Raw genomic sequence first — 57,002 nt, 5'->3', positions numbered from 1 at the left:
GAGCGAAGAGCTGACTCTCGACATGATGTTCGAGTGGCTTGAGCCCGTCCCCGAGGGATTCAAGGTCGAGATCGTCCAGGGGGCCGTGTACATGTCGCCGCAACGCCAGAGCCACTGGGAGATCATCCTCAACATCGTCGTGCAGCTTCTGGCGCGCTACCCGAAAAGTCGCACCGCTTCAGATGTCCGGGTCGACTTCCCTGGCCACCTCAACGGCTTCGCCTCCGACGTCATGGCCTTCAAGGAGGGCGCGGTCAAAGATGAAAAGGGCCGCTGGCGCTATGAGGACGTCGAGTTCGTCGCCGAGGTGATCTCCAAGGACACGGCAGCCAACGACTATGGGCCCAAGCTGGAGACCTACGCCCTCGCCCGCGTGCCGGTGTACGTGATCGCCGACCCGTACACCGGTGAGTGCCATGTCCACATGCGGCCCAAGGGCGGTCAGTACCGCGCGGTTCTGACGTGCGACTTCGGTGACGAGATCGACCTCACCGATACACCGGTCGGCATCGTGCTCGTCACGAACGAGTTCCCGCGGGAGGCGAAGGGTGCCCGCTCGCCCAAGGAGTCCTCTACAGCCGAACGGTGACCCCCTCCCGAGCCGACCGCCTGGCCGCCTCCAGCACCTCCAGGGCGTTCGTGGCCTCGTACGCCGTTACGGGGTTGGGGGCGCCCTCACGCAACGCCGCCGTCACCGCCCTGTAGTACGCCGGATAGTCACCCGGCAGGGTCTCCACGGGGCGTCCCCCACCCGTCAGCGGTGACTCCCCGGCGCCGACCCGCCCCCACATCGACTCGGGCTCCACGCCCCACTCCGCCCCGGCCGTCGGCCGCTCGCCCTCGCGCAGGGCCGCCTCCTGGGGGTCGAGGCCATACTTCACGTAACCCGCCTTCGAGCCCAGCACGCGGAAGCGCGGGCCGAGTTGGGCCGCCGTCGCGGAGACGTACAGGTGGCTGCGGACGCCGCTCGCGTGCGTGAGGGCGATGAACGTGTCGTCGTCCGCTCCGGCGCCCGCGCGGCGGACGTCCGGCTCCGCGTACACCTGGGTGGCCGGGCCGAAGAGGACCAGGGCCTGGTCGACCACGTGACTGCCCAGGTCGTAGAGCAGACCTCCGATCTCTGCGGGGTCACCGGACTCGCGCCAGCCGCCCTTGAGCTGGGGGCGCCAGCGCTCGAAACGGGATTCAAAGCGCCATACGTCACCCAGCTCGCCCTCGGCGACGAGCGCCCGGAGCGTCAGGAAGTCGTTGTCCCAGCGGCGGTTCTGGAAGACGGAGAGGAGGAGGCCGTGCTCGTCGGCGAGGGCGGCCAGGTCGCGCGCCTCGGCCGCCGTGCCCGCGATCGGCTTGTCGACCACGACCGCGAGGCCGGCCTTGAGAGCGGCCGTCGCCACGGGGACGTGCGTCTTGTTCGGGGACGCGACGACGACCAGGTCCAGCTCTCCGGCGCGGTTCCACAACTCGTCGGGGGAGTCCGCGAACCGTATCTCCGGGAACTCGGCACGGGCCTGCTCCCGCCGCTCGGGGCTCCTGGTGACCACGGTGTCGAGGGCCAGCCCCTCGGTGGCGGCGATCAGCGGCGCGTGGAAGACGGAGCCCGCGAGGCCGTAACCGACCAGGGCCACGCGGAGGGGAGCGCCGGGCGCGGAAGCGGAAACGGAGGCGGAGGCGGAGGCTGTGCCAGTCGTCATGCGTCCACTTAAGCATGATCGATCCCGGCGAGTGGGCGAGTGGGCGAGTGGGGCGACTGAGGCGCGTTCGGCCGATCGAGGGGACTTGGAGGGCCGTTCGGGGTGTGTAGGGCGTGGCGCGGCCGATGGTGGGAGCCGACGGGCAAGGTTATGTGATTATGCGAATTTTTACGGGTCTGGCCCTTGCTCTTGTGACCGCAGCCGTCCTCACCGGCGGCACGACACGGCACGCCACCGCCGCGTCCGCCACGACCTCTCTGCCCGCCGATCCCTCCCGCCCCACCTGTGCCGGCACCCACCCCGGCTCCTTTCCCCTCCGCAGCCGTATCCATGGCGGCCCGACCCGTTACGACGCGGGCGGCGGGTACGGCACCTGGTCCCTGGAACTCACCAACACCACCTCCCGCACCTGCGAGAACATCCACCCCGTGATCGTCCTCGTCGACGGCAAACGCGCGCTCCAGCCGACCCAGCCGACCCTGGAGTTCTACGACGGCTCCGATGCCCACCCCGTCACCTTCGAGCGCACCGACGCGGACGAACTCGTCGGTGTCCTCGACCACGAGGGCTTCTCCGGATTCACCGTCCGCCCCCGCAGCACCCTCACCGTGAGACTGCGCCTCGCCGTCATCTCCGGAGCCGTGCCCGACAACGACGTGGTGGCGAACGCGGCCGTCGTGCAGCGGCGGGGCGACGACGGCGACTGGGTGGGGGAGTCGAACGACTACCGGTTCCGGATCGTCGACAGTGACGAAGGGAGCAGCCGGAGGGGAGAGGAGTCCGGAGGCCGGGAGGAAAGCGGCGGTCGCGAGGAACCCAGCGGCCGCGACGAAGGCGACACCACCACCCGCAAGCACGGTGATGGCACCGCCCGAACGGAAGGCGACACCCCCGCCCCCAAGCGGGACACCCCAGGGCGACCAGAGCAACCAGAGCAACCAGAGCAAGGCGATACCACCGCCCGAAGGGAAGGCGGTGAAGGCGGCACCGGCGACACCGGAGGCACCAGCGGCACCGCCGCGAGCGACGAGCGCTCGACCTTCGCCGAGGAGCTGGCGCGGACCGGGGCCGGCGTGTCGACGTACGTCATGACGTTGACGTTCGTCACCGGGGCCTTGCTGTTCACCCTCGGCGCCCTGCTGGTCGCGCTCGCCCGCCGGACGTCCCGCTGAGCGCTGAACGCTGAACGCCGAACCCTGAGCCAAGATCCCCCCTCCTGTTTCCGGCCACCGCTCACTAGGGTGGGGCCGTCGGTACAGAGACGTCCGGCGCCCAGCACGAACCGCGGACGTACGGCAGGAGATCGCACATGGCAGAGCGCAAGCCCATCGAGTCGTGGCTCACCGACATGGACGGTGTGCTGATACACGAGGGCGTGCCGATCCCCGGAGCCGACGCCTTCATCAAGAAGCTCCGGGAGTCCGGCAAGCCGTTCCTCGTGCTCACCAACAACTCCATCTACACGCCCCGCGACCTGCACGCCCGGCTGTCCCGTATGGGCCTGGACGTGCCCGTCGGGAACATCTGGACCTCCGCCCTCGCCACCGCCCAGTTCCTCGACGACCAGCGGCCCGGCGGCACGGCCTACGTCATCGGCGAGGCGGGCCTCACCACCGCCCTGCACGACATCGGGTACGTACTCACGGACCACGACCCCGACTACGTCGTCCTCGGGGAGACCCGTACGTACTCCTTCGAGGCCATGACCAAGGCCGTGCGGCTGATCGAGGCGGGTGCCCGCTTCATCGCGACCAACCCCGACGAGACCGGCCCGTCGACCGAGGGCCCGCTGCCCGCCACCGGCGCGGTCGCCGCGCTCATCACCAAGGCGACCGGCCGGAAGCCCTACTTCGCGGGCAAGCCGAACCCGCTGATGATGCGGACCGGGCTGAACACGCTCGGCGCGCACTCCGAGACCAGCGCGATGATCGGCGACCGCATGGACACCGACGTCCTGGCCGGTATCGAGGCGGGGATGCAGACGTTCCTCGTGCTGACGGGGCTCACGCGCCCCGACGAGGTGGAGAACTTCCCGTACCGGCCCTCCAAGGTCGTGGACTCGATCGCCGACCTGGTCGACCGCGTTTGACACCCGACCGCCCCTCCCGGCCCTCCCGCCCATCACGGCAAACATCCCCCCACCCGAACGGAGCAGGCCACGCCCCTGCCCGGATGCGCGTGCGGGTCCGGAGAGGGAGTCTCCAGATGTCTGGAGGTTCACGATGGGTTCAGTAGGACTCACATTCTGTTCCGGTGCGGCGGTCGCGGTCGCGGCCACGCTGACGCCCGGGGCGGCATGTCCGGTGGCGTACGCGGCCGATGGCGGGATCTCGGTGACACCGTCGCCCGCGGCGCCCGGCAGCGACATCCAGGTGCGCGCCCGGGGATGCTCGGGGCGGACGGGAACGGCCTCGTCGGAGGCGTTCGTGGCGGACGCCGTGCTCACGGAGGCCGCGGTCACCGAGGCCGCGGTCACCGGCAGGGGCGGTGTGCTCGTCGGCGAGACCCGGGTCCGCTCCTCGCTCAGGCCGGGAACGTACCGGGTCGAGGTCCCCTGCGACGGCGTCGAGGACAAGATCGAGGCGATGCTCACGGTCGCCGGGAAGGCGGGCGCGCGGGGGCCGTCCGCCGCCGCGACCACACCGGCTCCTCTGACCACACCGGTTCCTCTGACCACACCGGCCCCGGCGTCGCCGCAGGCCACGGCCTCTGGCGTGGGCGGTGGCGAGACCGCGCACGTCGTCGCCAAGGGGAACGTCGCCAAGGAGAACGTCGCCAAGGAGAACAGGGAGCTGAACCCCCGGGACGAGGGCCCGGGCGCCCGTCACGCCGTGGTCGGGCTCGTCCTGGCGAGTGTGGCCGCGCTGGTCGTCGTCCGCCGCGGCGCCCGCAGGGGCCGCAGCACGGAGTGACGGAGATGACCGATGACCGGATGACTGACGAACGGAACCGTCCCAGCGGCAGCGGCCGCCCCGTCACCGGCGTCGCCTGGGCCGTGCTGTTGCTCGGCCTGTGGCTGTGGGGGCGTGAGGTGACCGACGTACGGCAGGGGATCTGGGCGCCGACCACCGGGGACGTGGCGGCGGTCGGGCGGCCCGCCGGGGCCGAACCGCCGCCCGTGAAGGACCACGCGACCGACCTGTGGGAAGACGCCCGGCCGCAACGGCTGGACATCCCGTCCCTGGGCGTGCGGGCGCCGGTCACGGCCCGCGGACCGGACGACCGGGGCGCGATCGACCCGCCGCCGTACGCCCGCTCGGGCGCCGTCGGCTGGTACGCGGCCGGAACACGCCCTGGTGCCGAGGGAGCCGAGCTGTTCGTGGGGTACGCCGGCACCGGGGCACGGCCCGGCGTCTTCCACGGGCTCGGCGCGGTGCGGATCGGCGAGACGGTCCGGGTGGTCCGCGACGACGGGACGGCCGCCGAGTTCACCGTGGACGACGTCAGGCTCGTCGGCCGGGAACGCCTCGACGCCCGACAGGCGTACGGCGTACGGCAGTCGGGGCGGGCCGAGCTGCGGCTGGTCGGCTGCGGCCGCACCGTCGACCGGGACAACGGCAGCCAGGACAACGGCACCTGCACGCCCGACGTGATCGTGTCCGCGTACCTCACCGCTGCGAGACCGTGACCCACCTTGGCCCGGTCGGCGACCCGCTCCCCCCGGAGCCGCCGACCGGGCTGGTCCTCTACCGCGCGCGCTCGGGCCGCGGGAGTAACCCGGCACAGGCGCGGGAGGTCATCTCGTTCGAACAACTCTAGAACGGATGAAAGCCCCTGGCCTAGAGGCAGTTTGACGCCAAGTCGACCACCGGTGGCTCTATGTGATGCACCCGGACGGCGGGCTTTCGCCATTGCTTGTCGGCGTGGTCCGGTGTGGTCCGGCGTGTGCGGCGGTCGGCCAACTCGTCCTGCACGAAAGGCCGTTCGGTGTCCGACAAGGCACGGATGATCTCGGGGGCGCGGCGGGACGTATGTCAGGATTGGGACGTACGGCGCTGCATACAGGGGGGAGTTGGATGTACGGCAAGAGGGGGGCACGGGCGTCCGTGGTCGTGGCGGGGGCGGCACTGCTCGTCGCCGGCTGTTTCGGGGGAGACGGCGGCGACAAGGATGACAAGGGCTCCGACGGCAAGATCAGCCAGCAGCCCAAGGGTTCGGACCCGTTCTGGGTCAACCCGGAGGGGAACGCGGCGAAGCAGGTCGCCGCGTACGAGAAGGACGGCAAGACGGAGGAAGCGAAGCAGATCCGCAAGATCGCCGAGCAGCCGACCGGGAACTGGATCGGGCCGGAGAACCCCGAGCAGGAGGCGAAGGGGTTCACCGAGGCGGCCGAGAAGGCGGACCGGGACGCGCTCCTCGTCCTCTACAACATTCCGCACCGCGACTGCGGCCAGTACTCCAGCGGCGGCGCGGCCGACGGCAACGCGTACCGGGCGTGGATCGACGGCGTCGCCAAGGGCATCGGCGACCGGCCCGCGACGGTCGTCCTGGAGCCGGACGCGGTGCTGCACCTGGTGGACGGGTGTACCGCGGAAGAGTTCCACGAGGAGCGGTACGACCTGCTCAAGGGCGCGATCGAGAAGCTCGGGGCGCTGCGGAACACCAAGGTGTACCTGGACGCGGGCAACGCCGGGTGGGGGCACCCCGACCAGATCTTCGAGCCGTTGAAGTGGGCGGGCGTGGACCAGGCCGACGGGTTCTCGGTCAACGTCTCGAACTTCTACACCACCGAGGACTCCATCAAGTACGGCAAGGAGCTCTCCGCGAAGGTCGGGAACAAGCCGTTCGTCATCGACACCAGTCGTAACGGCAACGGGCCGTACACCGAGGGGAAGGCCGACGAGCGCTGGTGCAATCCGCCGGGGCGGGCGTTGGGTGAGGCCCCGACCACGAAGACGGCCGATCCTCTGGTGGACGCGTATGTGTGGGTCAAGCGGCCCGGTGAGTCGGACGGTGAGTGCAAGGGGGGGCCCAAGGCGGGGGAGTGGTGGCCGGAGTACGCGTTGAAGTTGACGGGGGCCTCCGGCTGACAACGGGGGCGCCTTCTGTGGGGGTGCTTTCGGTTGCTTGGCGGCTGCGGGTGCGTTGTGGCTTGTCGCGCAGTTCCTCGCGCCCCCAAAGACTCAAAACAGCAGGTCCCCCGCGCATCGCGCGGGGGACCTGCTGTTTTGAGTCCTACGGAACCCTCACCCACTGAGCCTTGCTCGGAGTTCCCTGGTCGTCCGTGACGAACAGCATGTACCAGCCGGACTGGACCAGGTTGCGGTTCTTCGGGACGGTCACCGTGACGCTGCTGCCGGACGTCTTGACGTCGAGGGCGATGGACTTCTGGTCGACGTCCGTGACATGGGTGGACGCGCTGGGGCGGATCAGACGGGCCGTCCTGATGGACGAGGCGTGCTTCGAGGAGAAGGTCGCCGAGTCACCCCGCTGAACCGTCTTCGGGCCCCCGGAGAGGGACGGCCTCGCGTCCCGGTACAGGTACGGCGGCGTGTAGATCTCGATGCGCTGCTCGAACTCACCCGGCTTGGTGTTGGCCTTGTCCGCGTAGAGCGAGTCCGAGCCGAAGAACATCACCCGGCCGTCGGGGAGCAGGATGGACCCCGAGTGGTAGTTGCGGCCCACCAGCGGGTCGGCCACGCGCCGCATGTCGCCGTTCTTCGCGTCGTAGAGCCGTGCCTGGAGGATGTCGGAGGCGCCGCGGCCGCGGTAGTCCTCCGAGCCACCGGAGATGAGCACGGTGTCGTCGGGCAGGATCGAGGCCTGCGGGTAGCGCGTGCCCTTCTCCAGCGACGGCCCGTCCACGAACCTCGGGTCGTCCTTCAGCAGGTCGACGATGCGGGTCTTCTTGCTGGACCTCTCCGACTCGCCGACCCCGCCGCCGCCGATCACCATGTACTTCTCGTCCTGCGCGGGCGGCAGCAGCACCGTGCCGGCGGTCTCCAGCAGTTTCTGGTCGCTCATGCCCGGGACCTTGGTGAACTTGTTGGTCTCCAGGTCCCAGATGCCCGGGTCGCGGCCCACGTCGTCGGGGCCGTACCCGGCGTTCGCGCCCGAGTAGAACAGCTTGCCGTTCTGCATCAGGGAGATCGCCGGGTAGGTCGGGAACTGCCGGATCTTCTTCGTGTACGTCCACGCCTTGGTCGACGGGTTGTAGACCTCGTTCTTGCCCGGCACCAGCTGGCCGATCTCGTCCAGCCCGGACAGGGAGAGGACCTTGCCGTCCGAGAGGGTGGTCAGCGTGGGGTACCAACGCGCCTCGTTCATCGGATCGACCTTGATGTACTTCTCGGCGACCGGGTCGAACTCGAAGGCGTCCCTGATGCCCTGGAAGTCCTTCTTGTCGAGGGCGAGCTTCTGCGCGATGCCGTACGTGTTGCGCGCGTCGGCGCCCGTGAGGCCCTGGACCCGGTAGTTGTCCTCGGTGCCGGTCTCGTACTTCTTGCCGGACCTCGCGGCCTCGACGTAGATACGGCCGAGCCCCGGGTCGTTGCGCAGGAACCTGCCGGTCGCCGGGTCGAACACCTTCTTCGCACGCGGTACGAGCACCGGGTCCTTGGAGATGAACGTCTTGCCGTTCTCCTTGCCGGTGAACTTGGTGCCCGCGGGCAGGGTGATCGGCTTGTCCGGGTTCTCGTTGTGGACGATCATCAGGCCGCCGGCCTTGGTGACGTCACCCTTGAGCTTCTCGTACCGCTTGGTGCCGCCCGCGATCAGCAGGTTGCCGTTGCCCAACTGGGTGTGGCCCGTGCAGAACAGGTCGGCGGGCGTCGGGATCTTCTTGATCGTGCCCTTCACCGGGTCCCAGATCCGGGTGTCGAACTTCTTCGCGTCGAAGTTGTCCTGGTTGTTGCCCGAACCCGCGACCAACAGCACCTTCCCGGTGCGCAGCAGCGCCGCGTGGATCGTGTTCTGCCGGAACTCCTTGGGGAACTCGACGATGTCCCACTTGCCGTTCTCGGCCTTGTACTCAGGTCTGTTGATCTTGTACTGGTGGTACTGCTCCGTCCCGAAGCGGTACAGCCACGGCCCGTTCATCCCGGCCAGCGCCAGCACCACCGCCGCGCCTATCGCCAGACGACGAGCGCGACGGCGGCCTGCACGGTCTGTCATTTCTTACGTCCCCCAAGGGCGATCTGCATGGTCTGCTCGTTGCCGCCGTGCGGGGCCGCCCAGCTCGGTTTCTGCTGCGGCGCGTGGCCCCCAGTGTGAGGACCACCCGTATGTGGGACCCCCATGTGCGGGCCGCCCATGTGTGGGGCCCCCGTGTGCGGGCCCTGCTGGGCCGGCAACGGCTGTGTCGACGTCACGGCGCCCTGCGGTTCTCCCGCCGCCGGTGCCGCACCCGTCGGCTTCTTCTGGTCCTGCCGCATCTGCCAGCGCCAGGCGAACATCGGCGAGGCGGTGATCAGCAGCGCGAACGTCGCCCAGATGATCATCGCGGGGTGGGAGTGGCCGAAGGCGAAGCCCGCACTGATCGAGGCGGCGAAGACCAGGATGAAGTACCAGTGGTACCGGAAGGTCCCGAACCACGTGTCCGGGCTGGCCGAATCCCCCTTGGGCGTGACCACGAACTTGCTCTTGCGGCGCAGCACCGAATCGATCAGCGCCTTCGCGTAGAGCGGTGCCGACAGCGCGGACATGATCATGCCGGCCACGCCGCCGGAGCCCTCCGGCTCGTGCGGCGAGACGTTGTGGCGGCGGTTCCAGACGTAGAGACCGATCTGGAGCGCGGAGGCGTTGCCGTAGAGCATCAGCCAGATCGTCGGGTCGATGTTCACACCCGAGGCGCCCAGACCCAGGAACAGCGCGCAACTCAGCGCTGCCAGGATCCAGTTGAGGGCCGACATCGGGTAGAAGATGATCATCATCGTGTAGTTGAAGAGCTTGCTCGGCGGCAGCGAGTACCAGCCCTTCCAGTACTGCTTGAGGATCGTCTCGTACGTCCCTCGCGACCAGCGCATCTGCTGGGTGAAGAAGTCCGTCCAGGCCGCCGGTCCCTCACCGACCGCGAGCACGTCCGGGGTGTAGACCGAGCGCCACTTCCTGCCCGTCGCCGGGTTTCTGTGGCGGTGGATCTCGAAGCCCGTCGCCATGTCCTCGGTGATCGAGTCGTACAGGCCGCCGATCTGCTTGAGCGCCTTGATGCGTACGGCGTTCGAGGTGCCCACGAACATCGGCGCGCCGTACGCGTTGCCCGCGCGCTGGATCAGCGCGTGGAAGAGGAACTGCTGCGACTCCGCCGACTTGGTGATGGGGTTGTCGTAGTTGCCGTACACCTGCGGGCCGATGACGAAGCCCACGTCCGGGTCGCGGAAAAAACCGAGCATCCGCTCCAGGTAGTTGGGCAGCGGCACATGGTCGGTGTCGACCGAGGCGAAGTAGTCGTAGTCGTCGCCGTGCGCGTCCAGCCAGGCGTTGTAGTTGCCGTGCTTGGTCTTGGCGCGGTGCGGGCCCTTGGGCCGGTTCCACTTCGCGACGCCCTTGCGGGAGAAGTGGTGCACGCCGAGGCGCTCGCAGACCGCCTTCACCTCGGGGTCGTCGCCTTCGTCCAGCAGCCAGACGTGCATGAGGCCCCGGTGGCGGATCTTCACCGCCGCCTCCAGTGTCTTCGTCACCATCTCCAGCGGCTCCTTGCCGGGCACGAAGGAGGTGAGGAAGGCGACTCGGGTGCCGACCTCGGGCACCACCGGGACCGGGTCGCGGGCGACGAGGGTGGCGTGCGCGTTCGACAGCACGTTCATGCAGCGGAAGAACTCGATCAGACCGATCGAGACCAGCATCACGACGTCGAGCGCCGGCAGGAAGTCGTAGGCCGGGTAGTCGCGTTCGGTCCAGTGCTCCGGCTGCAGCAGCCAGAACAGCAGGACCAGGGAGAGTATCGGGGCCGCACCCAGCATCAGGGCGGCGCGGACGCGGTGCGGCTCCTGCGAGAGCAGAGTGCGGTACTGCACCTTGTACGGCTTGGTCGGATCGGGTTGAGTGAGGGGGCCCGCGAGTCGGCTGTAGTGCTCGTAGTCGTATCTGGGCAGCGTCTTCTTGATCCTGCGGAAGCTGCCCGTCCGAGTCGATGGCACCCTGAGCTGGGTGGTCTCAGACGGGTCGAAATTCTGCCGGGCGCCCGTCGGCGTCGACGTCATGAGTCATCCCCCCGCACACACGCGCGTGTGTGGTCGTCGGTCGTTCCGCCCGGCTGGGGTCCCCCTAGACCGTCCCCGGACGTATCAGTGGCAGGCCTGCGTCCCCACGTGATCTACACCTTATAGACACGGGACGACGACCTTCCGGTTGCATGATGCCCTCCTCGGCATCCGTTCACTAACGGGGACCCCCATTCCCCGTCGGGGCCGAACCCGGCCCAAGCCCCCCAACTGCCGTGTATCCGCAGTCTTTTACGGCTCAGGGTTCTATGGCGTTCAGCATGATCGCAAGACAGGAAACGCGCTGTTTACCGGCCATACGGGCACATTGGGGTACGGGAGTGTGCACTTTCGGGCGTAGGGGCGCTCGCCTGGTCACGTCGGCATATGCGTGCGCGCCGGGTGCTGCACTGACAGCTGGGTTCGCTCCACCCAACACCCCGCCATGCAAGGAATCACCAGCGCGAAAGGGCGCCCTCGGAGACCGAGGGCGCCCTTGTCAGCGACATGATCGATAGTGCGCCGCCAGGGACTCGAACCCCGGACCCGCTGATTAAGAGTCAGCTGCTCTAACCAACTGAGCTAGCGGCGCCTGCTGACGCGGGAAACTCTACCGGATCCGGAAGGGTGCTCCTGACCCGCGGCTCGCGCGGTGGGTTCCCGGGCGGCCAGGAGCTTCCCCCGGGCTTCCGTGCCCCGGAGACCCGAGCGTCCCGGACGTCTGAGTGTCCCTCATTCGATGGGGGGCGTACGTCATTTGGACCGTCAACATGCGACACCGGATGACCGTTGAGAAACTGACGGCCGTGCGGAAGCGCAGAAATGTCCAGCCGGCGGGTGGATGGGATGGAAGGGAATCGCATGGGAACCCCGGTATTCGAGGAATTCGATCCCCCGAGTGACTGCGAATGCCCCGGGTGTGTGCACCGGCGGCTGGTCATGCCGTGTTCACGGGTGCAGGGGAATGTCGGCCATCCGGCGGCCCGCCGTGGCCTCGTCCTGGCGGCCACGGCCGCCACGGCGGGCACGGCGCTCGGCGTGGGGCCCGCCGTGCCCGCGGTCGCGGCCGTCCACGGGCCCGCCGTGCCGGGCGTTCCCGCAGATGACGGCCCTGACACCGACGGGCCCGACACGCCCGACACGCCCCAGGGGCGCGAGGCTCCGCTGCACGGCCCGGCGGGGCAGGCGCCACCCGGTGGCCCTCCCCCGGACACCACCAGGCTTCCCTCGATCACCCGGACGGAGATCATCAACCGGGCCAAGAGGTGGGTCGCCGCGCAGGTCCCGTACAGCATGACGTCGTACTGGTCGGACGGTTACCGGCAGGACTGCTCGGGCTTTGTCTCGATGGCCTGGAACCTGGGACAGAACGAATGGACGGGCAGCCTCGACAAGTTCGCCGTGCGGATTTCGAAGGATGAACTACAGCCCGGTGACATGCTCCTGTTCCACAATCCGGCCGACCCGCAGAACGGCTCGCACGTGGTCATTTTCGGCGGCTGGACGGACTCCACGCACGCCTATTACGTCGCGTACGAGTCGACCCGCCCGCACGCCCGGAGGCAGGTCACGCCGTACGCCTACTGGAAGAATTCGAGCCGCTATGTGCCGTACCGCTACAAGGGAGTGGTGGCGGGGAACGCGGGGCCGGTGTCGGAGGAGACCGGGGCGGCCGACGAGTACCCGGGAGCGGTGTACTTCGGGCCGGGCGCGAACAACGCGTACGTCACCCGATTGGGGCGCATGCTCGTGGAACGGGGCGCGTCGCGCTTCTACACCACCGGTCCGGGGCCGCTGTGGACGGAGGCGGACCGCCGGGCCACACGGGCGTTCCAGGAGGCCCAGGGCTGGAGCGGGTCGGCCGCGGACGGGCTGCCCGGGCCGACGACGTGGGCCTACCTGGTCGAGGGGCTGGGGCGGGACGTTGCGCAGGCGCAGAGCGCGGGGGCGGCGGGCCAGACGGCCTCGCACAGGGTGCCCGGCTATCCGGGGCGCGGGACGTTCCGGCCCGGGGCGAACAACCCGCACGTCACCGAACTGGGGCGGCAGCTGGTGAGGAAAGGATTCGGCAAGTACTACGCGGTGGGTCCGGGGCCGCGCTGGACCGAGGCGGACCGGCGGAACGTGGAGGCATTCCAGCGGGCCCAGGGGTGGCGCGGCGGGGCGGCGGACGGGTATCCGGGGCCGGAGACCTGGCGGCGCCTGCACTCCTGACGGTCCTTCCGCGGTTCGTCCGCCGTACGCCGGTGGTTCTTCCCGCGGTTCTTCCCGCGGTTCTTCCTGCGGTTCTTCCTGCGCGGAGGCATGGAGGCGCATATGAGTACGACCATTTCGCAGACACCCGAGCCGGAGCGGGCCACTCGTCCGGCCCGGCTCATCCAGAACGAGGCGACCACCGAGATCCCCGTACACCTGCTGTTCCGGGACGACATCGATTCGGTGGCCGTGCCGCTGGCGCCCACCGTCGTGGGGCGGCGGCGGGGGACCGGTGAGCAGCCGCGGGTGCGGCAGGGGCTGCCGGGCACGGTGCGGCCGCGGCCCGCGCCCGAAGTCGACCCGGATCTGGTCGAGCGGCCCGCGCGGGTGCTGCCCGGAGCGGCCGGGGTGCTGGCCGGGACGTGTGGGGTGGCCGGATGTGTGCTCACCTCGTGGTGGGCCGGGGTGCTGCCGAAGGCCGCGCTGGCCGCGTCGGGGCTGCCCGAGTCCCCGGGGGCCGGGCTCGGGCCGGCGCTGTGGGCCGCGTACGCCGGGGCCGGCACGCTCGGACTGTTCGGGTTCGGCGGGCTCGCGCGGGGCCGGACCGGACGGGCCTGGGTGCTCGGGCTGTTCGGGCGGTACCGCGGGACCGTCCGGCGTACGGGGCTCATGTGGGTCAACCCGCTGCTGCTGCGCCGCCGGGTCGACGTACGGCTGCGGCACTGGCGCAGCGAGCCGATGCCGGCCGTCGACGCCAACGGGGTGGCGCTCCGCGTCGTCGTGCTCGTCGCCTGGCGGGTCAAGGACACCGCGCGGGCGACGCTCGGGATCGAGGACCACGAGCAGTATCTGCGCGAGTGCGTGGAGGCCGGACTGTCCCGGGTGCTCTCGCGGCTCCCGGCCGACGTGCCGCCCGCCGCCCTCGTCAAGGACGCGACCCTGCGCAACACCGAGGCGGTGAGCGAGTCGCTGACCCAGCTCGTGGCGGCGGACGCGGCGCCGGTGGGGCTGGAGGTGTTCTCCGCCCAGCCGACCCGGATCGAGTACGCGCCCGAGGTGGCCGCCGTCATGCAGCGCCGCCGGATCGCCGCGCTGGATGCCCAGCACCGTGACACGGTGCTCGCCTCGGTCGTCGACTCGGTCGAGGACACCGTGACCCGGCTGACCATGCGCGGTCTGGTCGAACTGGACGACTACGAGCGCAAGGCGCTGGTGAAGGACCTCACGGTGGCGTTCTGTACAGGCCGGGGGGAAGTGTCTCCCTGACCCACCTGAATTGGTATGGACATGTTCAACTGCCGGTCATAACCTGAACTTGGTCTAGACCTGAAATACGCACGGCTCACGGAACTCCCCACGTTCTCCAGGAGCACAGCATGCGTCAGAAGACCAAGTGGTACGCGGCCGCGGTCGGCCTCGCCACGACGGGAGCCCTCGTGCTCTCCAGCGGCGGCGCCTCCGGGCACGGCTACACCGATCTGCCCGTCAGCCGGCAGAAGCTCTGTCAGAACGGCACGGTCACGGGCTGCGGCGACATCCAGTACGAGCCGCAGAGCGTCGAGGGGCCGAAGGGCTTCCCGGCCTCCGGGCCGGCCGACGGCCAGCTCTGCTCGGGCGGGGTCGGCCGGTTCGGCCAGCTCAACTCGCCCACCAAGCCGGGCGGCGGCGCCTGGCCCACGACCAGAGTGACGGGCGGCCAGGACTACACGTTCCGCTGGCAGTTCACCGCCATGCACGCCACGACCGACTTCAAGTACTACGTCACCAAGCAGGGCTGGAACCAGAACCAGGCACTGTCCCGTGCGGACCTCAACCTCACCCCGTTCTTCACGGTCCCGTACAACGGCCAGCGCCCGCCGTCCACGCTCTCCCACACCGGGAGGCTGCCGTCCGGCCTGAGCGGCCATCACGTCATCCTCGCCGTGTGGACCATCGCGGACACGGGCAACGCGTTCTACGCCTGCTCCGACGTCACGTTCTGATCCGGCGCGGACAGGTCGTGTGCGCCGGGACCACCGGTTCCCCTTGCGGTTCCGGCCCCGGCGCACGCGGCCTCTCCCCATCTGACATGGTGTCAGCTACCGTGCGCCCTCATGGAGTCCACGAGGCGTACCGTCGCGGAGCTCGTCGCCGCCCGCTGGGGCGACCACCGGCCGGGACTGTGGTTCGAGGACCGGGTGCTGAGCCAGCACGAGGTGGCCGCCGCGGCCGCGGCGCGGGCGGCACTGCTGGGTGATCTGCTGCCACCGGGAGCCGAGCCGCACGTGGGCGTGCTGCTCGACAACACCCCCGAGTACCCGCTGTGGATCGCCGCGGCCGCCCTGTCCGGTGCCGCCGTCGCCGGGATCAACCCCACCCGCCGGGGCCCGGAGCTGGCCCGCGACATCCTGCACACCGACTGCCGGGTCCTCGTCACCGAACGGACCCACCTCCCGCTGCTCGACGGCCTCGACCTGCCGGGACTACGGCTGCTGGTGACCGACACGGAGGCGTACGAGGACCTCCTCGCGCCGTACGCCGACGCCGAGCCGGACCCGTCCCGGGCCGCGCCCGACGACCGTCTCCTCCTCTACTTCACCTCCGGCTCGACCGGTGCGCCCAAGGCCGCGATCTGCTCCCAGGGGCGGCTCGCGGCGGCCGGGCGGTCGCTGGTCGGCCAGTTCGGGGTGCGGCCGGACGACGTGCACTACGTCTGCATGCCGATGTTCCACGGCAACGCGGTGATCGCCGACTGGGCGCCCGCGCTCACGGCCGGCGCCGGGGTCGCGCTGCGGCGGCGGTTCTCGGCGTCGCGGTTCCTGGACGACGTACGGGCGTACGGGGCGACGTACTTCACCTATGTCGGGCGTGCCGTGCAGTACATCCTGGCCACCGAGCCGCGCCCCGACGACAGGGACCACGCGCTGCGGCTCGGCTTCGGGACGGAGGCGGGCGCGGTGGACGCGGCGGCCTTCGAGGAGCGCTTCGGGGTGCGGCTCGTGGAGGGCTACGGCTCCTCCGAGGGCGGGGCCGCCATCCAGCGGACGCCCGGCACTCCCGCGGGCGCGATCGGGCGGGCGGCTCCCGGGGACGACCTGGCGGTGGTGGACCCGGTGACGCGGGCGGAGTGCCCGCGTGCCGAGTTCACCGCAGACGGCCGGCTGCTCAACGGGGAGGAGGCGATAGGCGAGCTGGTGAACCGTGGCCCCAACCCCTTCGAGGGCTACTGGAGGAACCCCGAGGCGGACGCGGCACGGCAGCGGGACGGCTGGTACTGGACCGGTGACCTCTTCTACCGGGACACCGACGGCTTCCTGTACTTCGCCGGCCGCACGGACGACCGCCTCCGCGTCGACAGTGAGAACCTCGCCGCCGCGATGATCGAGAACATCCTCGCCCGGTACGAGGGTGCCGACGCGGTCGCCGTGTACGCGGTGCCCGATCCGGTGGCCGGCGACCAGGTGATGGCGACGCTGGCCGGCACCTTCGACGCGCCCGCCTTCGGTGCGTTCCTGCTGGCCCAGCCCGACCTGGGGACCAAGATGGCGCCGCGGTTCGTCCGGGTCGTGGACCGGATGCCGGTCACGGCCACGAACAAGATCCACCGGGTACGGCTGCGGCGCGAGGGCTTCCGGTGCCCGGACCCGGTGTGGTGGCGGCCGCCGGGGGAGTCCGCGTACCGGAGGCTGGACGCGCGGGACGTGGCGGGGCTGGTGGCGGAGTACCGGGCGCGGGGGAGGGACGGGCTGTTGACCGGGTAACGGCGAGGGCCACTGAGGCTTGGGGGGTGTGGGTGGCGGAGCCCCCACAGGCGCGGCGAAGCCGCGCAGTAACGACGATGGCGGGGCATGTTCGCGCTTTCTGCGAACATGCCCCGCCATCGTCATCGTGCGCCGCCAGGGACTCGAACCCCGGACCCGCTGATTAAGAGTCAGCTGCTCTAACCAACTGAGCTAGCGGCGCAGACTCCGTCGCTTTCCGCGCTTGCGGCTGGCGACACATGAAATATTACCTGGCCCGGAGGGGTGCTTCTGACCGCCCGAACGTGACCTGGGTCTCCACGCTCCCCCCCCCCGCCAGGCTAGATCGCCAGAGACAGCAGCACGGGCGCCGCGCCCCGGTTCAGGGTGTCAGCCGCCTGCTTCAGCCGGTGCGCGTGCTCGACCGGCAGAGACAGCGCGAGGCAGCCGACGGAGGAGCCCGCCGTGATGGGGACGGCCGCGCAGACCGTGCCCACCGCGTACTCCTGGAGGTCGAGTACCGGCACCGTGGGTGTCTGGGCGTCCAGCGTGCTCAGCAGCACCTTCTCGCTGGTGATCGTGCGTGAGGTGAGGCGGGCGGGCCGGTGCCGGGAGAGGTGGTCCCGGCGGGCGTTCAGGTCGAGCTGCCCCAGCAGGCTCTTGCCGATCGCGCTGGCGTGCCCGGAGCAGCGGAAGTCCACCCACTCGTGGACCGCCGGGATCGTCGCGCTCTCGGCGCAGCCCTGGACGTTGATCTCGCCGTCGACGTACCTGCTGATGTAGACGGCGGCGCCCAGCGAGTCGCGCAGCCGGTCGAGGGTGTGCTGGAGCTTGTCGCGCAGGGCCAGGTCACGGTCGCGGGCGGAGCCGAGGCGGCTCAGGGCCTCCCCGGTCACATACGCGCCGTCGGTGATCTGCTCGATGTACCCCTCACGTCGGAGCATCCGCAGGAGGGAGGTCAGCCGCTCCCTGCAGAGGCCGGTCTGGCGTGCGAGTTCGACGTCGGTGACGCCGGCGGAGCGTCGTGCCACGGTCTCCAGGACGCGCAGGGCGTCCTGTGCCGAGTGGTACGGCGCGGTCGGCTCGTGCTTGAGCGCCACGGTTCCCCCTGCGCTTCTCGGGCCGGTTTTTGGACAGCCAAGCGATGCTTGCCGTTGTCCACGATACGGCCCAAGAAGCATGCGGGGAGGGGTTGTTCGCGAGAAAGTTGACGCACCACCGGGGCCCCCAGCAGCGACGCCAGTACTCTGGCATATGCCAAAGTCATGACCCAGGCAGCGTGACCTGCGGTGTTGAACCGTTCACTAGTCGTAATCAGAGGACCGCGCCGAGGAACTCCCGCGTTCGTTCGTGCTCGGGATCACCGAAGATCTTCTCGGGCGGCCCGGTCTCGATCACATGGCCAGAATCGAACATGAGAACCTGGTCCGAGATGTCCCGGGCGAAGTTCATCTCATGGGTCACGCACAGCATCGTGATGTCGGTGGTGCGGGCGATGTCCCGGAGGACGTCGAGCACGCCCGCGACCAGTTCGGGGTCGAGTGCCGAGGTCACCTCGTCGAGCAGCAGTACCTGCGGCCGCATCGCCAGCGCCCGGGCGATCGCCACCCGCTGCTGCTGCCCGCCGGACAACTGCGTCGGATAGGCGTCGCACCTGTCCGCGAGCCCCACCAGGTCCAGCAGTTCGCGGGCCCGCTGCTCGGCCTCGTCCTTGGACATGCCGAGCACGGTGACCGGGGCCTCGGTGATGTTGCGCAGCACCTTCATGTTCGGGAAGAGGTTGAACTGCTGGAAGACCATCCCGATCTTCTTGCGGACCTCGCGGACCTGCTTCTCGCTCGCCGGGAAGAGCTGGTCCCCGGCGACGGTGATCGTGCCCTCGTCGGGCTTCACCAGCGTCATCAGCAGCCGCAGGATCGTGGTCTTGCCCGAGCCCGACGGCCCGATCAGCGTGACGTGCTTGCCCGCGTCCACGGAGAAGTCGAGCCCGTCGAGGACCGTGTTGCTCCCGAACCTCTTGGTCACGTGGTCGAAGCGGATCAGCTCGCTGCCGTCGACAGGCGGGTTGGCATGGGAAGCGGGTTCTTTCATCAGGGCTCCAAAGAAAGGGGAATGGACCGGGCTCGGGGGCGACGCCGCCGCTCCGGAACGGTGTCAGCGGACAAGGCGTCGCTCCAGTGCTCGCAGCAGGACGGACGCCAGGTAGGAGATGAGGATGAAGGCCACGCCGATGACCGTGAGCGGCTCGGTGAACTGGAAGTTCTGCTGCGCGAACAGCCGTGCCTCGCCCAGCATGTCCAGCACCGTGATCGCCATCAGCATCGGTGTGTCCTTCAGCATCGCGATCACGTAGTTGCCGAGCGCGGGGACCACGCGGCGGACCGCCTGCGGCAGGATCACCGCCGTCCAGGTGCGCCGCGGCGGCAGGTTCAGTGCCGTGGCCGCCTCCCACTGGCCGACGGGCACGGCCTCGATGCCGGCCCGGTAGACCTGCATCGTGTACGTCGAGTAGTGCAGGCCGATCGCGACGACGCCGGTGGTCAGCGCGGAGAACGTGATGTTCCACTCGGGCAGCACGTAGAAGAGGAAGAACAGCTGCACCAGCAGCGGGGTGTTCCGGATGAACTCGGTGACCGCCCCGACCGGCCAGCGGACGAACCGGCTCGGCGCGCGCATCAGCAGCGCCCACACCAGGCCGAGTACGAAGGAGATGACCGATCCCAGGGCCAGGGCCTGAAGGGTGACCAGCAGTCCGTCCCAGAAGTGCGGCATGAAGTCGGCGACAGCGCCCCAGTCCCACTGCATCACGCACCACCTCCGACCTTGACCGCGTCCGCGCCCTCAGGTGCGCGTCTCGGGGGCGTCCCCGTCTTCCGCGGTGCTTTTCCGACGCCCGCCTTCAGCTGCCGCTCCAGCCCGCGCATCACCCGCGTCAGCAGGAACGCGATCACGAAGTAGATCAGCAGGATGTACGTGTAGATCTCCGCGCTCTCCTGGAGGGCCAGCCGCACCAGGTTGCCGCTGAACGCCAGGTCGCCCATGCCCATGACCGACACCAGGGCGGTGCCCTTGAGCAGTTCGACCAGCAGGTTCGAGAACGGCGGGATCATCTCCGGCACCGCCTGCGGCAGCAGGATCAGCCGCATCCGCTGCCACGGCGTGAAGCTCAGCGCGATCCCGCCCTCACGCTGCGCCGGATCCACCGCGCCCAGCGCACCGCGCACGATCTCCGCGCCGTACGCCCCGTACGTCAGTCCGAGCGCCAGCGTGCCCGCCCACATCGGCACCAGCTGCCAGCCGAACGCGGGCGGCAGCACGAAGAACACCCAGAAGATCATGATCAGCGCGGAGGTGCCGCGGAACACCTCGGTGTAGAAGCCCGCGAGGAAGCGGACGATCCACAACCGGTGGGTGCGGGCCACACCGACCACGAAGGAGACGGCCGTGGCCACCAGTGCGCTGAGGACGAGCAACTGGACGGTGACCCAGATGCCCTGCAGTACCAGTTCCCAGAGTCCCGAAGTCATCCGCGACAGAGCTCCTTCGCGGTCATGTCGGTCATCTCGTCCCGGGTGAAGCCGAAGGGCGCCAGGATGCGGAACAGTTCACCGCTCTCCTTCAGCTTCCGCAGTTCCGCGTTGAAGGCGTCACGCAGCTTCGTCTCGGTCGGCCGGAACGCGAACCCCCCGCCGTCCACATGCGGCTTCCCGTCGACGAGCGGTGCGAAGGGCTCGGTGGCCTCGGTCTTCGCGGACTTCTTCACGACTTCACGGACGGTGAGCGCCGTACCCGCGAACACGTCGACCCGCCCGGCCTCCACGGCGTTCAGCCCCGCGACCTGGTCGGGCACGATCAGGATGTCGCTCTCCTTGTAGCCCGCCTCGACGGCGTAGCCGATCTCGGCGTAGCCCGTCCCGGTGGCGAACTTCGCCTTCTTCTCGACGATGTCCGCGTAGTCGTGCAGCCCTTTGGGGTTCCCCTTCCGCACGATGAAGGCGTCCTTCATCTGGTAGTCCGGATCGGAGAAGATCACCTGCTGGCAGCGTTCGGGATTGATGTACATCCCGGCCGACACGACGTCGAACTGCTGTGAGTTGAGCCCGGGTATGAGTGATCCGAACTCGGTCGGCACGGGCTGGACGCGATCGACGCCGAGCCGCTTGAAGATGACCTTGGCCAGCTCGGGCGCCTCCCCCGTCAGCTTGCCGTTCGTATCGATGTAGCCGAAGGGGATCTCGCCGGCGATCCCGAGCCGGGCGACTCCCTGCGCCCTGAGCCGGTCGAGCAGGTCACCGCCCTCCACGCCCGCCGCCGCGGTGGGGACCCGGCTGCATCCGGCGGCACCCAGCGCACCGAACGCCGCGACGCCGGCGAGCAGCGACCTCCGGCTCGTCCCGCTTGCCCCTGTCCTTTTTGTCGCTGTCCCTCTCGTTGCTGTCGCGCTTGTCCCTGTCTCGTCGTGTTCCTCTGCGTCTTTCCGAAGTGGTGGAGCCATGGCCGCGCGGCTACCCGAGACCAAGCGATTCATGCAGATCGCTTTCGGCCCCGTCCGCGGGCGCGGCCCCCTTGACGGTGACGGGCCCAGGGCATGCCATGGAGGGCATGACCGACCGCTACATCGAAGTCTCGCTGGTCGAACGGCAGGTCCACTGCACGGCGAAACTCCTCGACGACCGCGCGCCGATCACCTGCGCGGCGGTCTGGGACGCTCTGCCACTGGCCGGGGACGTCTATCACGCCAAATACGCCCGAAACGAGATCTACGCCCTCTTCCCGGCATTCGCGGCAGCGGAGCCACCGCTGGAGAACCCGACGGTGACCCCGATCCCCGGAGACCTGTGCTACTTCGCCTTCTCGGGCACGGAACTGGGCACCCAGGCCTACGGCTACGACCGCGACGTCCGCCCCGGCACGACGGTCGTGGACCTCGCCCTGTTCTACGAGCGCAACAACCTGCTCCTCAACGGCGATGTGGGCTGGGTGCCCGGGATCGTGTGGGGGCAGGTGGTGGAGGGCCTGGACGCCATGGCGGAGGCGTGCAACGACCTGTGGAGGGCGGGGGCACTGGGCGAGAACCTACGGTTCCGCCGCCTGGAGTAGCCACCCGCCCCCCCGGCGGCAGGAGGTGCGGCCGAGGCCGGGCACCCCCAGCCCGTCCGGCGTTCGAGGACGAGGCCGTTCAGGCCGACATGCGGGGGTCCGGGGGCGCAGCCCCCAGGGACGGGACGGGCAGGGGCGGCGGGGGCGAGAGCACCCGCCCACCACTACGCCGCAGGGGCCGCCACCCCCGCCACCCCCGCCTCGTACAACGCATGAGCCACCCGCAACACAAGATCGTCCCGATGCCGGGCCGCCACCACCTGCAAGCCCACCGGCAGCCCGTCCCCGTCCACCCCCACCGGCACACTCGCCGCCGGCTGCTGCGTCATGTTGAAGGGGTACGTGAACGGGGTCCACCCCGTCCAGCGCCGATGCCCCGACCCCTTGGGAACCTCGGCCCCCGCCTCGAACGCGGTGATCGGCAGCGTCGGCGTCACCAGCACGTCGTACGACTCGTGGAAGCCGCCCATCCGCCGCCCGAGTTCCATCCGCACATCCACCGCGGCCAGATAGTCCAGCGCACTGAAGCGCTCCCCGAGCGCGCAGATCTCCCGCAGCCCCGGATCCAGCACCTCCCGCTGGTGCGGCCCGAAGTGCTGGACGACCCGGGCCGCCCCGCTGAACCACAGCACATGGAACGCGGCCAGGGGCTCCGTCAGGTCGGGGTCCGTCTCCGAGACGTACGCCCCCAGCCCGGCCAGCTGCTCCACGGCCCGCCGCACCGCCGCCGCGACCCCGGGCCGTACGGGTACCTGCCCGCCGAGCGAGGGCGAGTACGCGACCCGCAACCCGTGCACCCCGCCCCGCAGGGCGTCCGTGAACGAGCCGGTCACCGGTCCGAGCGCGGACCAGTCCCGCGCGTCCGGGCCGCTGATCACGTCCAGCGCCAGCGCGGCGTCGGCGGCGTCCCGGGTCAGCGGACCCACGTGCGCCAGGGTGCCGAAGGCGCTCGCGGGATAGAGCGGCACCCGCCCGTACGTCGGCTTCAGCCCGAAGGTTCCGCAGAAGGAGGCCGGAATGCGTACGCTGCCGCCGCCGTCCGTGCCGAGCGCCAGCGGCCCGGCCCCGAGCGCCACGGCGGCCGCCGCGCCCCCGCTCGAACCACCCGCCGTGCGCGACACGTCGTACGGGTTCCGCGTCACCCCGGACAGCGGTGAGTCCGTGACGCCCTTCCAGCCGAACTCCGGGGTCGTCGTCTTGCCGAGGAACACCGCGCCGTGCTCGCGCAGCCGGGCCACGGACGGCGCGTCCTCGTCCCACCTTCCGTCCGGGGAGATCGCCCTGGAGCCCTTCAGGGTCGGTGCGCCACGCTGCAACAGGATGTCCTTCACCGTCACCGGCACCCCGTCGAGCAGCCCGGCGGGCTCCCCGCGCCGCCAGCGCTCCTCGGACTCCCGCGCCCGGGCGAGCGCGCCGTCCGGGTCCAGGCGTACGAAGGCGTTCACGGCCGGCTGGATGAGACGCGCCCGTTCCAGGGCCGCCCGGGTCGCTTCCACGGGGCTGAATTCGCCCTTGCGGTAGCCGTCGACGAGTTGTACCGCGGTCAGTTCGGTGAGTCCGGTCATCCGCCCGCCCTCCAGAGAACTCGGCAGCTCAGTGTCCAGGTACGTACCCACGCTTCTTGTCGACCACGTTCGGCAGCGGCTTTCCCGCCTCCCACAGCTCGTACAACTCGACGAACTGCGTTCCCAGCTCGTCCCGCCAGCCCACCGTGTCCCCGCTCATGTGGGGGGAGACGACCAGGCCCGGCACGTCCCACAGCGGGTCGTCCGGCGGCAGCGGCTCGCGCTCGAAGACGTCCAGCGCCGCACCGGCGATCCACTGCCGCGACAGCGCCTCCACCAGCGCGTCCTCCACCACGAGCGGCCCACGTCCGACATTGATGAACCGCGCCGACGGCTGCATGATCCCGAACCGGTGGGCGTCGAACATGCCGTACGTGGTCCGCGTCAGCGGGGCGGCCGCGACCACCCAGTCGGCGCGGGCCAGCAGCCGGTCCAGATCCTCGGGGCCGTGGATACCGGGGCGCTCGGTGCGCCCGACCAGGGCGGCGCTGATCCCGAGAGCTTTGAGCGTGCCGGCGATGGCCTGGCCGATGGGCCCCGACCCGACGACGACGGCTCGCGTCCCCGCCACCCGCTGTGTCTCCCGGTGCCGCCACTCGTGGGCGCGCTGGAGCGTGGCGGTGCGCGGCAGGTCCTTCGCCCAGGCCAGCACGAGCGCGGCCACGTACTCGGCGATCGGCTGGTCGAAGACGCCGCGCGCGTTGGTCACCACCGTGTCCGAGGCGGCGAGTTCCGGGCACATGAGGTGGTCCACGCCCGCGCTCGCCGTGTGCACCCAGCGCGGCCTCGGACCCTCGCCCGGCCAGGCCTCGCGCACGGCGCGCGAGGTGAAGTCCCAGACGAGCAGGACATCGGCGCGCGGCAGGTGCTCGGCCAGCGAGGGCGCGTCCGTGTGCAGGATCCGGGTCCGCCCGGTGAGCCGCCCGAGGCGGGGCGGCGGATCGGCATCCAGGACAAGAAGGATTTTCTCGGACATCTTTGGGAAACCGTTTCGCAACGTGCGTCAGCTTCTCTGAGGAGGGTTCGTTCGAGGGTTCGTTCTCTGAAGCTCTGAAGAAGGTGCGCCGACTGTCTTCCGGGTGCTTTCCTGGTACTTCCCGGGCGCTTTCCTGGCGTTTCCGGTGGGGCTCGTAGGTGGTGAACCGGACATCGGGCTGTCTGAGATGCGCGGATTGACCACGCTCGCACCCGAACCTACCTTCGTCAACATGGTTGCGGACGCAGACCGTTGCCCCAGCCTCCCCCTTCGTGAAGGCGGTGCCTGCCATGGACGTCTCTTTTCTCGGCGGTCCGCGCTCCCAGCGCGGTGTCGGTGTCGTGGCCCCCTTCGATTTCGCGCTCGACCGCGAGCTGTGGCGATGGATGCCCGACGAGATCTCACTCCATCTCACACGGACCCCGTACGTGCCGGTGGAGGTCAGTCTCGACCTGGCGCGGCTGGTCAGCGAGCACGAGACACTCGGTGACGCGGTCCGAACGCTCAACGCGATCGCGCCCGAGGTCGTCGCGTACGCCTGCACCTCCGGCAGTTTCGTCGGCGGTGTCGCGGGGGAGCGGGCCATGTGCGAGGCGATGACCAGGGCGGGAGCCGTGCCCTCGGTCACCACCTCGGGTGCCCTTCTGGACGCCCTGAACGAGCTGGGCGTACGCCGGCTCGCACTCGTCACGCCCTACACCGTCTCGGTGACCCTGGCGCTGGAGGGGTACCTGGCCGAGGCGGGCATCACGGTCACCGGCCGCGCGTTCATGGGCCTCACCCGGCACATCTGGAAGGTCCCGTACCGGGATGTGGTCAACATGGCCCGCAGGGCGGTCCGCGCCCCGGCGGACGCCCTCTTCATCAGCTGCACGAACCTCCCGACCTACGACGTCATCCCGCAACTGGAAGCGGAACTGCGCATGCCGGTGATCTCGGCCAACCAGGTGACGATGTGGGCGGCGCTGCGCCATCTGGGTACCCGAGCCGTGGGCCCCTACCAGGCGCTGCTGGACGAGTCGGCGCGCCGGAGCCCCGTACTGCCGGAAGAAGAGCAGCAGGAAGGCTGGACATGACCGCACTCGGTTTCCTCTACCCGGGCCACTCCGCCGAGGACGACTACCCGCGCATCGAACAGCTCCTCGCCAGCGACATCCGCCTCCCCCTGGTCCACACGGACATCGGCGAGGACGCGCACCGTGAGGACGCGCTACGGGAGATGGGCTCGCCGGAACGCCTCGCGGCCGGCGTGGAGGAACTGCGTCTGTCCGGCGCCGAGGCCGTCGTCTGGGCGTGCACGTCCGGAAGCTTCGTATACGGCTGGGACGGCGCCCAGGAGCAGGTCCGCACCCTGGCGCGTACCGCCGGCATGCCCGCGTCCTCGACCTCCTTCGCCTTCGCGCACGCGGTACGGGAGCTCGGGGCCCGGCGGGTGGCGGTCGCGGCGACGTACCCCCAGGACGTGGCGGAGCTCTTCGCGGCCTTCCTGAAGGACGCGGGAGTGGAGGTCGTCTCGATCTGCTCCTCCGGCATCATCACGGCGGCGGAGGTCGGTACGTGGGGCGTGGACGAGGTCTTGGCGCTGGCCCGCGCGGGCGACCACCCGGAGGCGGAGCTGGTCCTGCTCCCGGACACCGCCCTCCACACGGCGTCCCACCTCCAGGCCCTGGAGTCCGCCCTGTCCAAGCCGGTCCTCACCGCCAACCAGGTCACCGTCTGGGAGGCCCTGCGCCTGGCCGACCGCCGGGTGAACGTCCCCCAGCTCGGCACGCTGTTCACGAAGGAGCCGATCGTGCAGGTGTGAGCCCCGTGCCGCCCGACAGGCGGGCGCCGCCCGCGCACGGCCCCGGGAACAAAACGACCCCGGGAATAAGCGGAGTGAGCCTCCTGTTGACCGGCGCGGGCACCGCACCACGCACGGCACAACCACAGGAGGCACCCACCGTGACGGCAGACGAGATCCGAGGCATGGCACAGGGCACCGCCCCCGTCCCCCTCTCCGTCCTGGACCTGGTCACCGTCGGAGCAGGCCGCACCGCCACCGACGCCCTCCGGGCCAGCGTCGAACTGTCCCGCCTCGCGGAGTCCCGTGGCTACCACCGTTACTGGGTCGCCGAGCACCACTCCATGCCGGGCGTGGCATCGAGCTCCCCCGCCGTGATCCTCGCCCACCTCGCCGCCCACACCAGCCGCATCCGCCTCGGCTCGGGCGGCGTGATGCTCCCCAACCACGCCCCCCTGGTCATAGCGGAGCAGTTCGGCACCCTGGAGGCGATGGCGCCGGGCCGTATCGACCTGGGCCTCGGGCGCGCCCCGGGCACGGACGGCGCCACAGCCGCAGCCCTCCGCCGCACGGACCGTCTGCGCGAAGGCGCCGACGACTTCCCCGAGCAGCTCGCGGAGCTCACCCGCTTCCTGGACGACGACTTCCCCGACGGCCACCCCTACAGCCGTATCCACGCCGTCCCGGGCCCCGTCCAGAGCACGTCCCCCGGCGGCGTACAGTCCCCGCACCGCCCGCCCGTCTGGCTCCTTGGTTCCTCCGGCTTCAGCGCCCGCCTCGCCGCCGCCCTCGGCCTGCCCTTCGCCTTCGCGCACCACTTCTCCGCGCAGAACACGATCCCGGCCCTCGACCTGTACCGCGAGTCCTTCCGGCCCTCCGCCGTCCTGGACGAGCCGTACGCCCTCATCGGCGTCTCCGCCCTCGCCGCCGAGGACGAGAGGGATGCCCGCCGTCAGGTCATGGCCGCCGCGCTGAACATGGTTCGCCTGCGCACGGGCCGACCGGGCCTGGTGCCCACCCCGGAGGAGGCGGAGGCGTACGAGTTCAGCCCGATGGAGCGGGAGTTCATCGCGAGCTGGAACTCCAACGTCATCCACGGCACGGTGGAGGAGGTCCGCGCCGGCCTCGACGACCTCCACAAGCGCACGGGCGCCGACGAGTTGATGATCACCTCCCACGCCCACAGCCCGGACCTGCGCCTGCGCTCGTACGAACTGATCGCGGACGCCTACGGGTTGCCGACGGCGTGAGCCGAGCAGCCCAGGCCTGGGACCGGGTCATTCAGCGCCCGAAGTCGGTCAGGCCTGAGGACAGGTCACCGTCGTCAGCAGCGCGGCGATACGATCCGCCGGCACCGGCCGCGAGTACAGCCACCCCTGACCGGTGTCACAGCCGATGCGCCGCAGCCGTGACGCCTGCGAGGACGTCTCCACGCACTCGGCGGTGACCGTGAGCCCGAGCCGGTGGGCGAGCTGGACGAGCGCCTCGACGATGACCTCGTCGGCGGGGGTCGGTTCGACTTCGGCGCCCTCGCCGTTCCGGTTCCCGTTCCCGTTCCCGTCCCCGTTCCCGTTCTCGTACTCGCCGTTCTCGTACTGGAAGCCGCGTACGAACGCCCCGTCCAGCTTCAGCACGGAGACCGGCAGCCGGCTGAGGTAGGCGAGGTTCGAGTACCCGGTGCCGAAGTCGTCGATGGCGATGCGTACGCCCATGTCGCTCAGCGCCTGGAGGGCCTGGAGCGGGCGGCCGGCGGAGCCCATGACCGCCGACTCGGTGAGTTCGAGCTGGAGCAGGTGCGGAGGCAGGCCCGTCTCCGCGAGGATCTCCGCCACGTCCGCGACCAGGTCGGAGTCCCAGACCTGGCGCACGGCCACGTTCACGCTGATGAAGAGCGGTGCCCGGTCGGGGTGGTCGAGCTGCCAGCGCCGCGCCTGCCGGCACGCGGTGGCGAGGACCCACCGGCCGAGCTGCACGATGGAACCGTCCTCCTCGGCCAGGGAGATGAACCGATTCGGCTGTAGCGTGCCGAACTGCGGGTGGTTCCAGCGCACCAGCGCCTCGACACCGCGCACCTCGCCGCACTCCATGTCCACCAACGGCTGGTACTCCAGGACGAACTCACCGCGGTCGACGGCCGGCCGGAGCGTGGAGGACAGGGCCTGACGGGTCATCCGGTTCGCGTTGCGCTCGGGGTCGAAGAGCGTCCAGCGGGACTTGCCGTCGGCCTTCGCCCAGTACAGCGTCGTGTCGGCGGCCTGCATCAGAGCCGTCGCGGTCGTGCCCGCCACGCGCCGCTCCACCACACCGATCGACGCCGAGACGGACAGCCGCCGGCCGGCGATGTCGAACGGCGCCTGCACGGCCTTCAGTACGGAGTCCGCGAGCTCGGAGAGCTGGTCGGTGCCGGTGGAGTCCTCGACGAGCAGCGCGAACTCGTCACCGCCGAGCCGGGCCACCAGCGGCTCGCTCGTCCGGGCGCACCCCGCCTCCTCGGCGCATCGCGTGAGCCTCTTGGCGACGGCCGCGAGGAGCCGGTCGCCTGCCCGGTGCCCGAGCGTGTCGTTGATCGCCTTGAAGCCGTCCAGATCCAGGTAGCAGAGCCCGATCCGGCCGGTCCCGCTCTCCTCGTACGCCTCCGCCTCCAGCGCCGCCGACAGCCGCTCGAAGAAGAGCGTCCGGTTGGGCAGCCGGGTCACCGGGTCGTGCATCTGCAAGTCCCGCAGCCGCGCCTGGAGTTCACGGCGGTCGGTGATGTCGGCGATGGACAGCAGGACGACGGGCTGCGCCTGAAGGGCGGCGGTGGAGGCGGCGGAGGTACGGAAGTTGGCCGGTTTGGATACGGTCCCGTCGGCCTCGACCGGGCGGTGCGCCGGTCTCGCCGGGTCCGGCAGCCGTTGTGCGGAGTGGCCGAAGTCGCTCTGGTGGTGCGCCGGTTCGCCGGAATCCGTGAGCGCGCCCCCCGCAGCGGTGCCCGTCGGCTCACCCGGTACGGCCGCCTCCCTGGGCAGCGGCGACACCGTCACCTGCACCCAGAGGGAGCGTCCGTCGGGGTGCCTGATGCGGCGTGTGCAGTACAGCCGGGCCTGGCGGCCGCGCAGCATCTCGCGGTACGCATGCCCGGTGCGGGCGTCCGAGGCGAGGTCCACCAGATCGGCGGCAACCCGCCCGACCAGCCGTTCCGTCCCGCCCCCGAGCAGCGCGCCCATCGCGTCGTTGGCGGTGACCACCAGCCCCTTGCGGTTCACCACGGCCATGGCGAGCGGCGCCGCGCCGAAGGCGGCACGGAACGCATGGGGCGTCGGTGACGCCAGTGTCGTGCTGAAGGGCGTGGGGGTACGAGGTGCTGTGCAGGTGTCACGCTCTGTGACGATCGGCTGGACCAGATCCACCGCGGGCGCCTGCCCTTCGGATGTTCCGCTCACCGTTCGCTCCCGCAGTGCGCTCGTCGTACGTACAGATCTCGTGTCTCGCGTCGGGGCGGCAGACCGGGTGCGGGTCGCCGCTCAAGCCGTGTCCGTGCAGGAAAGTGTGCCGATCATAGAGGCTGCCCTCAGGCCCGTGCAGCCACACTTCAGTGTCCCGGAACACCCCTCGGTTCTGACAGATCGTTTCTGCCCGTCCCTGGACGGCTTCGTTCCGTGGGTCGACCGATTGTGACGTTCCGTGAGCTCCCGGGGTGTCGGCGCTCGGAATCCCCCTCACCCGTCCGGACCGCGCAAACAAGGCAAATCGCTACGAACTATCACAATCTGGGTGCGATGTCACCGAAGCTCGCCTCCGGAGGTTCATGTGTCGCGCCCGCTCCCCACGAAAGGACTCATCCACGGGCTCCTCGGGGCGCGCGCACGCGCTGGAATCCGACGCACGGTGAAGGCGCTCGTCCTGGGGGTGGGCACCCCCGGCAGGTCACCGAGTCTGCGGAGCACCGCCGCCGTGTTCATGGCGCTGACCGCCCTCGCCGCGACCTCACTGATCGCCGCGCCCTCGGTGGCCGTGCCCCTGTCGGAGGCCTGCGCGCTGAAGCGGACCGGCGCCCACCACTCGGAGGGCGTCGACACCTGGAACGCCTCCTACCCGCGCCCCACCCGCTCCCTCGACGCCCTGATGGTCTTCCTGTCCTTCCCGGACTCGACCCCGCTGACCACACCGGCCGAACTGACCGCCGACCACTTCCCTGCCACCAGCCGCTTCTTCGAACGCGCCTCGTACGGCAAGTTCACGCTGCGCCCGCACCCGCGGAACGACTGGATCCAGATGCCGCAGCCGTCCACGGCCTACGCCATAGAGCGCGACTGGGACGCCGAGCACCGGACCGCCTACCTGCGCGACGCCATGCGCGCGGCCGACGACCGGATCGACTTCTCGGCCTACGACATCGTGTACTTCGTCGCCGACCCGGACGCCCCGGGCGTCGACTCGGACGCGACGAAGGTCGTCAACCTCGACACGCCGCTGGAGGCCGACGGCACGCTGATCCGCCGTGTCGTCACCGTCTTCGAGAACCATCCCCCGGACCGCCTCGTCCTCGCCCACGAGACCGGCCACGTCTTCGACCTGCCCGACCTCTACCACCGCCCCACCGACGGCAAGGGCGACTGGGACACCTACGTCGGCGACTGGGACCTCATGGGCAGCCAGTTCGGCCTCGCCCCGGACCTCTTCGGCTGGCACAAGTGGAAACTCGGCTGGCTGGAATCGCACCAGGTGGCGTGCGTACGAGGGTCGGGTGTGACACGCCTGACGCTGGAGCCGCTGTCGGCGGGGCCGGCGCCGGACGGGGCCACGACGGCCGGGGCGGCGGGGGCAGCCGGGCCGGAGGCCGGTGCGGACGGCGGGCAGGCACTGGGGACGAGGGCGTTCGGGGTCGGCGACCAGGTCATCGAGGCCGAGGACCCGGTCCCCTTCGGTACCGGGCGCGGTACGAAGCTGGCGGTCGTACGGACCGGACGGGACAGCGCGCTCGCCTTCGAGGCGCGGGGTCCGCTGGGCAACGACGGCTCCGTCTGCCACCAGGGCATCCTCGTCTACCGCATCCGCAGCGGCACCGAGTCCGGCGGCGGCCCCGTCGAGGTCGTCGACGCCCACCCCCGCACCGAGTCCTGCGGAGACGAGTCGGTCTACCCGCCGCTCGCGGACGCCCCGGTCGCCGTGGGGGAGAGCTTCACGGTGCCGGGCGAGAACGTACGGGTCCAGGTCGACGGCCACACCCCCTCGGGCGCCTGGACGGTACGGATCACGATCCTGGACTAGAGCCCTCGGGGCAGCTCGTACCTCACGGTCACTCCGCACCCCACGGTTCCCCCGTCTCCGGGGGGATGGGGGTGTGGGTGGCGAAGCCCCCACAACGCGCGGCAAAGCCGCGCAAAAACAACGATGGCGAGGAGGTTCGCGCTTTCCGCGAACATGCCTCGCCATCGACATCGTGCGCCGCCAGGGACTCGAACCCCGGACCCGCTGATTAAGAGTCAGCTGCTCTAACCAACTGAGCTAGCGGCGCCTGCTGACGTGCTAGACCTTAGCACCCTGGTCGGCGGGAGGAAAAATCGATATCCGCACGGCCGCGGAGACCGCGGAACGGGCCGCCCGGACGGCCGCCCACAGCAGCACCTCGGGCCCGGGAAGCCACGGGGTGCGGGTGTCGGGCGCGACGAGCCAGCGGCTCGCGAGCCGGTCGGCGGTGGTGGTGCTCTCGGGCGCGGGGCGCAGGGCCGGGACGGTCACCGCGTCACCGGTGCCGTGACACAACAGCGGCGGTACGGCACCGGTCCTGCCGGGCGAGCTCCACTCCTCCCACGCCATGAGCGAGGGCAGGCGCTGGGCGGTGCCGGGGGCCGCGAAGAGGAGAGTGCGTCCACGGTACGTCGCCACGGGGCCCGAACCCGGGCCCTCCTCCCACAGCCGGTCCAGCATCCGCCGCCCGAAGAGTGCGGGCACGCTGACGATGTCGAAGACCTTGCCGCAGGGCAGGACGACCGGTGCGGCGGGCCGTTCCTCCCACAGCGTGAGCGTGCCGCGCGGATACGTTCCTGCGGAGGCAAGCCAGGCCGCCCCTTCGGAGGTGACGTCCGAGGCGGTGCCGCCCGGAACGTCGACGTGGTGGTGGGGATACGCGCTCACCGAACGATTCTGCGGATGCGGGTGCTCGCTCATGCCGTCCAGATGTACCGGCGGTGAGTGCCCGATTCCGGGCGGTTGCCGGAAAACGGGACGGGAGGTGCGCGAGTGGGGTATCTTCCCGCCCGGCATATGCCAGCGTGGTAGCCGCAGGCCGTGGTGCGGTCGCGAACACCGGGTCGCGAACACCGGGTCGTGGACACCGGGTCGCGGATAGCGGGCCGCGGACACCGTGAGGCGACGACGCCGGCTCACACTCTCCCGCTCACAGCGCCTCGGGGCCCTGCCCGTCCAGCCCCCGCATCAGGTCCCGGCCGAAGTCGACCATCTTCTTCGCGTAGTCCTCGGTCCACTCGGCCCGTTCGGCGATGTCCGCCGGTGTCAGCCGGTCGAAGCGGCGCGGGTCGGCGAGCTGGGCCGCTGCGATGGCCTGGAACTCCACGGCCCGGTCCGCCGCCGCGCGGAACGCGTGCGCCAGGTCCGTCGCACGGGCCAGCAGCGCCCGCGGGTCGTCGATCGACTCCAGATCGAAGAAGTGCTCCGGGTCGGTGGCCGCTTCCGTGGGCTCGAAGAGCAGGGGCGCGGGGCGTAGCCGCGGTTCGTTCCGACGCGGCGTGGGCTCCGCCATGTCTTCTCCTCCTCGTACACGTCCGAGTACACGTCCGGTGGCCCCCCTGTGAGGACGGGCCACCGTCCATTGTCTCCCGCCCGCGCAAGAGGGGCCGGGCAGCTCCCGTCCGCGCCTGGCGAATCGACGGTCAGGCGGCGACCCAGTACGCGCGCGTGTTGGTGAACTCGCGGATGCCTTCGGCGGCCAGCTCACGGCCGTAGCCGCTGCGCTTGGTCCCCCCGAAGGGCAGGCGTGGGTCGGAAGCGACGATCGCGTTGACGAATGCGGCCCCACTGGTGATACGGCGGGCGACAGCGACGCCCCGGGACGCGTCGGCGGTCCACACGCTCAGGCCCAGCCCGTAGGCGGTGGCGTTGGCGAGTCGTACGGCGTCCTCGGTGTCGCGGGCGACGGCGATGGCGGCCAGCGGGCCGAAGGTCTCCTCGTCGAAGGCGGCCATGCCCGGCCCGGTGCCGGCGAGCACGGTCGGCTGGTGGAAGTAGCCCTCGCCCGGCAGCGGCTTGCCCCCGGTGAGCAGGCGGGCTCCGGCGGCCACCGACTCCTCGACCTGCCGCTGTATCGCCGCGCGCAGGTCGTCCCGGGCCAGGGGACCGACCTGGGTGTCCGGGTCGCGCGGGTCACCGAGGCGGAGGCTTTCGACGCCGGCCACGAACGCGGCGGTGAACGCGTCGGCCACGGGCGCGGCGACGATGAACCGTTTCGCGCACACACAGCTCTGCCCGGAATTCGTGAACCGGGCCTTGACCGCGGCCGCCGCGGCTCGTTCGACGTCGGCGTCGTCGAGGACCACGAACGCGTCCGAACCGCCCAGTTCCAGAACGGACTTCTTCGCGGCGCGTCCGGCCGCCGCCCCGACGGCCGCACCGGCGCGGTTGCTGCCGGTGAGGGTGACGGCGGCGACGCGTTCGTCCTCGATGAGCCGCGCGGTCACACCGGGAACGTCCACATCCGCGACCACCAGGGCGCTGACCAGGCCGTCGGGGAATCCCGCCTCCACGAAGAGGTCCTGGAGGGCGAGGGCGCTGCCGGTGACGTTGGAGGCGTGTTTGAGCAGGATGCCGTTGCCCGCCACCAGCGCGGGAACGGCGAAGCGCATGACCTGCCAGACGGGGAAGTTCCATGGCATGACCGCCAGCAGCAGCCCGGCCGGCTCGTACGCCACCCAGGCTTCGGCGCCGTCGACGGCCACGCGCTGGTCGGCCAGGAGGTCCGGGCCCTGCCGGGCGTAGTAGTCGGCGGTCAGCGCGGACTTCTCCACCTCTCCCGCCGCTTCGGTGACGGGCTTGCCCATCTCGGCCACGGCCAGCTCGGCGAGCTGCCCGGCGTGCTCGCGCAGCGTGTCCGCGAGGCGCGCCGCCCGCCCGGCCCGCTCGGTGACCGGCACCCGTGCCCAGGCGAGGGAGGCGGCGTGTGCCCGCCCCACGGCGGTCTCGATCCGCGCGGCGTCCCAGGCCTCGTAGACGGCTATCGGCCGGCCGGTGGCGGGGCTGACGGTCTCGATCGTGGGGTTGGTGTTGGTGTTGGTGTTGGTCTTGGTGTTGGCGCTCGTGCTCATGCGGTGGGCGCCCCTCCCTTGTCGTGCTCCGAGAGGTGCTCGAAGGTCTCGCCGGTGGCGGTGATCGTGCGGGTGACGTCCCGGCCGCCGTAGACCCAGTAGATCCGCATGACGCCCTCACCCCGGTTGAAGAACCGGTGCGGGATGCCCGCGGGCACCCAGGTCGCCTGGCCGACCTCCAGATCGAAGAACTCACCGTCGATCTCCGCGGTCGCCTCGCCTTCGAGGATCAGCACCGACTCCTCGACGTTGTGGCTGTGCAGGGGCAGGCCGGTACCGGGCTCGAAGACGGTCTGGCCGGTGGTGATGACGGCTGTCGCCGAGTTCCACCGGCCCACGTAGGGGATGGTGGCGACGCCTCCGCCGCGGTCGAAGCGTTCGACCTCGTCGGGGTGGATCAGCAGGTTCGGCTCAGCGGGCTTGGTGCACATCGGGCGGCTCCGTTGGTGTCAGGAGTGGTGAGGTCAGGACTGGTCAGGAGCGGTGGAACAGACGGCGGGAGAGCGTGTTGACCTGGCTGCCCGGGACGACGTACTTCGCCGCCGCCTCGCGCCAGACCTTGAAGTGGGGCGCGGCGCGGTGGGCCTCGACGGCGGCCTCGTCGTCGTAGACCTCGTGAAAGACGAAGTGGTGGTCGTCGGACAGGTCACAGAGGACGTCGAAGTAACGGCAGCCGGGCTCGTCGCCGAAGGAACGCGCGGCGTTCTCCTCGATGGCCTTCAGGAAGTCGTCACGGCAGCCGGGAACGACCTGGAGAGACACGGTCAGCGCGATCATGCGGGGAACTCCTCGGGCGCGGGTGCGGATGCGGATGCGGGGGCAGGGGCAGAGGCGGGGGCGGGGGTGGACGCGGGCTGAGGCAGGGAGGCGGGCAGAGGTACGGCCGTGGCGTCGGCGACGCGCGCCAGGGCCGACCAGGTGTCGTCGACGACCGTGACGCCCTCGGTGCGCAGCCGCTCGGCCGTACGGATCTCCGGTTCTCCGGGGACGAGGATCTCGGCCGTGCCGGGGGCGGCAGGGGTGGACTTGGTCTCCTCGATCAGGGCCTCCATCCGCGCCTCGAACTCGGCCGGGTGGGCCATCGACCGGATGTCGACGCAGATCAGCAGGTGCCCCACGCCGCTGCGACCGGTGGGGTGGTACGGGCCGACGACGGACGAGCCGAAGGAACTGCCCGTCAGCACGCCCGCCAGGACGTCGAACATGAAGGAGATGGCGTAGCCCTTGTGGCCGGCCATGGGCAGGATCAGGCCCTCGATCGCGCGGCGCGGGTCGGTGGTCGGCACACCGTCGGTGTCGGCCGCCCAGCCCTCGGGGATCGGCTCGCCGCGCTCCCGGGCATGGTAGATCTTGCCGCGCGCGACGGCGGTGTTGGCGATGTCCATCACGACCGTGCCGTGGCGGCCGCCCGGCGCGGCGATCGACCACGGGTTGGTGCCGATCCGCTTCTCCCGGCCGCCCCAGGGGGCCATCGCGGGGCTGGCGTTGGTGGCCAGCAGCGCCACACAGCCCTGCTCGGCGGCCTTGCGGGTGAAGTAGGCGGCCGTGCCGAAGTGACCGGAGTTGCGCACCGCGACCGCGCTGATGCCGTGCTGCCGGGCGCGCTCCACACCCCAGGTCACCGCACGGTCGGTGAGGACCTGGCCCAGGCCGTCCCGCCCGTCCACGACCAGCACGGCACCGTTGTCGGTCACGACCTCGGGGGCGGTGACGGCCGTGGTCGCTCCGCTCTCGATACGGCTGAGGTACCAGGGCAGTCGCAGCATTCCGTGGGACGGGTGCCCCCACAGCTCCGCGGTCACCAGCGTGTCCGCGAGCAGACGGGAGTCAGCGGGCGGGACGCCATGGGCTTCGGTGGCGGCCGCGGCGAAACCCAGCAGGTCGGCGGCGCCGACGGTGTGCGGCATAAGACAGCCCTCGCATCGAGCGGAGTGGGATGTAGCTTGTATCCAGTTCTGTATACAGCATGGGATCCAAAGAAAAACAGCCCGCGGCTGAGATTCCGGGCTCAGCCCGCGACGTCGAGGTGGATGTCGGTTCCGAGTGCCACGTCCTGGCTGGTCAGACTCGCGATGAGTGCCTGCAGTGTCTGCGCCAGATGGTGCCGGGATGCCGCGTCGGCGGCCTGGACGTCTCCGCTCGTGATCGCCTTGAGCATCGCGCGGTGCTCCTCCAGCGAGGTCAGCATGCGGCGCGGCCCGCTGTGGGACAGATGCCGCAGCCGTACCGTCTGGCTGCGCAGATCACGAATCGTGCGCGCCAGATACGGGTTGCGGCACGCGCTGATCACCGCCTGGTCGAAACCCTCGGAGATGTCATAGAACTCCTGGTACGACCGTGCCTGTGCGGCAGCGTCCTGTGCGCGGAAGTGCTCGTCGAAATCCTCCAACTGCTGTTCCAGCGTACGGAAGGGGATCAGCAGCCGCTCGTCGGTGGCACCCGCCGCAGCGACCGATGCCGCTGCCCGGGGCTCCAGCAGCATCCGGAACTCGAACAGTGCGCGCACGCCGCCGAGAGAAATCGGGGCGACACGGGCCACCTCACCCGGCACGAAGTCGACCAGCCCTTCCCGGGCCAGCCGTCTGATGGCTTCTCGCACCGGCGTCCGCGAGGCGCCCAACTCCTCACTCAGCTGGACCTCACCGAGCTTCGCCCCCGGCCGCAGCCGCAGCGACTCGATATCCCCCTTCAGCCGCTCGTAGACCGCTTCGCTCTTACCGGTAGCCCGGGCCATGAGACTCCCTGTCCATCCCGCCTCGCACACCCTCCTGTATACAGGCCCTTTGTGGAGACAGACTAGTCGGAGGGCCGCCAGGCCACCCGATGCTCCGCCAGAGTTGCGAGGACCGCGTGGTTCGCCTCCCAGCCGTCCGGGAACTTCACCGTGACCCCGAGCTGGACCGGCTCCGTCGACGGGTGGTCGTCCAGGAGTTCCGACACCCCCGCCCGGCAGACCACGATGCACGCGTGCCGGTGCCGGGAGGCCAGCACGCACAGGCGCCCCGTCTCCAGGTGGAACGCCGTCGCGTCCGGGCGGCCGGACAGCGGGTGCAGAACCACCGTCACGTCGTACTCGCGCCCCTGCAACCGGTTCGCCGTGTCCACGACCACATCGGTGACGCCGAGGGCGGCCAGCGCGGACCGCACCGACGCGGCCTGGTCCCGGTGTGCGGTGCCGACGGCGATCCGGTCGGCGGTCAGCGGCACGGGCTCCTCGGACCGCTCGGAGGTCGCCGCGCCGCCCCGGTCCAGCAACCGCCGTACGACCTGTGCGACGGCCCGCACCGCCTCCGGGTCGGTGCGGGGGGTGTGCCGGGCGGGGAGCTCCAGCAGACCCCAGCCTGCCCCAGCCGCCTCGTCGATGACCCGGTCAGCACCCGAACCGTCGGACGGGACGGCGAAGGCGAGCCGCCGGTCGCCGTGGTCCGTGCCGCTGCGGAAAGGGGTGTACGGGTAGAAGGCGCTGGAGACGAGGGGCGCGGCGGACGCCGGGAGCCGCCACGACACCGGCAGGCGGTGCTGCGGCAGCTCCCGGTTGTGGGCCAGCAGTGTCGTGACCGCCGAGGCCGACGGGTCGTACGACAGCCCCGCCCACTGCTCGCTGCCCACGATCGCGAACGGGTCCAACTGCCCCGGGTCGCCCACGAACAGCGCCCGCTCGAACAACCCGGCCACGGCCAGCAGCGCGTCCGACCGCATCTGGTACGCCTCGTCGACGATCGCGTGCCGCCACGGCTCCACGCCCTTGACGTGCGCCCACTTGGCGGCGGTCGAGATCACCACGTCCAGACCCGCGAGGTCGGCCGCCTTGGTCGACTTTCGGACGTTCGGCAGGTCGTCGAGCGCCTTGTCGTACGGGTCGGTGTCGCTGCTGTGCAGACGGCCCACGGGCAGCTCGGCGTCCTTCTCCGCCAGCCGCAGCACGAGGTCGTCGACCTGGGCGTTCGTCTGCGCGATGATCATCAACGGGCGCCCGGCGGAGGCGAGTTCGAGCGCGGCCCGGACCACCAGGGTCGACTTCCCGGCGCCGGGCGGGGAGTCGACGACGACCCCGCGGTGCGTGCCGTGCAGGGTGTCGCGCAGGATCGCGTCGGTGGCGCGGGCGGCCGCGGCGCCGGGGTTGAGCACCGGGCTGGCGGGCGCGGTCACAGAGTGTCCTCCTCGGTCGGCGGATCCGGCTGCTCCGGCAGGGGTACGGCATCGGGCTCGCCCGGCGGCCCCCCGTGCGTCCACGGTGTCTCCTCCGGGTCGGGCAGTTTCGCGCCGCCCCGCTGGTCGTGTTCGAAGAGCGTGAAGCAGACGGGGTCGCCCTTCTGCGGCACCGACCCTTCCTCCGGCTCCTTGCCGCGGCCCATCTTGTCGACGATCCGCAGGACGAGAAGATCGCCGCCCTCGGGCCCGTCGTACCCCACGAACTCCGCGGCCTGCGGTTTGCCGCCGAGTGAGCGGTACACCTTGGTGCGCTCCCCGAGGTGGGGCCGGTCCTCCGTGCGGACCGTGACGAGGGGGCGCGGGCTGGGCCGTCTGCCCTCGCTGTACGCCATCACCACCTCCGTGACCTCGCCCGCGAAGGCCTCCCCGGCGAGGCGGCGACCGGCCATGACAAGCGGGTCGTCAAGGGCCTCCTGGGCGTCCAGGCGGGCCTGTTCACGCTCACGCGTGGCCAGCTTGTTCGCCGCCGTGACCGCGTCGTCGCGGCGCGGCTGCGGGGGCTCACCGGCGCTGATCCGGTCCCGGTGGCTGGTGAACGACCAGCGGTCACGGGTCCAGCGATCGGCGACATGGGCGCCCTCGGGCAGCTCGCGCAGCAGGTCCAGGCCGCGCCACACCGCGTCCCACGTGGGGCGGGTGCGGCTCTCGACGAGGGCACGGATCTCCTGCTCGGCGGCGGTGAGGTCACCGAGCCGGTCGTCCGCCTCCAGGCCGTCCTCGGAGGCGGCGAGCGCGGCCCGCGCCCGGTCGTAGCGCTCGATGGCCGGGGCCAGCAGCTTGTTGTCGAACGCCGGGTCGGTGGCGGGGCCGGCCGGCGGGCACAGCAACTGGCCGTCGGCGTCCCGCGCGAGCTCGGCCCGCCGCGCCGCCGCGTCGCCCGACTCGCCCCCTGGCGGGTCGATCCAGGCGAGCAGCGCCCCGAGGTGCTGGTCCTCGACGCTCGACTGCCCGGTGGCCCAGTGCCGCGCCAGCAGGTCGGTGAGGGCGAGGAGGAGCGAGGAGCCGGGCACACGCGCCCGCTCCCCGAAGTGGGTGAGCCACCGCCCGAGCAACGGCACCCGCGGCGGTGCCGGATGGGGTGCCTCCGGGTCCTGCTCGGCGGTCCGCCTGAAGCGCATGGCGCGCCCCAGCAGCCGTACGAAGTCGATGCCCGTGCGGCTCGGCACGATCAACTGCGGGGCGTCCGCGCACAGATCGACCTCGACCTTGACGCGCTTGCCGGACTCCGGGTCGGTCTCGCTGCGCTCGGCCGCCTCCACGACCTCGGCGTACGCGTCCACGTACGGCAGGACGATGTCCGCGAGCTCGGCGAGGAACGCGAAACGCAGGTCACGGTCCCGGGGCTGCGGCACGACGAGCAGCCGGGGCGCGTCCCGGTCCGTGCCGACGAGCGCACCGAGCGGGGCACCGGCCTCACCGGCGGTGGTGAGCGGCACGAGGACGAGCGGCCGCTCGGACAGATGACGGTGCCGGACGGTGGCGACGGCCTGGGCCCGGCCGGTGCGGACCGCCTCCAGCCGGGAGAGGGTCGCGATCAGGGACATGGGGTGCCCTCCCGGCGCGCGGCGGCCTCGCCCAGTGCCTCCGCCCGCAGGTCCGCGGCCCTCCGCAGGGCCGCCACCGTCGCGTCCCCGGGGTCGCCCGCCGTGCCGTGGGCCGCCGCCAGGACGTCCTCCACCGTCGTCAGGCCGCCCAGCTCGGCCCGGAGCGAACGGCCCAGGGACGTCACCGCGCCCTCCTCGCGGGAGCGGCTCCGGCAGTGGAAGGCCAGCTCGCAGGCGGCGAGGCACTCGGGGGCGTACGTCGCGGGGAGGGCGCCGACAGCCGCGGTCAGCTCCTCCCGGGGCAGGTCCGGGGCGAAGCAGGTCCCCTCGGGGAGGGAGTCCGCGATCTCCTCGACGCGGGTCAGACGCGCCAACTGCCGACGCGTGACCGCCCGTTGCTTGCGGACGTCCACGGCAGCGGCCGTCGGAAGGTTGGTGAAGTCCTTGGGGCACACGAGCAGCACCTGGTGGCGGACCTCGGGCGCGGAATCGAGACGCACAGCCACCTCCTCCAGCGCCAGCACGTACACCGCGGACTGCCGGGCGGCGGCGCCCACCTTCGCCGGGTCCGCGGAACCGTCGAGCATCGGGAAGGACTTGATCTCGACGACCGTCCACGACCCGTCCGGGTGCACGACCACGGCGTCCGGCTCCAGGAACGCCGGGGAGCCCGCCACGTCGAGCACGAGCATGGGGTGGTCGAGCAGCGTCCAGCCGCCGGATGCGGAGGCCTCGCGCAGCGCCAGTGCCGTACGGGCCGCGCGCCCCTGGGGGCCGATCGCGGCGAGGTCGGGGACGGCCCCTTCGGCCGGCGGCTCGGCGGAGGGGTCCAGCTTCTCGTGCACCAGCCGCAGCAACTCCGCGCCGCCGTCCGCCTTGACGCGTGCCTCGAACGCGTTGCCCCGCATGAAGGCGAACTGCGACATGCCGAAGGCGGAGGGGGAACCGAGCGCGCTCGCCAGCGCCGTCTTGTTCACACCCGCCCCGTCGAGGAGCGCACGTCGTCTGCAACCCGGGTTGGCGGCCAGGGCCGCGAGGGCGCGGGCGTCCAGCGCCTTGGGCGGTACCTCGGGTCCGCGCAGCTCAGCGAGCCGGGGCCCGAGCGCTCTCCCCCGCGTCCGTGGGGGCGGCACTCGGCTCGGCGGTGGACTCGCGCTGCCGTGGAATTCGCTCACCCGTGGAAGTCTGGCATCCGCCACTGACAATCGGGGTGTGTGCGCCCCGAGTGGTGTCCGCGACGGGAGTGGGACGACCGGCGAGCCGTCCCCCGAGGGCTTCGCCGGACTGCCCCGCGAACCGCGCCCGGAGCGCCGCCCACGCCCGGTCCGCGAGCCGCATCACCAGCGGGGTCAGCAGCAGGCCGGCCCCCATGACGGCGGCGCCCGCCACCGCGTCGAGGAAGTAGTGGTTCGCGGTGCCCATCACGACGATCGTGGTGATCAGCGGGTACGCGACACCGGCGACCCTGGCGGTGCGCGTGCCGCCGTACCGCCAGAGCATCACACCGCACCACAGGGCCCAGCCGACGTGCAGGCTCGGCATCGCCGCGTACTGGTTCGTCAGCCCGCCCAGCCCGCGCGGCGCGCTCGCCTCGCCGCCCCACCAGCCGTACGAGCTGTAGTACGCCATCGTGTCGACGAAGCCGTGCTCGGGCGCGAGGAGGCGGGGCGGGCAGGTGGGGAGGAGGGTGAAGCCGATCAGCCCGATGAGGGTGGACGTCATCAGCCAGGTGCGGGCCGCGCGGTAGAGCCGGCTGCGGGACCTGAACAGCCATATGAGGATCACGGGCGTGACCAGGTAGTGCAGGGACGCGTACCAGAAGTCGGCGGGTATGCCGAGCCAGGGTTCGTGGGTGAAGAGACGGTTCAGCGGCTGTTCCGCGTTGAGCCGGAGAGCCTTCTCGGCCCGCAGGATCGCCAGGCCGTGGTCGACGGCGGTGGAGACGTCGCCGCGGGCGAGGAGCCGGCCCGCCGAGTACAGCGCGTACACGAGCACGAGCAGCGGCAGTTCGGACCACCAGCGGAGCCGCATCTGCGATGCCACCTCGGTACGCGATGCCTCGGATTGCGGCATCCGATCGTCCTCCCCCATCCATCGGCAAACATGTGGCCCTTGGCCACGGCGTCTGGTGGCCCGCCCGATTTTACGGTGTATACAAGTGCCGTTTCCGGGCGCCTCATGAGTCTCTGGCAACCGCTTCGGCGCCTCGGTTGTCGAAGACGCAGAGATCGCCCACCGGGTTGCCCCGTGCGAGCGTGCGCGATGATGGAGCGATCCGCCGCTGGTTCGTCCCGGCTGCGGTGGTTTCTCACCGCCCCGGTGGTTTCCCACTGCCCCGGTGGTTTCCCACAGCTCCTGGAAAGGCCCCTCCTCATGGCACCGCGCATCCTGCTGGCCCGGCACGGCCAGACCGAATGGTCACGGGCCGGGCGGCACACCGGCAGGACCGACGTCCCCCTGCTGGAAGAGGGCAGGCGTGGCGCCAAACTGCTCGGCGAGCGCCTCCACCGGTCCCCCCTCGACGGCCTCCCCGACGCCGAGGTCCGCACGAGCCCCCTCTCCCGCGCGCGGGAGACCTGCGAACTCGCCGGCTTCGCCGACCGGGCCACCCCCTGGGACACGCTGATGGAGTGCGACTACGGCGCGTACGAGGGGCGGACTCCGGCCGAGATCCAGGCGGTGCGCCCCGGCTGGCTCATGTGGCGCGACGGTGTGCCCGAGGGCGAGACCCTGGAACAGATCTCCGCGCGCGCGGACGAGGTGGTCGCCTGGGCCCGCTCCGCCGACCGCGACACTCTGATCTTCGCGCACGGCCACATCCTGCGGTCCATAGCCGCCCGCTGGCTGGGCCAGGGCATCGGCTTCGCGGCCCGCATCCGCCTGAACCCCACGTCGCTGTCGGTACTGGGCTGGGCCTACGGGGAGCCGGCGATCGAGTCGTGGAACGACACGGGACACCTGGCCATGTAGTCGTCGTAGTCGTCGTAGTCCTCGTCACGTCATCCGCGGCACCGCCGCGTGCCGCTCCAGGAACGCCGACACCCCCGACGCGCGCCGGTGCGGCAGCAGCACCCTGGCCGTGCCCGCCAGCATCGTCTGGATGCGGGAGGACTGGACCTCGTCGAGGAGGTCGAGGACGTCCATCCCGGCCGCGGCGGCCTCGTCGGGACGCCCCCCGCGCGCGAGGTCGTCGGCGAGCTCGGCCGTGTAGAGGGCCATGTTGCGCGTGAAGTGCGGGTCCTGGAGGCGGGCGGCGCGCCGGGCGTGCCCGGCCGCGCGCGGCCAGTCACCCAGCGTGGACCAGCACTGTGCCTCCAGTCCCTCCAGTTCGGCCTCTCCGTAGAAGGTCATCCACTCGGGGTCGGCATCCGATGGGCCTCGTTCGTACAGGGCCTGCGCACGGGCCAGCGCCTGCTCGCACCCGGTGCGGTCGGCCAGCCCGGCCCAGCCCCCGGCCTCCCTGAGCGCGAGCAGCGACATCAGCCGCGGCGAGCCCAGCGGCCGGGCCACCCGCTGTGCGGCCTGTGCCGCCCGCACCGCCTCACGCGGACGGCCCGCGTCACGCGCGAGGAACGCCGTGTTACAGAACGCGTGCGCCTCCAGGCCCGGGTCCCCCGACATCCGGGCCGTCGCGAGGGCCTCCGCGTAGTGCGAGCGCGCGTCGTCGAAGCGGCCCGAGTCGTGCGCGAGCCACCCCACGGAGATGGCCAGTTCCCCGGCCCCCGCGTACAGCCGGTCCGTCGTGGCCTGCCGCGCCGCTCCCGCGTCGAGCAGCGCGTACGCCGTCCGCAGCGGTGCCGCCGCTCTGCGGTACAGTCCGTCGGCCCCGTGCCGGTCGTCGAGCAGCCGGATCCGGCGTACGGCGTCTTCGAGCGCCCCCGCCTCGGACGCGCCCACCCGGCGCACGGGCCGCCCCGCAGCGGCGGCTGCTCCGCCGAGCGTCAGGGGGCCCAGTGAGACGGCCGCCACAGTGGCGGTACCGCCTGTCATGAATGCGCGACGCTGCACGTCGCTCTCCTCGTGGTTCTGGTCTGTTTCTTGCGTGTCATACGGCTCACACGCCCCTTCCGTCTCATGCGGGGCGTACGACAGGTTCTCGGTGCGCGAGGAGAAGTCCTCCTCCGTGGTACGCGCCCCTCGACCGCGTACCGCGGAACGGGGAGCGAAACCCAGGTCGGTCAGGGTTCGGCCGGGAAACATATGCAGGAACACCCGCTCGTACGCGTAGTTGGGGCAGCGGATCTCTCCCGACTCGACCCGCCCGACGTACCGCGCGTCACAGCTCACCCGCTCGCCGATCTCACGCGCGGCCCGCCGCACCGCGGCCGCGAACTCGCCTGGTGAACGCTGCCCGCGCAGCTTCCGGAAGGCGAGGTTCGGCCGTGGTGGCCGGGGGGACGGGGACGAGGTCACCGATGACGACGCCATGGGCGGGCCCTCTCTCGCGAACCGTCGAACCATGCCGGATTCGCGGAGAGTTGTCCGTGTGATGCACGGTTGGTTCCCTGCGTCCGGCGGGGCACGAACGTACTAGCCCGGCGGGTGCCGCCACGCGAGGTTTGGCTACAAACCGGATAAGTCATGCTGGATCTGCCATGAACTGCCATCCTTTGCGGCGCACTTCCGCCGTAGCCGTTGACGATTCCGCACGTTGGACAACATGGACCGGGAGCCGCCCGAACTCCCGCGTCATCGCTCGCTGGAGGAGGGGCTCACGTGGTGGAGGCCGGGATGAAAAGCACCGAACCCTGTTCTGCGACTGTCTGTTCGCCGACGGCCACCGTCTGTGACCTCGTGACCGTCCCTGCCCGGCAGGGACTGGAGGCGGTCGACATCCTCCGCCGCGGCGCCGTCGACGCCACGGGCCCCATCCCCCCGGCCGTGGGCCCGGTGCTGCACGACGACGGCGGCGACACCCTCGGCTTCGTCGTCCCGCCCGGCACCGCCGACGCCTGGGACGTGCCCGGCAGCACATGCACGCAGTCCGACGGCCGGGGCGCGGTCCTCGCCCCCGAGGAGGGCTCCGACTGGCTGCTCCCGCCCGGTGAGGCCGACCTCGCGACCGACCCGGAGGTCCTGCGCGCGGCCCTCGGGGAGGCGGCCCGGCTGATCGAGGCGGCGGACAACTGCCGATAGTCCCTGGCCGCCGAGTCGGCCCACCCCAAGACCCTCGATAATGGCGGGATGGGCAGGTCACGGAAGGCGCGGGGCGGGCAGACGGCAGCCGACGCCGTCGTCGAGACGGTGGACGGCGGGCTGGCCGAGCTGATGCCCGACCGCGACCGGCCGCGCGCCTGGACCCTGCTGATCGACGGCGCCCCGCAGTCGCACGTCGACCTCGACGACCCGGCGTACCTGTCCTTCGAGTACCAGCGCCGCCTCGGCCACGTCATCGACCTCGCGGCCCCGCCCGGCAGACCCGTGCACGCCGTGCACCTCGGCGGCGGCGCCTTCACTCTCGCCCGCTACGTCGCCGCCACCCGCCCGCGCTCCACCCAGCAGGTCGTCGAACGTGACGCGGCACTCGTCCAACTCGTCCGCCGTGAGCTGCCGCTGGACCCGGGCGCCCGGATCCGGGTGCGGTCGGCCGACGCCCGCGAAGGGCTCGCCAAGGTGCCCGACGGGTGGGCGGACCTGGTCATCACGGATGTGTTCAGCGGAGCCCGGACTCCGGCGCACCTGACGTCCACGGAGTTCCTCGCCGACGTCCGCAGGGTGCTGAAGCCCGGTGGCTGGTACGCCGCCAACCTCGCCGACGGCCCTCCGCTGGCCCACCTGCGCGGCCAGATCGCCACCGCCGCGGCCGTCTTCCCCGAGCTCGCGCTGGTCGCCGACGCCGCCGTGCTGCGGGGCAAGCGGTTCGGCAACGCCGTCCTCGTCGGCTCCGACCGGCCGCTCCCCGTCGCCGAACTCACCCGCCTCGCCGCCTGTGACCCGCACCCCGCGCGGGTCGAACACGGCAGGACGCTCAGCGACTTCACGGGTGGGGCGGTGCCGGTGACGGACGCGGCGGCGGTGGCGTCACCCTCACCGCCGCCGTCCGTCTTCCGCTGAGACGTCCTCTGGACGTCAGTAGGTCTCGACGTCCACGCGCGGCGCGCTGTCGTGCCATGTGCAGAACACCGACACCCGGTCCGCGCCCGAGGCGAACTGCACCCGGATCCACGTCTCCGTCTTCCAGACCTGCATCGACCAGCCGGAGGCCGGTGTGGCCGAGACGAGCGTCGCGTACGTCCTGTCGAGCGAGAAGACGACGCGGCCGCCCTTGGTGTCGTAGCTCCTGACCTGGCCGGAGGCCGTCGGGCTCGGAGTGGGACCGGGCCGCAGTGAGGTGGAGGGCGCGGGCGGCGGTGTGCTCGGGCGGTTCCTCTCCGGCGTCTCCTGTGGCGTCTTCGTGCGTGCCGGGGGCTCCGGGCGGGTGGTGGCCGTTGTGCTGGCCGTGGCCAGTGCCTGCGAGCCCCGGTCCGGCGCGTCGCCGGCCGTGATCGGCAGGGCGCGCGGCGGATCGTACGCGGTGCCCGCCATCACCGTGTGGACACCCCACCACGACAGCGTGACCGCCGCTCCCGTGGCGAGCAGCCAGGCCAGTAAGTGGACGAGTCCTCTGCGCATCGCGGCCATACTGCCCCACGAGTCCCACGACTGTCCCTTGTCCCCTGCCCTCTGTCCTCGGGGGAGTTATCCACAGGGAGGTTATCCACAGGCCCCAACCGGCAGTGCCCGCATGGCGTACGGTGCGGCGCATGGCAGCTGTGCTCGTGGTCGAGGACGACCAGTTCGTACGCTCGGCGCTGATCCGGCATCTGACCGACGCCTCGCACACCGTGCGCAGTGTCGGTACGGCGCTGGAGGCGCTGCGCGAGGTCGCCCATGTCCGCTTCGACCTGGTGATCCTGGACCTCGGACTGCCCGATCTGGACGGGTCCGAGGCGCTGAAGATGCTGCGCGGGATCACCGACGTGCCGGTGATCGTCGCCACCGCACGGGACGACGAGAGGGAGATCGTCCGGCTGCTGAACGCGGGGGCGGACGACTATCTGACCAAGCCGTTCTCGGTCGAGCACCTGTCCGCGCGCATGGCGGCCGTCCTGCGCAGGGCCCGCCCGGCCGCCGGTGCCGTACCGCCGTCGACGGTGCTGCGGGTCGGCGGCCTCGCTATCGACCCCCTGCGCCGCGAGGCCGAACTGGACGGCGTACGACTCGACCTGACGCGACGTGAGTTCGACCTGCTCGCTTTCCTCGCCGGGCGGCCGGGTGTGGTCGTGGCCCGCAAGGAACTGCTCGCCGAGGTGTGGCAGCAGTCGTACGGGGACGACCAGACCATAGACGTCCATCTGTCGTGGCTGCGGCGGAAGTTGGGCGAGACGGCGGCCAGGCCGCGCTATCTGCACACCCTGCGCGGGGTCGGAGTGAAGCTGGAGCCACCGAGGGCGGAGCGGACGCCATGAGGTGGGCGCTGGTCAAGGTGTGCGTGGCGGTGACCTCGATGGTCGTGATCGCCTTCGCCGTGCCCCTCGGGCTGGTCATCAAGGAACTGGCGCGCGACCGGGCGTTCTCCAACGCCGAACGGCAGGCCGCCGCGGTCGCGCCCGCGCTGTCCATCACCACCGACCGGGAGCAGCTGGAGCGGGTCGTCGCCGCCGCGGGCTCGGACGACGGGATGGCCGTGCACATACCGGCGGGCGACGGCGAGCGGGCCCTCGACCTCGGCCGGCAGCGCGCCTCCGAAGAGGACATCGCCACCGTCCGCAGACTGGGCCGCGCCTCCACCACGCGGGTGCCCGGCGGCTCCACACTGCTCCAGCCCACCGCGATCGGCTCCGGCGCGACAGCGGTCGTCGAGGTGTACGTGCCGCGGTCCGAGGTCGCGGGCGGCGTGGCCACGGCATGGGCGGTGCTCGCCGGAGTGGGCCTGGCGTTGATCGTCGGCTCGGTGGCGGTGGCCGACCGGCTCGGTGTCCGCATGGTCGGACCCGCGCGGCGCCTGGCCGAGAGCGCGCACGAACTGGGGGAGGGGAGGCTGGGGGCGCGGGTCCCCGAGGAGGGGCCGAAGGAGTTGCGGCTGGCGGCGACGGCGTTCAACTCGATGGCCGACCAGGTGGTCCACCTGCTCGCGAACGAGCGGGAGCTGGCCGCCGACCTGTCCCACCGGCTGCGGACGCCGCTGACCGTGCTGCGGCTGAACGCGGCCTCGCTGGGCGACGGTCCGGCGGCCGAGCAGACCAGGGCCGCGGTCGAGCAGCTGGAGCGCGAGGTCGACACGATCATCCGTACGGCGCGGGAGGCCAGACCGCAGACGGGCGCGCCCGGTCCCGGTGCCGGGTGCGACGCGGCGGAGGTCGTCCGCGAGCGCATGGCGTTCTGGTCGGCGCTCGCGGAGGACGAGGGACGGAAGGTACGGCTCGCGGGCGTGGACCGCCCCGTCCGCGTCCCCGTCGCCCGCACCGACCTGGCCGCCGCGCTCGACGCCCTGCTCGGCAACGTCTTCCGGCACACGCCCGAGGGCACGGCCTTCGCGGTGGACGTGCACAACGGAGAGGACGCGGTGATCGTACTGGTGTCCGACGCGGGCCCCGGCATACCGGACCCCGAGGCGGCGATGGCACGGGGGCGGGGCTCCGGCAGCGACGGCTCGACCGGGCTGGGCCTGGACATCGTGCGCCGGCTCGCCGAGTCGACGGGCGGTGACGTACGGATCGGCTCGTCGGTGCTGGGCGGCACGGAGGTACGGATCTGGATCCAGCTGGACGGGCGGACGCGGTCGCCGGGCGGGCGGGCCCACCGCGGGTCGGTACGCCGGCGCAGGCACCCGGGGCTGCGCTTCGGGCGTGGAGCACCGGCTCGTGGATGACGGTGCGGTACGTCGGATGCCGTGACTTGTACCATCTGAGCACCGTGGTGCGAGGGGGAAGCGTGATTGAACTGTCGGAGATGATCCGGGAGTTGAGGCAGCAGTTGACCGTTGCCATGGCCGACGGAGAGGGCGAGGCCGTACGGTTCGAGCTCGGGCCCGTGGAGGTCGAGGCGACCGTTGCCGTCAGCCGTGAGGCGGGGGCCGACTCCAAGGTGCGGCTGTGGATCGTGGACGCCGGAGCGAACGGCAAGTACACGCAGGCGCAGACGCAGCGGGTAACGCTCTCCCTCACCCCGAAGGCCGGGGAGCCCCGCGGGACTGACGGGGGCGGGGTGCGGCCGGTGCTGATCTCGGGCGGCGAGGTTGACGGCGAGCGCTGACCGGGGGTTGCAGGCCGAGCGTGTCGCCGAGGTCATCGCCGATCCGGCGGGTGGGGGTGCGCGGCGGCGGGGCTCGGGTTATCTGGTCGCGCCGGGCAAGGTGCTGACGGCTGCGCACGTCGTCGAGGGCGCGGAGGCCGTTCGGGTCCGGTTCGAGGCCGACCGGCCCGGTGAGCGGACGGTCGAGGCGGCCGTGGAGTGGCGGCACGCGGGGATCGATGTCGCGGTTCTGGCGCCGGCGGAGGAGCACCCCGGGGACGTCGACGTGCCGCCCGTACCGTTCGGCCGGGTCGGTGAACAGGACGCGGTGCTGCGCTGCACCGCGCTGGGCTTCCCCCGCTTCAAGCTCCGCAGGAGCGAGGACGGTTCGCGTTTCCGGGACGCGGAGCACGTGGACGCGACCTGCGCGGTCCTCTCCAACCGGCGCGAGGGCACCCTCGACCTCAAGATCACCTCCCCGCCGGGGGATGACCCGGACCCCGAACGCGACGCCTGGGAAGGGATGTCCGGCGCGGCGGTCTTCAGCAACGGCCGTCTCGTCGGGGTCGTCAGCCGTCACCACCGGTCCGACGGAACCGGGCGTATCGCCGCGAGCCGGGTGGACCGCTGGGCCGAGGTTCTGGATGTGACAGAACTGGCCGGTCTGGAACGTCTTCTGGGCCGAGGGCTGAAGCCCACCGCGCTGCCCGACGCCGTGCCCGCCACCGGGCTCGACCTGATCCAGGAGGCCTACCAGGCCCAGCTCGCCGACATCGCACCCGGGAAACTCCACGACAGAAGCAGCGAGTTCACCGACCTCGTCGCGTTCTGCGGCGGACCGGACCAGTACCTCTGGCTGCAAGGACCGCCCTGGGCCGGCAAGACGGCGCTCGCGGCGTCCTTCGCCCTGCGTCCGCCCCGCGGTGTCGTCCCGGTCTGGTTCTTCATCACCGCACGCTACGCCAGCCAGTCGGACACCAACGCGTACACCGGCGCGGTCATCGACCAGCTCGCCGCCATCGCAGGCCGCGAACCGACCGGCAACAGTTCACCGACGGCCCGCGACGGGGAGCGCAGACTGCTCCTGCGCGAGGCGGCCGAACGCGTCGCCCTGGACGGGGGCACGCTGCTCCTCGTGGTGGACGGACTCGACGAGGACCAGTCCCGGGTGGTGGCAGGCGGCAACAGCGCGAGCATCGCCTCCCTGCTGCCGGCCAAGCTCCCGCCCAACGTCCGCGTCCTGGTCACCAGCCGCCCGAGCCCCGGACTCCCGCCCGACGTCGGCGGCGCGCACCCCCTGCGCCACTGCCGGGTCGTGGAGCTCTCCCCCACGGCGGCGGCCCGGCACACCGAGTTCGAGGCCAGGTTCGACCTCGAACAGGCGCTCTCCGGGGACCGGTTGCAGCGGGACTTCGTCGGTCTGCTCACGGCCGCCCGCGGCACGCTCACCGTCGAGGACCTGTGGGAACTCACGGGTGAGCCGCCGTACGAGCTCAACCGGCGCCTCGGCAGCGCCTTCGGGCGCATCCTGACGTTACGCGGCGGCGGCTTCGAGAGCTCTTCCTCCGACGGCGACATGGCCTTCTACATGAGCAGCCGCGGCTACCTCTTCGCCCACGAGACACTCCTCGCGGCCGCCCAGGACGCGTTGGGGCCGGAAGTGGACGTGTACGTGGAGCGGCTGCACGCGTGGGCCGAGTCGTACGCGAACCGGGGCTGGCCGGAGAACACGCCGCCGTATCTGCTCCAGCCGTACGGGCGTCTGGTCACGCTGCTCCGGGACGCCCGCCGAGCGACCGCGCTCGCGACGGACCCCCGGCGGCGGGACCTGTTGCGCGCCACGACCGGCAGCGACGCCGCGTGCCTCGCGGAGATCGCGGCGGCCCGGCAGGTCGTTCGCAGTGCGGCACCCGACGACCTGAGCGCGTGGGCGGCGCTCGCGGCCGCAGCGGATTTCGTTGCCTGGCGCAATGAGTCGCTGCATCCGGACATTCCCGCCGCCCACGCCCGTCTGGGCCGCACGCGTCAGGCCATCGGACTCGCCCGCAGTGTCTTCTGGCCGGTGGACCGTGCCCGGGCGCTCACGGGGGTGGCGAACGTCCTGGCCGAGACGGGCGACCGGCGCGCGGTGGGGCTGGCGGAGGAGGCGCTGCGCCTGATCGAGGCGACGGTGGTGGCGGAGATGCGGCCGTTCTACGGCGAGTCCCATGCTCTCGCGGCACACGGCACGTTGGCCGCCGCTCTGGCGGCCACGGGCAGACAGAGCGAGGCACAGCTCCAGCTGAACGAACTGCGTCTGACGGACGGGACGCTGGCCGGGCTGAACGAACACGGGCTGCTGCGAGACGAGTTGGGCATGAGAGCGCTCGTGGAGGCGTACGTCAGGAACGCCATGCTCCAGCAGAAGCTCCACCGGAATCCGTCGCTCGCCGCGGAACTGCTGAAACGGGCCGAGGAGTCCGCCCGGCAGGTCGAGTTCCTGCCGGCACAACTCCGGCTCCTCGCGATCATCGCTGAGGCAGGGGCGGCCGGCATCGACCCTGACCGTGCGACACGGCTCTACGACCTCATGGTCACGCTCGCTCACCGTCACGCGGACGCCCCCGAGAACGTCCCCGCCGTTGCCATGAACATCCTCCGCGACGTCCGGCCGCAGGAGGCAGAGCGTCTGGCGCCGCTCGCTCTGGCGCACGCCAACAGGCTCCAGCGCGACCCGGAGACCATGGCGCACTCGCGTGAAGGGTACGGAGCCGTGTGCGCGCTCGTCGCGACGGACCGGATCGACGAGGCCCAGCTCCTCGTCGATACCCTGAGGATGACGTCGGTTCCTTCAGCCATATATCAAACGGACCAGTGGGCGCTGGCATGGCAGACGATTGCCGAACGACACGCCCGAGAAGGCCGGGCCGCCGAAGCGTGGGGAGCCCTTGAGGCGAGCTACGCACGAGGCTTCTCCGGTCCCGACCGTGCCGTGGCCCGCGTTGTCGGGCTGCTTGTGGAAGCCGGAGCCGCCGGTGACCTGGAGAACGTTCTGCTGACCGGGTCGGCTTCCGGGCCATGGGCCGCCGACTCCCGGCCGCCGGATGTAGCGGAGGCACTCACCGCGCTCGCCGTCCACTTCGCCGACGACGACCCGCACCGGTCACTGCGACTTCTCCACCAAGCCGAGCGTGGGGACCACTCGACGGGTGCGGCGGTCGTCCACGTCGACCAGCACGAACGCCTCACCGCCCTCGCCGGCGCGCTCGCCACGGCGGGCAGCCCCGACGCGGCCGAGCGTCTCCTCGGGACGATCCACAAGCACGAAGCACGAGTCCTCGGATGCGCCGTAGTGGCCTTGGCGACCGCGCCCAAGGACCCCCAACGCGCGCTGCGTCTCGCAGAGCAGGTCATCGGTGCCGCGTCGCTCGACGACTTCCTCGGTGGCCCCGAAAGCGTGGCACTCGCGGCTCGGGCACTGGCCCGCGCGGGCGCGCCGGACCGGGCCGTCGAGGTCGTCGAACAGTTCTCGGCCGCGTGGGGCGAGTACAGCCGCCACCGCCTCCAGGTGGCGGCCGCGCCGGTCCTGTGGCCGCATGATCCGGACCTGGCGGGCCGGTGGGTGGATGCCGAGCTCTCGGAACTGAGCGCCGATGCCGTGGGCGAGTTCGCGAGGCTCCTCGCCGCCGTGGGCCCTCACGACGGTGAGCGCGGCGCCCGCATCACGGAGCTTCTGTACGCCGCGTGCACGGATCACTCCGTGAACCGTACGGAGGATCAGGCGGTGTTGGTCTGCCTGCTGATCGCCACCGGCGACATGGCCGCCGCTCGTCACTTCCTTGATCGACGACCGCTGTGGCAGGTCGAAGGGGGCGTACCCCGTTCGGGGCCTGCGGCGGCTGTCGCGTACGCCGCGCTCGGCGACCTCGAAGCAGCCAAGGACCTCGCTCAGCGCATGGCGACGGAGGAGGGACGCTCCGAGGCTCTCGCTCACCTTGCCGCGTACGTCGCCTGTGCGACCGACGTCCCCATGGTCACAGGGGAACTCGCTGTCCCCATGGCCGATCTCGCGACGGTCCGCAGCCTTGCCGCACTGCTGCATCCGCCCGCGTCCGGCCCGGACCTCCTCGGCGCGAGAGCCCTCCTGGCGGACGCCCTCACCCCGGACGGCTGGCATCACGCCGTCCCGGTTCTCGCCGCCATCGACCCCGACGCCGTGCTCCGGGTACGGGACGTCGTCCTCGCGCACTTGGGGCTCGGCGACTGAGGTCACCTGCTCCGCCCCGCCCCGGAAGAGGGGCAGGGCGGAGGAATTCCCGGGGTGAGCCCGCGATCACTCCACCGGGGGCAGCGTCCCCGTCCGCGCCACCTCCGCGTACCACCGCGCACTCGACTTCGGCGTCCGCTCCAGCGTGGCGTAGTCGACGTACACCATGCCGAACCGCTTCTCGTAGCCGTACGCCCACTCGAAGTTGTCCATCAGGGACCACTGGTAGTACCCGCGGACGTCCGCGCCGTCGGAGATGGCGCGGCGGACCGCCGCCAGATGGCCGTGCAGGTAGGCGATCCGCTCCGGGTCGTGGACGCGGCCGTCCGGGTCGGGCTTGTCGTCGTAGGCCGCACCGTTCTCGGTGATGTACAACGGCAGGCCCGGTGCCTCCCGCGTGTACCGCATGAGCAGGTCGTGCAGGCCCGTCGGGTCGATCGTCCAGCCCATCTGCGTCTGTTCGCCGGGCGTCTGGTGGAACTTCACGTCGTCCGCGCCCGGCCAGGGGGAGTATGCGCTCGCCCCGTGCCCGTCCGCGCGCGGCCCGTCGGCCTCGGCGTCCGCCGCCGACACCAGCGCCGGTGTGTAGTAGTTCAGCCCCAGCGCGTCCAGCGGCTGGTTGATCAGCTCCAGGTCGCCCTCCATCACGTACGACCAGTCCGTGATCGCCTCCGTCGCCTTGAGCAGCGTCTCGGGATACGCGCCGTGCAGCATCGGACCGTGGAAGACGCCGTTGGCCAGGTCGTCGATCTTGCGAGCCGCCGCCAGGTCCGCGGGGTCCTCCGACACCGTCCGTACCGTCGAGGAGTTGAGGCTCACCGCGATCGAGTTGCGGGCCGGCATCACCGACCGCAGGGCCGTCGTGCCCAGGCCGTGGGCCAGGTTCAGATGGTGGGCGGCCTTCAGGGAGGCCTCCGGGTCCGTACGGCCCGGGGCGTGCACCCCGGAGGCGTAGCCCAGGAACGCGGTGCACCAGGGCTCGTTGAGCGTCATCCAGTGCTCCACACGGTCGCCGAGCGCCTCACCGACCAGCTGCGCGTACTCGGCGAACCGGTACGCCGTGTCGCGCTCCGGCCAGCCGCCCGCGTCCTCCAGGTCCTGGGGGAGGTCCCAGTGGTAGAGGGTGACGGCCGGCTTGATGCCGTGGGAGAGCAGTTCGTCGACGAGGCGGCGGTAGAAGTCCAGGCCGACCTGGACGGCCGGGCCGCGCCCCGTCGGCTGCACCCGCGACCAGGAGATGGAGAAGCGGTAGGCGCCCAGGCCCAGCTCCGCCATCAGCGCCACGTCCTCGGGATAGCGGTGGTAGTGGTCGACAGCGGTGTCACCGTGCTCGCCGCCGGCCGTCTTACCTGGCGTATGGCTGAAGGTGTCCCAGATCGACGGGGTGCGACCGCCCTCCCGCACCGCCCCCTCGATCTGGTACGCGGAGGTCGCCGCGCCCCAGAGGAAGGTGGAGGGAAAGGTCACCGGCGTCACGGGTTCAGGCATGGAAGCGCTCCCATCGGTGGTCGTCCAGACCGTTGGAGGAAGAGGAAGGAGGAGGGAGGAGGGAGAGGAGAGCACACCGGGATGAGGCAGCGGTGACCCACCCCGGCGGCACGGGAACCATGGCGGGAGCTGCCGTCAGCCCTTGACGGCGCCCTGCATGATGCCGCCCACGATCTGCTTGCCGAAGATCGCGAAGACGAGCAGCAGCGGCAGCGTGCCGAGCAGCGCCCCCGCCATGATCAGGGACTGGTCGGGGGTGTAGCCGCGGCCGAGGCCGGCGACGGCCACCTGCACGGTCGGGTTGCCGGTCTGCGTCAGGACCAGGAACGGCCACAGGAAGTCGTTCCAGGTCTGTACGAAGATCAGCATGCCGAGGACCGCCATGGCAGGGCGGGCCGCCGGGAACACCACGTGCCAGACCACGCGCCAACTGCTCGCGCCGTCCACGCGCGCCGCTTCGATGATCTCGTCGGGCAGCGCCTGGAGCAGGTACTGCCGCATGAAGAACACACCGAAGGCGCTCACCAGGGACGGCAGGATCACCGACTGGAGCTGGTCGGTCCAGTCGAGCTTGGCGACCATCATGTACAGCGGGATCACCTGGAGCTGCGGCGGCACCATCATCGTGCCGATCACGATCAGCATCAGGGCGTTACGGCCCCTGAAGCGCAGCTTGGCGAAGGCGAAGCCGGCGATCGTGGAGAGGAAGACGACGGTCGCCGCCGAGACACCCGCCACGAACGTCGTGTTGAGGAACGCCTCACCGAGGTTGGCGTCCTTCCAGGCGAACTCCAGCTTGTCGAGCAGGTTGGAGCCGAACCAGAACGGCGGCGGAGTCTCGGCCAGCCGCTGGTTGTCGCGCGAGGCGGCGATCGCCGTCCACACGAGCGGGAACAGCGAGCCGATCGCGAACAGGGTGAGGATGACGTACGCGATGGGGCCGGCGTGCAGCTGGCCGCCCGCGCGCGCCGCCCTGGAGCGGCGTCCACGCCTCGGCGGCTTCGGCGCCGTGTCCGCCGGGGGTTTCGTCAGGGTCGTCGTCACGGCCGGTTCTCCTAACTGCTGGCGCGCAACCGGCGCGAGATGACGTAGTTGACGATCCCGATCACGATGAGGATCAGGAACATCGTCCAGGCGATGGCGGAGGCCCGGCCCAGGTGCTGGCTCACCCAGCCCTGCTCGTACATGTACAGACCGAGCGTCTGGAACTGGTGCTCGGAACCGCCGGACGTGCCCTTGTTCGCGTCGAACAGCAGCGGCTCACCGAAGAGCTGCGAGGCTCCGATGGTCGAGACGACGCAGGTGAACAGGATCGTGGGGCGCAGCGACGGCAGCGTGACGTGGAGGAACTGCTTCCAGCGGCTCGCCCCGTCGAGCGCCGCCGACTCGTACAGGTCCTGCGGGATCGCCTGCATCGCGGCCAGGTAGATCAGCGCGTTGTAGCCCGTCCAGCGCCAGATGACGATCGTCGAGACGGCGATCTGCGAGGGCCACTTCTCGTTCTGCCAGTCGATGCTGTCGACACCGACGAAGTGCAGCGCCCAGTTGATCATGCCGTAGTCACGGCCGAAGAGCAGGACGAAGACGAGGGAGGCGGCGGCGATCGACGTCGCGTACGGCGCCAGCATCACGACCCGGTAGAAGGTCGAGGCGCGCAGCTTGTAGTTGAGGATGTGGGCGATGCCCAGTGCCATCAGCAGCTGCGGGACGGTGGAGATGATCCCGATGGTCAGGGTGTTCTTCGCCGCGTTCCAGTAGAACTCGTCGTCGAAGATCCGGGTGTAGTTGTGCAGCCCCGCCCACTCCATGTCCGTGGGCGCCGTCAGCTC

Annotated in this window: 49 protein-coding genes and 3 tRNA genes (2 of these 52 running past the window's edge); 22 read left to right on the top strand and 30 right to left on the bottom strand. The window is 71.1% G+C overall.

Annotation, left to right across the window (positions count from 1 at the left end; all coding sequences use genetic code 11):
* On the top strand, positions 1 to 589 hold the 3' portion of the coding sequence (locus tag IE262_RS22950; RefSeq protein ID WP_189876116.1) for a Uma2 family endonuclease. Its footprint begins 38 nt before the window's first position; only the last 589 of its 627 coding nucleotides appear in the window; the start codon falls outside the window, past its left edge; it ends in the stop codon at positions 587 to 589.
* On the opposite strand, the gene IE262_RS22945 is transcribed toward IE262_RS22950, so the two are convergent.
* Positions 573 to 1,691, bottom strand: coding sequence for a Gfo/Idh/MocA family oxidoreductase (locus IE262_RS22945; RefSeq protein ID WP_189876113.1), 1,119 nt, complete (start codon positions 1,689 to 1,691; stop codon positions 573 to 575). The two genes, IE262_RS22950 and IE262_RS22945, sit on opposite strands and share 17 nt — an antisense overlap.
* A 191-nt stretch (positions 1,692 to 1,882) precedes the next feature.
* Between IE262_RS22945 and IE262_RS22940 the strand changes: the two genes are divergently transcribed.
* From IE262_RS22940 to IE262_RS22920, 5 genes are all read left to right on the top strand, one after another.
* The gene (locus IE262_RS22940; protein WP_189876111.1) at positions 1,883 to 2,863 is read left to right on the top strand and encodes a cell wall protein; all 981 of its coding nucleotides are present in this window, start codon (positions 1,883 to 1,885) and stop codon (positions 2,861 to 2,863) included.
* Positions 2,864 to 3,000: 137 nt separating this feature from the next.
* A complete protein-coding gene (locus IE262_RS22935) occupies positions 3,001 to 3,780 on the top strand; it encodes an HAD-IIA family hydrolase (RefSeq protein WP_189876109.1) in 780 nt (259 codons plus the stop codon).
* Positions 3,781 to 3,913: 133 nt separating this feature from the next.
* The gene (locus tag IE262_RS22930) at positions 3,914 to 4,603 is read left to right on the top strand and encodes a hypothetical protein (protein WP_189876107.1); all 690 of its coding nucleotides are present in this window, start codon (positions 3,914 to 3,916) and stop codon (positions 4,601 to 4,603) included.
* A 5-nt stretch (positions 4,604 to 4,608) separates the two neighbouring features.
* A complete protein-coding gene (locus tag IE262_RS22925; RefSeq protein ID WP_506005232.1) occupies positions 4,609 to 5,319 on the top strand; it encodes a class F sortase in 711 nt (236 codons plus the stop codon).
* A 388-nt stretch (positions 5,320 to 5,707) separates the two neighbouring features.
* Positions 5,708 to 6,721, top strand: a complete 1,014-nt coding sequence (locus tag IE262_RS22920) for a glycoside hydrolase family 6 protein (protein WP_189876104.1) — start codon at positions 5,708 to 5,710, stop codon at positions 6,719 to 6,721.
* Positions 6,722 to 6,866: 145 nt separating this feature from the next.
* Here the strand turns inward: IE262_RS22920 and glxA are convergent, their stop codons facing one another.
* From glxA to IE262_RS22905, 3 genes are all read right to left on the bottom strand, one after another.
* Entirely contained in the window at positions 6,867 to 8,804 is a 1,938-nt protein-coding gene (gene glxA / locus IE262_RS22915) for a radical copper oxidase GlxA (protein WP_189876102.1), read from the bottom strand.
* Entirely contained in the window at positions 8,801 to 10,831 is a 2,031-nt protein-coding gene (locus IE262_RS22910; RefSeq protein WP_189876100.1) for a glycosyltransferase family 2 protein, read from the bottom strand. The genes glxA and IE262_RS22910 overlap by 4 nt, the downstream gene beginning before the upstream one ends.
* A 518-nt stretch (positions 10,832 to 11,349) precedes the next feature.
* Positions 11,350 to 11,423 (bottom strand) — tRNA-Lys (locus IE262_RS22905).
* 269 nt (positions 11,424 to 11,692) lie between these two features.
* Here IE262_RS22905 and IE262_RS22900 point away from each other — a divergent pair.
* The 4 genes from IE262_RS22900 (at position 11,693) to IE262_RS22885 (ending at position 16,767) form a co-directional block, all read left to right on the top strand.
* Positions 11,693 to 13,045 carry a peptidoglycan-binding protein gene (locus IE262_RS22900; RefSeq protein ID WP_189876098.1) on the top strand — a complete coding sequence of 451 codons (1,353 nt, stop codon included), beginning with the start codon at positions 11,693 to 11,695 and terminating at the stop codon, positions 13,043 to 13,045.
* Positions 13,046 to 13,147: 102 nt separating this feature from the next.
* A complete protein-coding gene (locus IE262_RS22895) occupies positions 13,148 to 14,293 on the top strand; it encodes an SPFH domain-containing protein (protein ID WP_134035633.1) in 1,146 nt (381 codons plus the stop codon).
* Between the two features lie 110 nt (positions 14,294 to 14,403).
* Positions 14,404 to 15,009, top strand: a complete 606-nt coding sequence (locus IE262_RS22890; RefSeq protein WP_134035636.1) for a lytic polysaccharide monooxygenase auxiliary activity family 9 protein — start codon at positions 14,404 to 14,406, stop codon at positions 15,007 to 15,009.
* A gap of 111 nt (positions 15,010 to 15,120) precedes the next feature.
* Positions 15,121 to 16,767 (top strand): long-chain-fatty-acid--CoA ligase, encoded by a 1,647-nt coding sequence (locus tag IE262_RS22885; RefSeq protein ID WP_189876096.1) that lies wholly within the window; start codon positions 15,121 to 15,123, stop codon positions 16,765 to 16,767.
* A gap of 128 nt (positions 16,768 to 16,895) precedes the next feature.
* Here IE262_RS22885 and IE262_RS22880 read toward each other — a convergent pair.
* The 6 genes from IE262_RS22880 to ehuB all read right to left on the bottom strand — a co-directional run bounded on the left by IE262_RS22880 (position 16,896) and on the right by ehuB (position 21,241).
* A tRNA-Lys gene (locus IE262_RS22880) sits at positions 16,896 to 16,969 on the bottom strand.
* A 118-nt stretch (positions 16,970 to 17,087) separates the two neighbouring features.
* A complete protein-coding gene (locus tag IE262_RS22875) occupies positions 17,088 to 17,846 on the bottom strand; it encodes an IclR family transcriptional regulator (protein ID WP_134035642.1) in 759 nt (252 codons plus the stop codon).
* 214 nt (positions 17,847 to 18,060) lie between these two features.
* Entirely contained in the window at positions 18,061 to 18,837 is a 777-nt protein-coding gene (gene ehuA, locus IE262_RS22870; protein WP_134035645.1) for an ectoine/hydroxyectoine ABC transporter ATP-binding protein EhuA, read from the bottom strand.
* A gap of 63 nt (positions 18,838 to 18,900) precedes the next feature.
* The gene (gene ehuD / locus IE262_RS22865) at positions 18,901 to 19,551 is read right to left on the bottom strand and encodes an ectoine/hydroxyectoine ABC transporter permease subunit EhuD (RefSeq protein ID WP_134035648.1); all 651 of its coding nucleotides are present in this window, start codon (positions 19,549 to 19,551) and stop codon (positions 18,901 to 18,903) included.
* Positions 19,551 to 20,273 carry an ectoine/hydroxyectoine ABC transporter permease subunit EhuC gene (ehuC, locus tag IE262_RS22860; RefSeq protein WP_229877400.1) on the bottom strand — a complete coding sequence of 241 codons (723 nt, stop codon included), beginning with the start codon at positions 20,271 to 20,273 and terminating at the stop codon, positions 19,551 to 19,553. The genes ehuD and ehuC overlap by 1 nt, the downstream gene beginning before the upstream one ends.
* Entirely contained in the window at positions 20,270 to 21,241 is a 972-nt protein-coding gene (gene ehuB / locus IE262_RS22855) for an ectoine/hydroxyectoine ABC transporter substrate-binding protein EhuB (RefSeq protein ID WP_134035651.1), read from the bottom strand. Before ehuB ends, ehuC begins: the two co-directional genes overlap by 4 nt.
* A 107-nt stretch (positions 21,242 to 21,348) precedes the next feature.
* On the opposite strand from ehuB, the gene IE262_RS22850 reads away from it, so the two are divergent.
* The gene (locus IE262_RS22850) at positions 21,349 to 21,846 is read left to right on the top strand and encodes a DUF3830 family protein (protein WP_166681627.1); all 498 of its coding nucleotides are present in this window, start codon (positions 21,349 to 21,351) and stop codon (positions 21,844 to 21,846) included.
* 164 nt (positions 21,847 to 22,010) lie between these two features.
* Here IE262_RS22850 and IE262_RS22845 read toward each other — a convergent pair whose 3' ends face one another.
* Positions 22,011 to 23,411, bottom strand: a complete 1,401-nt coding sequence (locus IE262_RS22845) for an amidase (protein ID WP_189876094.1) — start codon at positions 23,409 to 23,411, stop codon at positions 22,011 to 22,013.
* A 28-nt stretch (positions 23,412 to 23,439) separates the two neighbouring features.
* Positions 23,440 to 24,387, bottom strand: coding sequence for a D-2-hydroxyacid dehydrogenase (locus tag IE262_RS22840; RefSeq protein WP_134035660.1), 948 nt, complete (start codon positions 24,385 to 24,387; stop codon positions 23,440 to 23,442).
* A 290-nt stretch (positions 24,388 to 24,677) separates the two neighbouring features.
* Here IE262_RS22840 and IE262_RS22835 point away from each other — a divergent pair, with 290 nt between their 5' ends.
* From IE262_RS22835 to IE262_RS22825, 3 genes are all read left to right on the top strand, one after another.
* Positions 24,678 to 25,463: a maleate cis-trans isomerase family protein gene (locus tag IE262_RS22835; protein ID WP_134035662.1), complete on the top strand. Its 786-nt coding sequence runs from the start codon at positions 24,678 to 24,680 to the stop codon at positions 25,461 to 25,463.
* Entirely contained in the window at positions 25,460 to 26,191 is a 732-nt protein-coding gene (locus IE262_RS22830) for a maleate cis-trans isomerase family protein (protein WP_134035665.1), read from the top strand. Before IE262_RS22835 ends, IE262_RS22830 begins: the two co-directional genes overlap by 4 nt.
* Positions 26,192 to 26,355: 164 nt before the next feature.
* Entirely contained in the window at positions 26,356 to 27,420 is a 1,065-nt protein-coding gene (locus IE262_RS22825) for an LLM class flavin-dependent oxidoreductase (RefSeq protein ID WP_134035975.1), read from the top strand.
* Positions 27,421 to 27,468: 48 nt separating this feature from the next.
* On the opposite strand, the gene IE262_RS22820 is transcribed toward IE262_RS22825, so the two are convergent.
* Positions 27,469 to 29,481, bottom strand: a complete 2,013-nt coding sequence (locus IE262_RS22820; protein ID WP_373305110.1) for a putative bifunctional diguanylate cyclase/phosphodiesterase — start codon at positions 29,479 to 29,481, stop codon at positions 27,469 to 27,471.
* A 478-nt stretch (positions 29,482 to 29,959) separates the two neighbouring features.
* Between IE262_RS22820 and IE262_RS22810 the strand changes: the two genes are divergently transcribed.
* On the top strand, positions 29,960 to 31,420 hold the full coding sequence (locus tag IE262_RS22810) for a M6 family metalloprotease domain-containing protein (protein WP_373305104.1): 1,461 nt from the start codon (positions 29,960 to 29,962) through the stop codon (positions 31,418 to 31,420).
* Between the two features lie 173 nt (positions 31,421 to 31,593).
* On the opposite strand, the gene IE262_RS22805 is transcribed toward IE262_RS22810, so the two are convergent.
* The 12 genes from IE262_RS22805 to IE262_RS22750 all read right to left on the bottom strand — a co-directional run bounded on the left by IE262_RS22805 (position 31,594) and on the right by IE262_RS22750 (position 42,299).
* Positions 31,594 to 31,667, bottom strand: a tRNA-Lys gene (locus IE262_RS22805).
* Between the two features lie 11 nt (positions 31,668 to 31,678).
* On the bottom strand, positions 31,679 to 32,320 hold the full coding sequence (locus IE262_RS22800) for a bifunctional DNA primase/polymerase (protein WP_134035668.1): 642 nt from the start codon (positions 32,318 to 32,320) through the stop codon (positions 31,679 to 31,681).
* 229 nt (positions 32,321 to 32,549) lie between these two features.
* A complete protein-coding gene (locus tag IE262_RS22795; RefSeq protein WP_134035671.1) occupies positions 32,550 to 32,912 on the bottom strand; it encodes a DUF8844 domain-containing protein in 363 nt (120 codons plus the stop codon).
* A 130-nt stretch (positions 32,913 to 33,042) separates the two neighbouring features.
* Positions 33,043 to 34,470, bottom strand: coding sequence for an aldehyde dehydrogenase family protein (locus IE262_RS22790; protein WP_189876092.1), 1,428 nt, complete (start codon positions 34,468 to 34,470; stop codon positions 33,043 to 33,045).
* Complete coding sequence (locus IE262_RS22785; RefSeq protein ID WP_189876090.1) at positions 34,467 to 34,901, bottom strand: cupin domain-containing protein; 435 nt, start codon at positions 34,899 to 34,901, stop codon at positions 34,467 to 34,469. Before IE262_RS22785 ends, IE262_RS22790 begins: the two co-directional genes overlap by 4 nt.
* Before the next feature lie 43 nt (positions 34,902 to 34,944).
* The gene (locus IE262_RS22780) at positions 34,945 to 35,247 is read right to left on the bottom strand and encodes a putative quinol monooxygenase (protein WP_189876088.1); all 303 of its coding nucleotides are present in this window, start codon (positions 35,245 to 35,247) and stop codon (positions 34,945 to 34,947) included.
* Complete coding sequence (locus tag IE262_RS22775) at positions 35,244 to 36,377, bottom strand: Ldh family oxidoreductase (RefSeq protein WP_189876086.1); 1,134 nt, start codon at positions 36,375 to 36,377, stop codon at positions 35,244 to 35,246. Before IE262_RS22775 ends, IE262_RS22780 begins: the two co-directional genes overlap by 4 nt.
* 101 nt (positions 36,378 to 36,478) lie before the next feature.
* Positions 36,479 to 37,204: a GntR family transcriptional regulator gene (locus IE262_RS22770; protein ID WP_189876084.1), complete on the bottom strand. Its 726-nt coding sequence runs from the start codon at positions 37,202 to 37,204 to the stop codon at positions 36,479 to 36,481.
* A gap of 62 nt (positions 37,205 to 37,266) precedes the next feature.
* Positions 37,267 to 38,619, bottom strand: a complete 1,353-nt coding sequence (locus tag IE262_RS22765; RefSeq protein WP_189876083.1) for an AAA domain-containing protein — start codon at positions 38,617 to 38,619, stop codon at positions 37,267 to 37,269.
* Positions 38,616 to 40,226 (bottom strand): amino acid adenylation domain-containing protein, encoded by a 1,611-nt coding sequence (locus IE262_RS22760; protein WP_189876080.1) that lies wholly within the window; start codon positions 40,224 to 40,226, stop codon positions 38,616 to 38,618. The genes IE262_RS22765 and IE262_RS22760 overlap by 4 nt, the downstream gene beginning before the upstream one ends.
* Positions 40,217 to 41,359, bottom strand: coding sequence for a hypothetical protein (locus IE262_RS22755; RefSeq protein WP_134035984.1), 1,143 nt, complete (start codon positions 41,357 to 41,359; stop codon positions 40,217 to 40,219). The genes IE262_RS22760 and IE262_RS22755 overlap by 10 nt, the downstream gene beginning before the upstream one ends.
* Positions 41,310 to 42,299 carry a phosphatase PAP2 family protein gene (locus IE262_RS22750; protein WP_189876078.1) on the bottom strand — a complete coding sequence of 330 codons (990 nt, stop codon included), beginning with the start codon at positions 42,297 to 42,299 and terminating at the stop codon, positions 41,310 to 41,312. Before IE262_RS22750 ends, IE262_RS22755 begins: the two co-directional genes overlap by 50 nt.
* 300 nt (positions 42,300 to 42,599) lie before the next feature.
* Here IE262_RS22750 and IE262_RS22745 point away from each other — a divergent pair, with 300 nt between their 5' ends.
* Entirely contained in the window at positions 42,600 to 43,196 is a 597-nt protein-coding gene (locus tag IE262_RS22745; protein WP_189876076.1) for a histidine phosphatase family protein, read from the top strand.
* Between the two features lie 24 nt (positions 43,197 to 43,220).
* Here the strand turns inward: IE262_RS22745 and IE262_RS22740 are convergent, their stop codons facing one another.
* Positions 43,221 to 44,654, bottom strand: a complete 1,434-nt coding sequence (locus tag IE262_RS22740) for an NsdA family TPR-like regulatory protein (protein WP_134035695.1) — start codon at positions 44,652 to 44,654, stop codon at positions 43,221 to 43,223.
* A 303-nt stretch (positions 44,655 to 44,957) separates the two neighbouring features.
* On the opposite strand from IE262_RS22740, the gene IE262_RS22735 reads away from it, so the two are divergent.
* A complete protein-coding gene (locus IE262_RS22735; protein ID WP_189876074.1) occupies positions 44,958 to 45,362 on the top strand; it encodes a hypothetical protein in 405 nt (134 codons plus the stop codon).
* A 48-nt stretch (positions 45,363 to 45,410) separates the two neighbouring features.
* On the top strand, positions 45,411 to 46,280 hold the full coding sequence (locus IE262_RS22730; protein WP_189876072.1) for a spermidine synthase: 870 nt from the start codon (positions 45,411 to 45,413) through the stop codon (positions 46,278 to 46,280).
* Positions 46,281 to 46,295: 15 nt separating this feature from the next.
* Here IE262_RS22730 and IE262_RS22725 read toward each other — a convergent pair whose 3' ends face one another.
* Entirely contained in the window at positions 46,296 to 46,838 is a 543-nt protein-coding gene (locus IE262_RS22725; protein ID WP_189876070.1) for a hypothetical protein, read from the bottom strand.
* Between the two features lie 131 nt (positions 46,839 to 46,969).
* Between IE262_RS22725 and IE262_RS22720 the strand changes: the two genes are divergently transcribed.
* The 4 genes from IE262_RS22720 to IE262_RS22705 all read left to right on the top strand — a co-directional run bounded on the left by IE262_RS22720 (position 46,970) and on the right by IE262_RS22705 (position 53,685).
* On the top strand, positions 46,970 to 47,674 hold the full coding sequence (locus tag IE262_RS22720; RefSeq protein WP_189876068.1) for a response regulator transcription factor: 705 nt from the start codon (positions 46,970 to 46,972) through the stop codon (positions 47,672 to 47,674).
* The gene (locus tag IE262_RS22715; RefSeq protein WP_189876066.1) at positions 47,671 to 49,077 is read left to right on the top strand and encodes a sensor histidine kinase; all 1,407 of its coding nucleotides are present in this window, start codon (positions 47,671 to 47,673) and stop codon (positions 49,075 to 49,077) included. Before IE262_RS22720 ends, IE262_RS22715 begins: the two co-directional genes overlap by 4 nt.
* Positions 49,078 to 49,139: 62 nt before the next feature.
* Positions 49,140 to 49,460 (top strand): trypco2 family protein, encoded by a 321-nt coding sequence (locus IE262_RS22710; RefSeq protein ID WP_189876064.1) that lies wholly within the window; start codon positions 49,140 to 49,142, stop codon positions 49,458 to 49,460.
* Positions 49,444 to 53,685: a trypsin-like peptidase domain-containing protein gene (locus IE262_RS22705; protein ID WP_189876062.1), complete on the top strand. Its 4,242-nt coding sequence runs from the start codon at positions 49,444 to 49,446 to the stop codon at positions 53,683 to 53,685. Before IE262_RS22710 ends, IE262_RS22705 begins: the two co-directional genes overlap by 17 nt.
* Before the next feature lie 66 nt (positions 53,686 to 53,751).
* Here the strand turns inward: IE262_RS22705 and IE262_RS22700 are convergent, their stop codons facing one another.
* From IE262_RS22700 to IE262_RS22690, 3 genes are all read right to left on the bottom strand, one after another.
* Positions 53,752 to 55,173: a GH1 family beta-glucosidase gene (locus IE262_RS22700; RefSeq protein ID WP_134035741.1), complete on the bottom strand. Its 1,422-nt coding sequence runs from the start codon at positions 55,171 to 55,173 to the stop codon at positions 53,752 to 53,754.
* Between the two features lie 135 nt (positions 55,174 to 55,308).
* Positions 55,309 to 56,217 carry a carbohydrate ABC transporter permease gene (locus IE262_RS22695; RefSeq protein ID WP_189876060.1) on the bottom strand — a complete coding sequence of 303 codons (909 nt, stop codon included), beginning with the start codon at positions 56,215 to 56,217 and terminating at the stop codon, positions 55,309 to 55,311.
* 11 nt (positions 56,218 to 56,228) lie between these two features.
* Positions 56,229 to 57,002, bottom strand: the 3' portion of a protein-coding gene (locus IE262_RS22690) for a carbohydrate ABC transporter permease (protein WP_189876058.1). The gene runs 240 nt beyond the window's last position; 774 of the gene's 1,014 nt are visible here — the last part of the coding sequence; its start codon lies beyond the right edge, outside the window; its stop codon occupies positions 56,229 to 56,231.

This window comes from Streptomyces bluensis (genome assembly GCF_014650715.1).
GTDB classification, from domain to species: Bacteria; Actinomycetota; Actinomycetes; order Streptomycetales; family Streptomycetaceae; genus Streptomyces; species Streptomyces bluensis.
The sequence above is the reverse complement of the archived record's forward strand: the minus strand, read 5'-3'. Positions and strand labels throughout refer to the sequence as shown.

Coding starts and splice junctions, on each gene's coding strand:
- IE262_RS22945 (WP_189876113.1), bottom strand. CDS start 1,691: ATGACGACTGGCACAGCCTCCGCCTCCGCCTCCGTTTCCGCTTCCGCG.
- IE262_RS22935 (WP_189876109.1), top strand. CDS start 3,001: ATGGCAGAGCGCAAGCCCATCGAGTCGTGGCTCACCGACATGGACGGT.
- IE262_RS22930 (WP_189876107.1), top strand. CDS start 3,914: ATGGGTTCAGTAGGACTCACATTCTGTTCCGGTGCGGCGGTCGCGGTC.
- IE262_RS22925 (WP_506005232.1), top strand. CDS start 4,609: ATGACCGATGACCGGATGACTGACGAACGGAACCGTCCCAGCGGCAGC.
- IE262_RS22920 (WP_189876104.1), top strand. CDS start 5,708: ATGTACGGCAAGAGGGGGGCACGGGCGTCCGTGGTCGTGGCGGGGGCG.
- glxA (WP_189876102.1), bottom strand. CDS start 8,804: ATGACAGACCGTGCAGGCCGCCGTCGCGCTCGTCGTCTGGCGATAGGC.
- IE262_RS22910 (WP_189876100.1), bottom strand. CDS start 10,831: ATGACGTCGACGCCGACGGGCGCCCGGCAGAATTTCGACCCGTCTGAG.
- IE262_RS22900 (WP_189876098.1), top strand. CDS start 11,693: ATGGGAACCCCGGTATTCGAGGAATTCGATCCCCCGAGTGACTGCGAA.
- IE262_RS22895 (WP_134035633.1), top strand. CDS start 13,148: ATGAGTACGACCATTTCGCAGACACCCGAGCCGGAGCGGGCCACTCGT.
- IE262_RS22890 (WP_134035636.1), top strand. CDS start 14,404: ATGCGTCAGAAGACCAAGTGGTACGCGGCCGCGGTCGGCCTCGCCACG.
- IE262_RS22885 (WP_189876096.1), top strand. CDS start 15,121: ATGGAGTCCACGAGGCGTACCGTCGCGGAGCTCGTCGCCGCCCGCTGG.
- ehuA (WP_134035645.1), bottom strand. CDS start 18,837: ATGAAAGAACCCGCTTCCCATGCCAACCCGCCTGTCGACGGCAGCGAG.
- ehuD (WP_134035648.1), bottom strand. CDS start 19,551: ATGCAGTGGGACTGGGGCGCTGTCGCCGACTTCATGCCGCACTTCTGG.
- ehuC (WP_229877400.1), bottom strand. CDS start 20,273: ATGACTTCGGGACTCTGGGAACTGGTACTGCAGGGCATCTGGGTCACC.
- ehuB (WP_134035651.1), bottom strand. CDS start 21,241: ATGGCTCCACCACTTCGGAAAGACGCAGAGGAACACGACGAGACAGGG.
- IE262_RS22850 (WP_166681627.1), top strand. CDS start 21,349: ATGACCGACCGCTACATCGAAGTCTCGCTGGTCGAACGGCAGGTCCAC.
- IE262_RS22845 (WP_189876094.1), bottom strand. CDS start 23,411: ATGACCGGACTCACCGAACTGACCGCGGTACAACTCGTCGACGGCTAC.
- IE262_RS22840 (WP_134035660.1), bottom strand. CDS start 24,387: ATGTCCGAGAAAATCCTTCTTGTCCTGGATGCCGATCCGCCGCCCCGC.
- IE262_RS22835 (WP_134035662.1), top strand. CDS start 24,678: ATGGACGTCTCTTTTCTCGGCGGTCCGCGCTCCCAGCGCGGTGTCGGT.
- IE262_RS22830 (WP_134035665.1), top strand. CDS start 25,460: ATGACCGCACTCGGTTTCCTCTACCCGGGCCACTCCGCCGAGGACGAC.
- IE262_RS22825 (WP_134035975.1), top strand. CDS start 26,356: ATGGCACAGGGCACCGCCCCCGTCCCCCTCTCCGTCCTGGACCTGGTC.
- IE262_RS22800 (WP_134035668.1), bottom strand. CDS start 32,320: ATGAGCGAGCACCCGCATCCGCAGAATCGTTCGGTGAGCGCGTATCCC.
- IE262_RS22795 (WP_134035671.1), bottom strand. CDS start 32,912: ATGGCGGAGCCCACGCCGCGTCGGAACGAACCGCGGCTACGCCCCGCG.
- IE262_RS22790 (WP_189876092.1), bottom strand. CDS start 34,470: ATGAGCACGAGCGCCAACACCAAGACCAACACCAACACCAACACCAAC.
- IE262_RS22785 (WP_189876090.1), bottom strand. CDS start 34,901: ATGTGCACCAAGCCCGCTGAGCCGAACCTGCTGATCCACCCCGACGAG.
- IE262_RS22780 (WP_189876088.1), bottom strand. CDS start 35,247: ATGATCGCGCTGACCGTGTCTCTCCAGGTCGTTCCCGGCTGCCGTGAC.
- IE262_RS22775 (WP_189876086.1), bottom strand. CDS start 36,377: ATGCCGCACACCGTCGGCGCCGCCGACCTGCTGGGTTTCGCCGCGGCC.
- IE262_RS22770 (WP_189876084.1), bottom strand. CDS start 37,204: ATGGCCCGGGCTACCGGTAAGAGCGAAGCGGTCTACGAGCGGCTGAAG.
- IE262_RS22760 (WP_189876080.1), bottom strand. CDS start 40,226: ATGTCCCTGATCGCGACCCTCTCCCGGCTGGAGGCGGTCCGCACCGGC.
- IE262_RS22750 (WP_189876078.1), bottom strand. CDS start 42,299: ATGCCGCAATCCGAGGCATCGCGTACCGAGGTGGCATCGCAGATGCGG.
- IE262_RS22745 (WP_189876076.1), top strand. CDS start 42,600: ATGGCACCGCGCATCCTGCTGGCCCGGCACGGCCAGACCGAATGGTCA.
- IE262_RS22740 (WP_134035695.1), bottom strand. CDS start 44,654: ATGGCGTCGTCATCGGTGACCTCGTCCCCGTCCCCCCGGCCACCACGG.
- IE262_RS22735 (WP_189876074.1), top strand. CDS start 44,958: ATGAAAAGCACCGAACCCTGTTCTGCGACTGTCTGTTCGCCGACGGCC.
- IE262_RS22730 (WP_189876072.1), top strand. CDS start 45,411: ATGGGCAGGTCACGGAAGGCGCGGGGCGGGCAGACGGCAGCCGACGCC.
- IE262_RS22725 (WP_189876070.1), bottom strand. CDS start 46,838: ATGCGCAGAGGACTCGTCCACTTACTGGCCTGGCTGCTCGCCACGGGA.
- IE262_RS22720 (WP_189876068.1), top strand. CDS start 46,970: ATGGCAGCTGTGCTCGTGGTCGAGGACGACCAGTTCGTACGCTCGGCG.
- IE262_RS22715 (WP_189876066.1), top strand. CDS start 47,671: ATGAGGTGGGCGCTGGTCAAGGTGTGCGTGGCGGTGACCTCGATGGTC.
- IE262_RS22700 (WP_134035741.1), bottom strand. CDS start 55,173: ATGCCTGAACCCGTGACGCCGGTGACCTTTCCCTCCACCTTCCTCTGG.